A 56520-nucleotide genomic window follows, 5' to 3' on the forward strand; every position below is an offset into this window, starting at 1 on the left:
GGATTGTCTGGATCGCCAGCAAGCCGGCTACTACAGAGGGTTTTGGTGTCAGTTGGTCTTGCGCAGGGCGGCGTGTTGCGGGTTGAAGGTGAGGACGGCGAGCAGCGCGAACAGCAGCGTCAGCCCCGCGCACACCGCCAGCGCCAGCGGATTGAAGCGCTCATACAAGGCAAACCGCACCAGTTCCACCGCGTGGGTAAACGGGTTCAGCGCGCAGAGCCAGTACAACCATTCGCTGGACTCGCGCATCTTCCACAGCGGATACAACGCTGACGACAGGAAAAACAGCGGGAAGATCACGAAATTCATCACCCCGGCAAAGTTCTCCAGTTGCCGGATCGCATTGGACAGCAGCAAGCCCAGCGCACTGAGCATCAACGCCACCAGCAACAACGCCGGAAACGCGATCAACAGCCCCATGGCCGGTGGCTGCACGCCGTACACCCAGGCAATCGCCAGAAAGGCATACACCTGCAACAGTGAAATCAGCGAAGTGGCCAACAGTTTGCTGCACAGCAGGAAGGTCCGGGGCAGGGGGCTGGTCAGCAGCACGCGCATGCTGCCCATCTCCCGGTCGTAGACCATCGACAGCGAACCTTGCATGCCGTTGAACAGCAGGATCATGCAGGCCAGCCCCGGGATGATGTAAACCTCATAGGGAATGTAGGTGTCGTAGGGCTCGATGATCGCGATCCCGAGGGCTGCGCGAAAACCAGCGGCGAATACCAGCAGCCACAGCAGTGGCCGCACCAGCGCGCTGAGAAACCGCGTGCGCTGCAACACAAAACGCAGCCATTCACGCAACACGATGCCGCTGAAGCATTGCCAATACGCATTCATCGTGCGGCTCCTGATGTCGTCAAACGGGTGAAGGCCGAACCGAGGTCGCCGCCATGTTCCTGGCTCAAGGCATCCGCCCGCCCGCTGGCCACCAGACGGCCCTGATGAAGAATCAGCAAGTCATCGCTCGGCTGCACTTCATCCAGCAAATGGGTGGTCCAGAGCACGCTGATGTGCTGCTCGCGGCACAGACCGCGAATGTGTTGATTGAGCGCCAGGCGGCTGGCCGGGTCGAGGCCGACACTCGCCTCGTCGAGCAGCAACAGCCGTGGCTCATGCAACAAGGCGCGTGCGATTTCCACCCGGCGGCGGTGACCGCCATTAAGTTCGCGGACCCGCTCGCGCCGGCGTTCAGTCAGCGCCTGACGGGCCAGCTCGGCGTCGACCCGCAGGCCGGTCTGGCGCCGGGACATGCCATGCAGCGCGGCGTGATAACGCAGGTTTTGCTCAACGCTGAGGTCCAGGTCTAGCGTGCTTTGCTGGAACACCACGCCCAATTGCTTGAGCGCCGGACGCGCCGCATTGCGTAACGAACAACCGCCGACCCGGATGTCCCCGCGTTGCAAATCATAGAGCCGGGTGAGCAAGGCAATCAGCGTCGACTTGCCCGCGCCGTTTGGCCCTAGCAACGCCGCGAAACGCCCGGGCCCCAGGCTGAAATTCACCTGCCGCAAGGCTTCCCGCGCGCCATAGGCGAAGCTCAGTTCGCTGACTTCCAGTGCGTTCATGGCGTCACCACCACGCCCCACGGATAGCGCCCGACCTTCACCGATTTGGTCACTTTGAGGCTGTCGACATCAATCACCGACACGTCGCCGCTGACGCCGTTGGTGGCCAGCAACTGCTTCTGATCCGGGGTAAACGACATCTGCCAGACCCGCCGCCCAACCAGCAGATAATCAAGAATCTCGAAGGTCTTGGCGTCAATCACCGCCACATGATTGGCCGGCCCGAGCGCGACGAAACCGTACTTGCCGTCGGCGCTGAGCTTGATCCCCACCGGCTGGACTTTGTCCGGGTGCACTCCCTTAATCTGGAAGGTTAGCGTCTTGAGGATCTTGCGGGTGGCGACGTCGAGAATGGTCACCGTGCCGCCGATTTCCGCCGAGGCCCAGAGTTGCGACCCTTCAGGTGAAAACTCGACGAAACGCGGCCGCTGATCCACCAGGGTGCTGTCGGCCAGGGTCTGGGTGCTGGTGTCGATCCAGTGCAGCATGTTGGTGGTTTCGCTGGTGTTCACCGCCCACTTGCCGTCGGGGCTGACGGCCATGCCTTCGGGCTCGACGCCAACGTTGATCTGGCTCAGCACCTTCGAGGTTTCGGTGTCGATCACCGTCACCAGCGCATCGTCCTCGTTGGAGACGTACAACCAGCGGTTGTTGGGGTGCAAGGCGAACTGTTCGGGGTCTTTGCCCGAGGGTAATTCCTTGATGATCTTGCGCGTGGCGACGTCCATCACTTGGACACGGTCCGAGTCGCTGGCGCAGATGTACAGCAGCTTGTTGTCGTGGGACAGCAGCAAACCGCGCGGGCGTTGGCCGACGGGCAGGGTGTCGGTGACTTGCAGGGTTTGCAGGTCGATCAGGCTCAGGCTGTTGTCTTTTTCGTTGGAGACCCAGGCGGTAGAGGCGGCGGCGTGCCCGGCGGCGAGCAGCAAGGCGCAAGAGAGCAGGGTGCGGCGCATGATGGATTCCTTTTTGTTGTAGTTGTTGTGGCGGATCAGGGAAAGCGGCAGCTGACCTCGGGCTTGTCGTAGCCAAGGCTGTCCATTTCGTTGAAAGGGTGCAGGAAACCGTCCTGCGGCGACGTGCTGACCAAGGCCCGGGGCTGGACGATGGGAATCGGTTGGCGCAACTGTCCGTTCCACGGCCGATAACTGAGCTTGCGCCCCTTGAAACCGTCCAGCGGCAATTGATCGCTGATTTCCAGGGTGCGGATCGCCACGGGATCGACCTGCCGCAGTTTGCTTACCGCACTGGCGATGCTGCGCACGGCGATCCAGGCGGCGAAGTCTCGGTCATTCATCCAGCGCCCGGCCAGGGCTTCGAAGCGTTTCTGCAATTGGGCGGCACCGTAGGTTTCCACGGTTTTGTGCCAGCCCACCGGGGTCAGGCCCTGAGTGCCGGCGACCGGCCGTGGGTACCAGGTTTGGTAGGGCACGTACTCGCCGAAGTCGCCACGTTCATCCGCCACCAGCACCACATCGTATTCGGCGGTCTGGGTGAAGAGCGGCATGTCGGCCTGGGCGCTGCGACGCTGATCGTTGTCGAAGCTCCAGGCTTTTTCCGCGACCAGTTTCAGCCCGAAGCGTTTGGCGGCACGGCGCAGGGCGGCGGCGTAGGCCTGATCGTCCGGGGTCGGGCCGACGATCAGCAACGCCCGTTGCCATTTGTGCACCACCAGAAATTGCGCCAGGGCATCGGCGAGCATCGCCCGGCTCGGCAGGCTGTGCAGCACGTTCGGCAGGCAGTCGGTGGTGCGCAGGCTGTCATCCGGGCTGCCGGCGTTGAACAGCAAGCTGTCGGGCAGCACGGCGCTGAGCCGGCGCAGACTCTCCACCGGCGCATTCACCACAAACAGGCGCAGACCCTGTGCATGCTGGGCCTTGGCCGCTTCGATCAGGGCCTCCGGGCTGTCGGCATTGGCAGCGACGAGGCTGTAACTCTGGTTGAGAAAACGTCCGGTGCTGTTGCTGTCGGTGATCGCCAGTTCGGCGCCGCGAAGCCCGGCATCGAGCGGTTCGGGAATCACGTTGGACAGCAGCGGGCCGGGGGCAGGCCGATAGCCCAGGTAGCCGATCTGCACCTGCAACGGCGCATCCGCCGCCTGGCTCTGCGTCGCCAGCCCGACGGCACAGGCTATCGCCAGCAGGTAGATCAGGGCGTAAGGGGCAAGCTGGCGCATAAAGGCACTCCATTACAGGTAGCGCCAGCATAGGAAGCCTGCGAGGCAGATTGAAATATGCAGAAAGTACCAGTCAGGCAGTACCAAGGTAGTAGCTCGGCCGGAGCGGCGCGGTTTTAGCATGGGCAATCACGGCCATCACACTGGAGGAGATTGACCATGCGTATTCTCAAAGCGCTGCTCCTGCCGTTGTTGTTGATCCTGACCCTGATCGGCGTAGACAAGCTTCATGGCCCCCGCCCGGCGCCATTGCTGGTCTTGCCCGCGACACCGGGGCGCTAACCGTGTCGGCCCTGTGGCGGATCAACCTTTGGGTCTGCGGATTTTTCGCTCTGGTCACCCTGGCGTGCATGGGGTTGCTGGTGCATCAAGCGCTGGCGGACGTGGAGCGCGAGCTGCAATCCGCCGAGGCGGTGGTCGAGTACCTGAGCGAAACCGCCGAGCGTGATCCCGCCAGCCTCCAGCCACGATTGACGGGCAGCTTGCGGCATGTGCGGGTGCGCTGGCTGGAGCCCGACGCAGCGGCACGCCTGCCGGTTCAGGTCGGGCTCGATGCATGGCTCGGGCGTCTGTTGTTCGCCGAAGCCCGGTACAGCGCTCGGGTCCTGGATTTGCGTGATGGCCGGCGCGTACAGATTGCGGTCGATCCGCGGGATGAGATCGACGAAGTCTGGGATTCGCTGCAGCAATTGCTGGGCCTGTGTGGCCTCGCCTTGATCTTGAGTCTGCTCACCATCCGCTGGGCCGTGCGCCGGGGCATGGGGTTGCTCGACGAATTGTTGCGCGCGTTGCAGCAAGTCTCGGGCGGCCAGCTCAAGGTGCGATTGCGCGCGGAAGGTGTGCCGGAGGCGCGGCAACTGGCGGCGCATTTCAATCGCATGACCGAGGCGTTGGAGCAGGCCCGTGCCGACAATACGCATCTGACCCGGACGTTATTGGCGGTGCAGGAGCAGGAACGCACTCATCTGGCGCAGACCCTGCACGATGATCTCGGCCAGTACCTGGCCGGGATACGCGCCCAGGCCTGTCTGTTGCGGCTGGTGACGGATCAACCCGTGGTGATGGAACGCACGGTGCGTGAGCTGGAACACAATTGCGAGCACCTGCAACAGGGCTTCCGGGCGCTGGTGCATGACCTCTATCCGGTGGTGCTGCAACACCTGCCGTTGGCCGAAGCCTTCGGCCTGCTGGCGGAGCAATGGCAGGGGCGGCACGGCATTGATTGCCAGCTATGCATCTGCGCGCAGATGCCGCCATTGTCCGCGCCGGACAAAACCCAGCTCTATCGCCTGTTGCAGGAAGCGCTGACCAACGTCGCCCGGCATGCGCAGGCCACCCGGGTGCGGATTCGCCTGCAACATCGCGGCGCGCATCTGCACCTGTTGATTCGCGATAACGGGCGCGGCGCCACACAACCGCAGCGGCCCGGCGTCGGTTTGTATTCGATGTACGAACGCGCCCGCAGCCTCGGCGGCAAATTGCGGATCATCAGCCACCCGGGTGCCGGCTGGGCGCTGGCCTTGAGCATGCCTTTGGAGGCGTCGTGAATATTCTGCTGGTCGATGACCATGCGGTGGTCCGTCAGGGCTACGCGAGTTTGTTGCGGGCGTTGTTGCCGGCCATGGAAGTGCGTGAAGCCGCCACCGGCGAAGAAGCGCTGATCCGGGTTCAGGAAGCCGTGCCGAACCTGGTGATCATGGATTTCGGCTTGCCGGGGATCAGCGGGCTGGAAACCACCCGGCGTTTGCGTCAACGACTGCCGCAACTGCGGGTGCTGTTTTTCAGCATGCACGATGAACTGCCCTTGGTGCGCCAGGCGCTGGACGCGGGTGCCTCGGGTTATTTGACCAAGAGCTCGGCGCCGCAAGTGCTGATCGAGGCGGTGCAGCGGATCCTCGCCGGCCACGCCTACATCGAACAGCCGCTGGCCACCCAACTGGCGTGCCATTCGCAACAGGACACCAGCGACCCGCGATTGCAGAGCATGACCCAGCGCGAACTGGAGATTTTCGTGATGCTCGCTAAAGGCACCCCGGCCCGGTTGATCGCCGAACAGTTGAGCATCAGCAGCAAGACCGTCTCGAACCACCTGACCTTGCTCAAGAGTAAATTGCAGGTCACGTCCCATGCCGAACTGGTGCATTTGGGGATTGATATGGGGGTGGTGCGGGTGGCGGTTTAATTCAATCCACCGCAGGATCCNAATCGAATGTGGGAGCTGGCTTGCCTGCGATGACGTCGGCACATTCAACCTCGCTGTTGCCTGGTACACCGCTATCGCAGGCAAGCCCACAGGGTCAGGTGCCAGTCGGTTGGATCGGTTACTTATCCCAGGTCGTCGGGCAACCGGTGCAGCCTTCCATATTGGCATCCTGAAAATTCGCATAATGTTGCCGCGAACCACTGAGGTTGGCCTGCTCCAGATTGCTTTCACTTAATTTGGCTTCTTGCAGATTGGCATCACTGAGGTCTGCACTCTTGAGGTCTGCCTTGCTCAGCCAGGTCATTTCCAGGTCCGCGGCGCGCAGATTGGCGTTGTGCATTCTCGCGCCGGAGAGGCGGGCGAATTGCAGGTAGGCGCCGCTGAGGTTGGCGTCCTGGAATTGCGCGCCTTGGGCAAACATCCCCCAGCCCTGGATCGCCATCAGCGTCGCGCCAGTGAAATCCGCCAGACGCAGGTTGCTTTGTTGCAGGCTGGCGCGGGTCAGGTTGGCGCCTTGCAGTTGCGCTTTTTCCAGGTTGGCGAGGTCGAGTCGGGCGTGCCGCAGGTCGGCATCGCGCAGATCGGCGCCGCTGAGGTTCATGTTGCGCAGGTCCTGATTGCTCAGGTTCGCGCCTTTGAGATTGGCGCCGGGGCATTGGCTGTGATCGGCGATGGTGCAGCCGTTGATGATGAGTGGGGAGTCGTCGCCGTCGTCGGCTAAAACCGGGAGGGCGGCGAACAGAAATAATAGAGGCAGATACTTCATGGCAAGTCCTCGGAAGGTGGAGGGCAGCTGGATATACAAAAAACAACGGCTATGTGGGTTCCTGTGGCGAGGGAGCTTGCTCCCGCTCGGCTGCGCAGCAGTCGTAAATCCAAACAACTCGGTGTTGCTGGAAAATGAGGGGGCCGCTTCGCAGCCCAGCGGGAGCAAGCTCCCTCGCCACAGAAAACCTTGTTGAGCACCAGAAAGCCCCCTGTGTGCACAAGGGGCCAGCGGATTACTGCTGCGCAGTCTTGTTATCCCAACTTGGAATCTTGAACACCCAGAACGACCCGCCCTGAGCCACCGGTTTGGTCAGCTCGGCCATGTCACCGCCCCACAACGGCACCGCGCCGCCGTAACCGACCGTCACGCCGACGTACTGCTCGCCATCCTGTTCCCAGGTGATCGGCGGCGAGACGATGCCGCTGCCGGTCTGGAACTTCCACAGCTCCGCGCCGGTTTTTGCGTCGAAGGCCTTGAGGAAACCGTCGCCGGTGCCGGTGAACACCAGGTTGCCTTTGGTGGCCAATACGCCGGCCCACAGCGGCAGCGCTTCTTTGTGTTCCCAGATCACTTTGCCGGTGGTGGGGTTCATGGCGCGCAGGGAGCCGACGTGATCGTCGTACATGCGCTTGATGCGGAAACCCATGCCCAGGTAGGCCGAGCCCTTCTTGTAGTTGACCTCTTCGGTCCAGTATTCCTCTTTCCACTGGTTGCCTGGGATGTAGAACAGCCCGGTGTCCTGGCTGTACGCCATCGGGTTCCAGTTCTTGCCGCCGAGGAACGGCGGCGACACTTCCACCGACTTGCCCTTGGTCTCGCCCGGTAACGGTTTGGCCGGACGCTGGCCTGGATTTTCCACCGGTTTGCCGGTCTTGAGGTCGATGTGGCTGGCCCAGGTGATGTTGTCGACGAAGGGGAACGCGTTCTGCAATTTGCCGTTGTTGCGATCGACCACATAGAAGAAACCGTTACGGTCCGCATGGCCGGTGGCTTTGATCGTCTTGCCGTCCTTGTCCTTGTAATCGAACAGCACCAGCTCGTTGTTGCCGGAGAAATCCCAGGCATCGTTTGGCGTGTGCTGGTAGAACCATTTCACCTCGCCGGTGCTCGGGTCGACGCCGACCTGGCCGGAGGTGTAGAGGCTGTCATAGTCGTGAGGATTGCCGTCCTTGGAGGTGCGCGCCCAGGTATTCCACGGGCCGGGGTTGCCGGCGCCGACGATGATGGTGTTGGTTTCCGGATCGAAACTGGCGCTTTGCCAAGGCGCACCGCCGCCGTGGCTCCAGGCCTCGACCTTGCCGGTTTCGGTGGTCGGGTCATCCGGCCAGGATGGCGCCTTGACGTCGCCGGTGGTGGTGCTGTCCTTGCCGTTCAGCCGGCCCATATGGCCTTCGACGAAGGGTCGCATCCAGACTTCTTCACCCGTGTCGGGGTCGCGCGCAAACAGCTGGCCGACCACGCCGAACTCATCGCCGGAGCTGCCGTGAATCAGCAGCACCTTGCCGGTGGTCTTGTCTTTGATCAGCACCGGGGCGCCGGTCATGGTGTAGCCAGCGGCGTGGTCACCGAATTTCTTGTTCCACACCACTTTGCCGGTGTTCTTGTCCAGGGCGATCAGGCGCGCGTCGAGGGTGCCGAAGTAGATCTTGTCGCCAAAGATCGCCGCGCCACGATTGACCACGTCGCAGCACGGACGAATGTTGTCCGGCAGGCGATGGTTGTAGGTCCACAGGCGCTTGCCGGTCTTGGCATCCAGGGCAAACACCCGCGAATAAGAACCGGTGACGTAGACCACGCCGTCGCTGACGATGGCCTGGGATTCCTGGCCGCGCTGCTTCTCATCGCCAAACGAGTAGGACCAGGCCGGCGTCAGCTTGAACACGTTCTTGTCGTTGACCTGGGCCAACGGGCTCCAGCGCTGAGCGTTGGTGCCCATGCCGTATTGCAGCACGTCCTTGGTGGTCAGGTGATCGTTGGCAATGTCTTCCCACGTCACGTTGCGGGTGGGCGTGGCCGGTGCGGTTGCAGCGTGACTTGCAGCACTCAGGGACAGGCTGCCCACCAGCAGAAAAGCCTGCACGGCGATAGACAGAGGGGAAAGGGCGGGTAGCGATCTTATTGTCATGGTTGCAGTTCCCAGTGGAGGTTTTGGCCTGCACAGGGTGGTGCGCCCGGCCGGTTGCCGGATACGGAAAAAGTCCCGCTGTGGCCGGGAAGACTTCCCGAACGGCACCTGATTTGGGTGTGCGTCGCAAGCCCTACTACCAAGGGATTAGACGGCGGCCACCAAAGCAGCATGGGGATTGTGCGAGGCCGGTACCAAGATGGGTGCCATAGCCTCTTCAACGAGGTTTTGCGTGCAATCTTGAGGGCATAACAATGACAACAAAACGCAACGCCTTGCTCGTTGCCGGACTGCTGGCCGGTTTTATCAGTGCAGGCTCCGTCTGGGCCCATGGCAACGTGGTCCCCCAGGCAATCGCCACCCCAGGCCTGACCCCGATCAAGGACGCCGGTGTGCAGGTGGATGCCGATGGTTGGGCAGCGGTGAACCCGTACCGCGCTTCCCCGGAACACGAGAAAGCCGTGGAAATCGGTTCCTCGGCGTACAACCAGAACTGCGCCGCGTGTCATGGCCTGGAAGCCAAATCCGGCGGCATCGCCCCCGATTTGCGCATGCTCGATGTCGGTGAAGCGGGGGATGAATGGTTCGTCGAGCGCGTGCGTCACGGTGCCGTGCGGGATGGCCGGGTCTACATGCCGAAAATGGCCGATTACTTGAGTCAGGAAGCTCTGTGGGCGGTGCGCACCTACCTGGACACCGTTCACGTCGAGGAGTAACCCATGCGCCTGCTCGCTGTATTTTTCAGCGCTGTGTTGCTGTGCTGCCAGACCGTGCAGGCGCAGGTCCGGACCTATGACGAAATGATCGCTGCCGGGGAGCTGAAAGTGGCGGTCTACAAGGACTTCGCCCCCTACAGTTTCGAAGACGCCGGCCAGCCTCGCGGGGTGGATGTCGAGCTCGCCGGAGCCTTGGCCAAAGCGCTGGGTGTGCGCCTGACGCTGATCTGGGCGCCCGCCGGCGAGAAGCTCGATGACGACCTGCGCGACTACATCTGGCGGGCCAGTCAGCTGCATGATCTGCAACTGGCCGACCTGATGATGCGCGTGCCGTATGACCGCGATTACGCGCAAAAACGCAACGAGCTGGGTGAGCTGGAAAACGGCCATGTGGTGATGTTCGGGCCGTACCAGAACGAACAATGGCAGGTCGCTTATGATCGCCGCCGTCTCGACAAGGTGGGCAGCGTCGCGGTATTCGAGCACCACCCGATTGGCGTCGAAGTCGACAGCGTGCCGTCGTTCTACCTGACCTCGGTGTTCAGCGGCATGCTCGCCGGCAAAACCCACCACTATCCCGGTGTGCCCCAGGCGTTCGCCGCCATGAAGGCCGGTGAAGTCGACGCGGTCATGGCCATGCGTGGCGAGATCGACTGGCAAGTTCACCAAGCCAACGATCCGCAAGTGGCACTGGCGGAAAACGCCTACCCGAACATGGGCAAGCAACTCTGGGAGATCGGCATGGCGGTGCATGAGAGCAACCGGCAACTGGCCTATGCCGTGGAAGAGGCGCTGGAGGGCTTGATCCGCGAGGGTGTGGTCAAGACCATTTATGGTCATTACGGCCTGCGCTATGACGTGCCCGAGATGTACCAACCGTGAACTGGCGAACGAGTTGCCTGTTGCTCTGCTGGTTGCCCCTGGCGGCGCACGCTGCCGATATCGAGCCGGGCAAAGACCCGGTGCCCTCGGTGATGTGGGCCTTCTACCACAAGCAGATGCTCGGCAATGCACCGTTTGTGTTCGATGACCGGGTCAAGCTGCTGGCGCCGCCGTTCGCCGAAGATGCCCGGCAAGTGCCGCTGGAAATCGACGCCCGGGCGTTTAAAGGCGAGGTGGTGAAAATCCTTGCCTGGGCGGAACTCAATCCGCTGCCGAAGATTGTTGATTTCCAACCCCTCGACCGCGTACTGCCGTGGCTGTCGATCCGCATCCGTATCGAGCAAGCCACGCCGTTGCGCGCTGCGGTGCTGACCCGTGACGGCCTCTGGCATGTCGGCTCGACGCTGATCGATGCGGCGGGCGGTGGTTGCACCGCGCCCAGCGTCGTGCGCACCGAGCCAGGCTGGGAAGAGCACATCGGCGAAGTATTGGGCGGTCGTTATCCGCGCGGCGAGTTCAGCCGGGTGCGCTTGCAAGTGGCGCATCCGATGGACAACGGCATGGTCAGCGGCATCCCGGAATTCTTCATCAACCATGCCGAACTGCGCGATCAAAACGATCAGCTGCTGGCCCGACTGGAGCTGTTTCCCGCCGTCAGCGAGAACCCTAACCTGGCCTTCGACATCGAAGGGGCAGGGCAGACGCGCCTGGTGCTGCGCGACAACAGCGGCAATCAGTTCGATGCGGCCATACCCTGACCCCAAGGAGCGCGTGATGCGCTGGATGCTGCTGCTGTTGTTCATCAGCCTGAGCCTGCCGGCTCTTGCGGACCTCGACTATGTACTCAAGCCCCGGCAGATCGCTGAAGACACCTGGCTGCTGGAAGGCAGCACCGACAATTTTGCCAAGGCCAACGGCGGCAACATCGTCAATACCGCGTTCATCGTCACTGAGCGCGGGGTGGTGGTGATCGACACCGGGCCGTCCAGACGTTATGGCGAAGCAATGCGCAAAGCCATCGCCGCGACCACCGATAAGCCGGTGATTGAGGTGCTGCTGACCCATCACCACCCGGACCATGTGCTGGGCAATCAGGCCTTCAGTGATGTGCCAATCGGCGCGCTGGCTGGCACCACCGAGCTGTTGCATCGGCAGGGCGACGCCATGGCCGAGAACATGTACCGACTGGTGGGGGACTGGATGCGTGGCACCGAAGTGCTGCTGCCGACCCGGACGCTGGACCCCGGCGTATTGAATTTTGGGAATCACGATCTGCGCCTGCTGAGCCTGGGTGGGCACACCGGTGCGGATCTGGCTATTCTCGACCAGAAAACCGGCGTGCTGTTTGCCGGGGACCTGGTGTTTTACCAACGGGCGCTGACCACGCCCAACAGTCCGGGGCTGGCGGTGTGGCTGGCGGACATCGCCACGCTTCAAGGCCTGCCGTGGACGCTGATCGTGCCCGGCCATGGGCCGGTGGCCAGCGATCCGCAACCGTTCTTGCAAATGCGCGACTACCTCGGATGGCTCGATCAGCTCATGCGTGATGGTGCGGCCAATGGCAGCGACATGAGTGAGATGATCCGCAGCCCCATTCCCGAGCGGTTTGCTGGCATCAGCCTGAGTCGCTATGAGCTGATTCGCAGTGTCAGTCATTTGTATCCGCGCTATGAGCGCGCGCAGATGACCCGAGTCGATTCCGCCGCGGATAAGTGACCAACACAAATCCCCTGTGGGAACGGGCTTGCCCGCGATGGCATTCTTGCAGTCGACATCAATGTCGAATGTTCTGGCCCCATCGCGGGCAAGCCCGCTCCCACAGGGACCGATGTCGATCACAAGATCCGGTGTTCATCTCCTCCGACCCGCTACTAAGGAACTAGCAATCTCAACACTGCGGGTAATTGTTGCAAGGGCGGCGGCGGCCAAGAATCTGCACCAGACCGGGAAAATTTCCCGGGTATAACAAAAACCGCAGAGGCAGCCGTCATGACCGAACCCGCACGTCGCCAACCCTTCGTCTTGAGCCTGTTGCTCAGTGCCATGCTGTTGTCCGGCACCGCGCTGGCCGGCGTCACCGACCAGGACATTCTCCAGGACCCCAAGAACCCGGAGCAGATCGTCACCAACGGTCTGGGCGTCCAGGGTCAGCGCTACAGCCCGCTGGACACCCTCAACGTCAACAACGTCAAGGACCTGCGTCCGGTCTGGGCGTTCTCCTTTGGCGGGGAAAAACAGCGCGGTCAGCAAGCACAGCCGATGATCAAGGACGGCGTGATGTACATGACCGGTTCCTACTCGCGGGTGTTTGCCGTGGATGCGCGCACCGGCAAGAAGCTCTGGCAATACGATGCGCGCCTGCCCGATGACATCCGTCCCTGCTGCGACGTGATCAACCGTGGCGTCGCGCTGTACGGCGACCTGGTGTTCTTCGGCACCCTCGACGCCAAGCTTGTGGCCCTGAACAAGGACACCGGCAAAGTGGTCTGGAGCAAGAAAGTTGCCGACCACAAAGAAGGCTATTCGATCAGCGCCGCGCCGTTGGTGATTAACGGCAAACTGATCACTGGCGTGGCCGGTGGCGAATTCGGCGTGGTCGGCAAGATCGAGGCCTACGACCCGAAAAACGGCGATCTGCTGTGGACCCGACCCACGGTTGAAGGCCACATGGGTTACACCTACAAGGACGGCAAAGCGGTAGAAAACGGCATCTCCGGCGGCGAAGCCGGCAAGACCTGGCCTGGCGACCTCTGGAAAACCGGCGGCGCGGCGCCTTGGCTCGGCGGTTATTACGACCCGGAAACCAACCTGCTGCTGTTCGGCACCGGCAACCCGGCGCCATGGAACTCGCACTTGCGCCCTGGCGACAACCTCTACTCGTCGTCGCGTCTGGCGCTCAACCCGGACGACGGCACCATCAAGTGGCACTTCCAGAGCACGCCCCACGACGGTTGGGACTATGACGGCGTGAACGAGCTGGTGTCGTTCAACTACACCGAAGGCGGCAAAGAGATCAAAGCCGCCGCGACCGCGGACCGTAACGGTTTTTTCTACGTGCTGGACCGCACCAACGGCAAATTCATTCGCGGCTTCCCGTTCGTGGACAAGATCACCTGGGCCACCGGCCTGGATAAAGAGGGCCGGCCGATCTACAACGAAGCCAGTCGTCCAGGCGCGCCAGGCACCGAAGCCAAAGGCAGTTCGGTGTTCGTCGCCCCGGCGTTCCTCGGCGCGAAAAACTGGATGCCGATGGCCTACAACAAGGACACCGGATTGTTCTACGTGCCGTCCAACGAATGGGGTATGGACATCTGGAACGAAGGCATCGCCTACAAGAAAGGCGCGGCGTTCCTCGGTGCCGGTTTCACCATCAAGCCGTTGAACGAAGACTACATCGGCGTGCTGCGTGCGATCGATCCGAAGACCGGCAAGGAAGTCTGGCGCCACAAGAACTTCGCGCCGCTGTGGGGCGGGGTGCTGACCACCAAGGGCAACCTGGTGTTCACCGGCACGCCGGAAGGTTTCCTCCAGGCCTTCAACGCCAAGACCGGCGAGAAAGTCTGGGAATTCCAGACCGGCTCCGGCGTCCTCGGCTCGCCTGTGACCTGGGAAATGGACGGCGAACAATACGTCTCCGTGCTGTCCGGCTGGGGCGGCGCTGTGCCGTTGTGGGGCGGCGAAGTGGCCAAGCGCATCAAGGACTTCAACCAGGGCGGCATGCTCTGGACCTTCAAACTGCCGAAAGACCTGGTCGCCAAACACTGACCCTGAAACCCCCTCAATGATCGTTCCCACGCTCTGCGTGGGAATGCAGCCCGGGACGCTCTGCGTCCAAAGAGCCGAACGCGGAGCGTCCGTTGAGGCATTCCCACGCGGAGCGTGGGAACCCACAGTGGACTGGGTGAAATCTACTACCAAATAACGAGAGTCCCCCTGCCAACGGCGCATTCGTCTGGCGCGCGGGGCTCTCTACTATCGGTTCATCGCCTGTTTGCCCGACAGGCATCGACCCAGACAGAGGCCCACCATGATCTACGCACAACCTGGCACACCCGGCGCCGTCGTTTCCTTCAAGGCGCGCTACGGCAATTTCATCGGCGGCGAGTTCGTTGCCCCGGTCAATGGCGAGTATTTCACCAACACCTCGCCGGTCANCGGCAAGCCCATCGCCGAATTCCCGCGTTCCACTGCCAAAGACATCGATAAAGCCCTCGACGCCGCCCATGCCGCCGCGGATGCCTGGGGCAAGACCTCGGCCCAGGACCGTTCGCTGGTGCTGCTGAAAATTGCCGACCGCATCGAACAGAACCTGGAACTGCTGGCCGTCACCGAAACCTGGGACAACGGCAAGGCCGTGCGCGAAACCCTGAACGCCGACGTGCCACTGGCCGCCGACCATTTCCGCTATTTCGCCGGCTGCATCCGCGCCCAGGAAGGCGGTGCCGCCGAGATCAACGAGTTGACCACCGCCTATCACTTCCACGAACCGCTGGGCGTGGTCGGCCAGATCATCCCGTGGAACTTCCCNCTGCTGATGGCCGCGTGGAAACTCGCCCCGGCCCTGGCCGCCGGCAACTGTGTGGTACTCAAACCCGCCGAGCAGACGCCGCTGTCGATCATGGTCTTCGCCGAACTGATCGCCGACTTGCTGCCACCCGGCGTGCTGAACATCGTTCAGGGTTTCGGTCGCGAAGCGGGTGAGGCGCTGGCCACCAGCAAGCGCATCGCCAAGATTGCCTTCACCGGTTCCACGCCGATTGGTGCGCACATCATGAAATGCGCGGCCGAGAACATCATTCCAAGCACCGTGGAGCTGGGCGGCAAGTCGCCGAACATCTTCTTCGAAGACATCATGCAAGCCGAGCCACAGTTCATCGAGAAAGCCGCCGAAGGCCTGGTGCTGGCGTTCTTCAATCAGGGCGAAGTCTGCACCTGTCCATCCCGGGCCCTGGTGCAGGAATCGATCTACGAGTCGTTCATGGCCGAGGTGATGAAAAAGATTGTCAAGATCAAGCGCGGCAACCCGCTGGACACCGAAACCATGGTCGGCGCCCAGGCGTCCGAGCAGCAATACGACAAGATCCTCTCGTACCTGAAAATTGCCCAGGAGGAGGGTGCCGAGCTGCTCACCGGCGGCGCGGCCGAACGCCTTGAGGGCGACTTGTCGACGGGTTATTACATCCAGCCGACCCTGCTCAAGGGCCACAACAAAATGCGCGTGTTCCAGGAAGAAATCTTCGGCCCGGTGGTGGGTATCACCACCTTCAAGGACGAAGCCGAAGCCCTGGCGATTGCCAACGACAGCGAGTTCGGACTCGGCGCCGGCCTCTGGACCCGCGACATCAACCGCGCCTACCGCATGGGCCGGGCGATCAAGGCCGGACGGGTCTGGACCAACTGCTACCACTTGTACCCGGCGCATGCTGCGTTCGGTGGCTACAAGAAGTCTGGTGTCGGCCGTGAAAACCACAAGATGATGCTCGACCACTATCAGCAGACCAAAAACTTGCTGGTGAGCTACGACATCAACCCGATGGGGTTCTTCTAACCCCGCAAGTACACCGCAAAAACCTGTGGGAGCGGGCTTGCCCGCGATAGCGGTCTGACAGTCAACATCAAGGTTGAATGTTTCGACCTCATCGCGGGCAAGCCCGCTCCCACAGGGTTTTGAAGGCTGTGCAAACACCCCCTACCAACGCATGCCGCCACCTCGTTCCAAAGTAGCATTCGATCACTCGGCGCCCCGTGCATTAATGGCTTTACCGGAATTGCCCGGCACAAGAAGAGGATTGACCCATGTGGAATAAACCCGCGTTTACCGATCTGCGCATTGGTTTTGAAGTAACGATGTATTTCGCCAACCGTTGATTGTCCACCCGGCCAACCTTGGCGTTGGCCGGGCCTGCCTTCTGGAGCCTCCCATGCACATCCGCGTTCTCGGTTCCGCCGCTGGTGGCGGTTTTCCGCAATGGAATTGCAACTGCCGCCAATGCGCCGGGATGCGCAATGGCAGCCTGCGGGCGCAACGGCGCACGCAGTCGTCGATTGCCCTGAGCGACAACGGTGTGGAGTGGGTGCTGTGCAATGCGTCACCGGACATTCGCGCGCAGCTTGAGGGTTTTCCGGTGCTGCAACCGGCCCGCCGCTTGCGCGATACGGCGATCGCCGCGGTCGTGCTGCTGGACAGCCAGATCGACCATTGCACCGGCCTGTTGAGCCTGCGCGAAGGCTGTCCGCATTCGGTCTGGTGCACGGAACGCGTTCATCAAGACCTGAGCAGTGGTTTTCCTTTGTTCACCATGCTTGAGCACTGGAACGGCGGGTTGCACTGGCAACCGGTCGGGCTGGACCGTGAACCGTTCAGCATCGCCGCCTGCCAACACCTGCAATTTCGCGCGATTCCCCTGGTGAGCAACGCACCGCCGTACTCGCCCAATCGTGGCCATCCGCAACCGGGCGACACCATCGGTTTGTTTATCGAAGACCGGCGCAGCGGCGCCAGCGTGTTCTATGCCCCGGGCCTTGGGCAAATCGACGACGAAGTGCTGAGCTGCATGCAGCGCGCCGATTGCCTGCTGCTGGACGGCACCCTGTGGCGCGACGACGAAATGCGCGTGTGCGAAGTCGGCCAGAGTCTGGGCAGTGAAATGGGGCATCTGCCGCAAAGCGGTGCTGGCGGGATGCTTGAAGTGCTGGAGGGGTTTACCCGCCAGCGCAAAGTGCTGATCCACATTAACAACACCAATCCGATCCTTGATGAAGACTCGGCTGAGCGCGCGTTGCTGGCGCGGCGGGGGATTGAAGTGGCTTTTGATGGCATGAGTATTGAGCTGTAGCGAAGGGCCCCATCGCGGGCAAGCCCGCTCCCACAGTGTTCAGTGCGCGCCGAAAATCCCTGTGGGAGCGGGCTTGCCCGCGATGAGGCCCGACCAGACAACACCGAACCCAGCGGTTGTTCCCCGGAGAACCACCATGACAGACCAACCCATGTCCCCCGTCGAATTCGAGCAAGCCCTGCGCGCCAAAGGCGCCTATTACCACATTCATCACCCCTTCCACCAAGCCATGTACGCCGGCCGCGCCACCCGCGAGCAGATTCAGGGCTGGGTCGCCAATCGCTTCTACTATCAGGTAAACATTCCGCTCAAGGATGCCGCGATCCTCGCCAACTGCCCGGACCGCGACGTGCGTCGTGAATGGCTGCAACGCATCCTCGACCACGATGGCGTGCCTGGTAGCGAAGGCGGCATTGAAGCCTGGCTGCGTCTGGGTGAAGCGGTGGGGTTGGACCGTGAGCAAATCCTTTCTCATGAACGGGTGCTGCCCGGCGTGCGGTTCGCCGTGGACGCCTACGTCAATTTCGCCCGTCGCGCCTGTTGGCAGGAAGCGGCCAGCAGTTCGCTGACCGAACTGTTCGCGCCGCAGATCCACCAGTCCCGTCTCGACGCCTGGCCCACGCATTACCCGTGGATCGACCCGTCCGGTTACGACTATTTCCGCACGCGCCTGAGTCAGGCGCGGCGCGATGTCGAGCATGGTTTGCGCATCACCCTGGCGCACTACGTCACCGTCGAAGGCCAGCAACGCATGCTGGAGATTCTGCAGTTCAAGCTCGACGTGCTGTGGAGCATGCTGGATGCGATGAGCATGGCCTACGAGTTGGGCCGTGCGCCGTATCACACGGTGACCACGGAGAATGTCTGGCACCGGGGGATCGCCCTGTGAACCTGATCGAACAGCCACCCGGTCCGCCCTTGTGGTTGTTGGCCGAGCTGACCTATCGCTGCCCGTTGCAATGCCCGTATTGCTCCAACCCGCTGGATTTCGCCCAGCAAGGCGAGGAATTGAGCACCGAAGAATGGATTCGGGTGTTCCGCGAAGCCCGGGAGATGGGCGCGGCGCAACTGGGTTTTTCCGGCGGTGAGCCGTTGGTGCGCCAGGACTTGGCCGAGCTGATCAAAGCCGCGCGGGACATGGGTTACTACACCAACCTCATCACCTCGGGCATCGGCCTGACCGAGCAGAAAGTCCGCGACTTCAAGGTCGCCGGGCTGGACCACATCCAGATCAGCTTTCAGGCCGCCGACGAGCAGGTCAACAACATGCTCGCCGGCTCGCGCAAGGCCTTCGCCCAGAAGCTCGCCATGGCCCGGGCGGTGAAAGCCCAGGGTTACCCGATGGTGCTGAACTTCGTCACCCACCGGCACAACATCGACCAGATCGCGCAGATCATCGACCTGTGCCTGGAACTGGAGGCGGATTTCGTCGAACTGGCCACGTGTCAGTTCTACGGTTGGGCCGAGCTCAACCGCGTCGGCCTGCTGCCAACCCGCGAACAATTGCAGCGCGCCGAGCGCATCACCAACGAATACCGCGAGCGTCTCGAGGCCCAGGGGCATCCCTGCAAACTGATCTTCGTCACCCCGGACTACTACGAAGAGCGTCCCAAAACATGCATGAACGGCTGGGCCAACCTGTTTCTCGACATCACCCCGGACGGTACAGCGTTGCCTTGCCACAGCGCCCGCCAGTTACCGGTGGAATTTCCCAACGTGCGCGAGCACAGCGTCTCGCACATCTGGACCGAATCCTTTGGCTTCAATCGCTTTCGTGGCGATGACTGGATGAAAGAGCCGTGCCGTTCCTGCGATGAAAAGCACAAGGACCTGGGCGGCTGCCGCTGCCAGGCATTCATGCTGACCGGCGATGCCGAAAATGCCGACCCGGTGTGCAGCAAGTCCGCGCACCACGGGGTGATTCTCAAGGCTCGCGACGAAGCGGATGCGCCGGGGCAGGGTATGGAGCATCTGACGTTGCGTAACGAGAAGGCTTCGCGGCTGATCTATCGCGGATAGCCCACCCTGCACACAACCCCCTGTAGGCGCCGGCTTGCTGGCGATGAGGCCCGCGAGCCATACGTCGCCAGTGCGGCCGCCATCGCCAGCAAGCCGGCGCCTACAGGGGATCTGCGGTGAATGGGGACCAGCCATTGGTCTGATTGCATTCGCGTCGGGATGGGTTAGTGTGGTTCTACCTTCAAAACAATAAAAACAGGCTTTCCAATGAGCCAGAGTCTCAGCCAGCTGCGTAAATTCGTTTCGCCTGAAATCATCTTCGGTGCCGGTTGCCGGCACAACGTCGGCAACTGCGCCAAGACCTTTGGTGCGCGCAAGGTGCTGGTGGTCAGCGACCCCGGTGTGATTGCTGCCGGTTGGGTGGCCGATGTCGAAGCCAGCCTGCAAGCCCAGGGCATCGAGTACTTTCTCTATAGCGACGTGTCGCCCAACCCGCGGGTCGAGGAAGTCATGCTCGGCGCCGAGCTGTACAAGGAAAATCATTGCGATGTGATCGTCGCGGTCGGTGGTGGCAGCCCGATGGATTGCGGCAAAGGCATCGGCATCGTCGTCGCCCACGGCCGCAACATCCTTGAGTTCGAAGGCGTCGATACCATCCGCGTGCCCAGCCCGCCGTTGATCCTGATTCCGACCACCGCCGGCACCTCGGCCGATGTCTCGCAATTCGTGATCATTTCCAACCAGCAAGAACGCATGAAGTTCTCCATCGTCAGCAAGGCCGTGGTGCCGGACGTGTCGTTGATCGACCCGGAAACCACCCTGAGCATGGACCCGTTCCTGTCGGCCTGCACCGGCATCGACGCGCTGGTGCATGCCATCGAAGCGTTCGTTTCCACTGGTCACGGGCCGCTGACCGACCCGCACGCACTGGAAGCGATGCGCCTGATCAACGGCAACCTCGTGCAGATGATCGCCAACCCGACCGACATCGCCCTGCGTGAGAAGATCATGCTCGGCAGCATGCAGGCCGGTCTGGCGTTCTCCAACGCGATCCTCGGCGCGGTGCACGCGATGTCCCACAGCCTCGGCGGCTTCCTCGATTTGCCCCACGGCTTGTGCAATGCGGTGCTGGTGGAACACGTGGTGGCGTTCAACTACAGCTCGGCACCGGATCGCTTCAAGGTGATCGCCGAGACCCTGGGCATCGATTGCCGTGGCCTCAATCACCGGCAGATTTGCGGGCGGCTGGTCGAGCACCTGATCGCCCTGAAACACGCGATCGGCTTCCATGAAACCCTGGGTTTGCACGGGGTCAGCACCGCCGACATTCCGTTCCTGTCGCAGCACGCCATGCACGATCCGTGCATTCTCACCAACCCGCGCGAATCCAGTCAGCGTGATGTCGAGGTCGTCTATGGCGAAGCCCTCTGACGAGCAGCAACGCGCGCTCGCCGGGCTACTGGGACTGGGCAGCCACTCGGCGCGCAAGAGCCATTACCCGGAACTCGCCGCACGGCTGGACGAGCTGGAAGCCGAGCGCAATCGCTACAAGTGGCTGTTCGAAAACGCCGTGCACGGGATCTTCCAGGCCAGCCTGTTGCAAGGCATGCGCGCCGCCAACCCGGCGCTGGCGCGGATGCTCGGCTATCAGGACCCGCAAGAGGTGTTGTTCTCGCTGGCGGACCTGGCGAGCAACCTGTTTGTCGGCGGTGCCCGGGAGCTGGAAAACATCGGCGAAATCCTCCGCCACCAGGGCAGCCTGCACGGCTATGAAACCCAATTGCGGCGCAAGGATGGCAGCAGCCTCGATGTGTTGATGAACCTTCTGCTCAAACCCGATCAGGAAGGGCTGGTGGAGGGTTTTGTCGCCGACATCACCGAACGCAAACTCGCCCAGCAGCGCCTGCAACAACTCAATGACGAACTGGAGCAGCGGGTGACCGCGCGCACCGACGAATTGCTCGAAGCCAATCGCAACCTGCAACAGCAAATCACCCAGCGTAAACAGATCGCGGAAGCCTTGCGCGACGCCCGGGACGCCGCCGAAGCCGCCAACCGCAGCAAGGACAAATACCTCGCAGCCGCCAGCCATGACTTGCTGCAACCGCTCAACGCCGCGCGTTTGCTGATCTCGACCTTGCGCGAGCGCAAATTGCCGGACGTCGAGCAGGTGCTGGTGGAGCGCACGCACCAGGCGCTGGAGGGCGCTGAAGATTTGCTCACCGACTTGCTGGACATTTCCCGGCTCGATCAGGCTGCCGTCAAGCCGGATGTCGCGTTGTACCGCCTCGACGAATTGCTCGCGCCGCTGGTCTCGGAGTTCCAGTCGGTGGCTGAGGCCGCCGGGTTGAACCTGCGGGTGCACATGGGCGATTACGCGATTCATACCGACTTGCGTTTGATGACGCGGATCTTGCGCAACTTTCTCAGCAATGCCTGCCGTTATACCGATGAGGGTAGCATTCTGCTGGGGGCCAGGCGGCGCGGCGACATGCTGCGCCTGGAAGTGTGGGACACCGGGCGCGGGATCGCGGCCGACCGGCTGGACTCGATCTTCCTCGAATTCAATCAACTGGATGTCGGGCGCGCCGCCGACCGCAAAGGCGTGGGGCTGGGGCTGGCGATTGTCGAGCGTATTGCGAAGATTCTCGGCTATAAAATCGGCGTTCACTCACGGCCGGGACGCGGTTCGATGTTCAGCATTGACGTGCCGATTTCCCATGAGGTTCCGCTGCCGATCAGTCTGGCTGCGCCGCAGCCGGGCACGGGTAATCCGCTGCCGGGCCGGCGCCTGCTGGTGCTGGACAACGAAGTGAGCATTCTGGAGAGCATGAGCGCGCTGCTCGGGCAGTGGGGCTGCGAGGTGGTCATTGCCACGGATGAGCACTCAGCGCTGGCGGCCCTGCAGGGACGGGCGCCGGAACTGATTCTGGCGGACTACCACCTCGATCACGGGGTGGTGGGCTGCGATGTGGTGCGGCATTTGCGCGAGCATTTCAGCCAGACGATTCCTGCGGTGATCATCACCGCCGACCGCACTGACCAATGTCGGCGCTCGTTGCAGCGACTTGGCGCGCCGCTGCTGAATAAACCGGTGAAACCCGGCAAGTTGCGTGCGGTGCTGAGTCAGATGTTGGGGTAGTCGAGAGGGCGATAGTGCAGGCTCAAACCCAGTTCGGTGGATTGACCTTGCTCCAGCAGACGCAGCCCCGGCCGACCCGGCAAGTGGTGGGCGTTGACCGGATGGCTGACCGGTTCGATGCAGAAAAACCCCAGGCCCACCGGGCAGTAGAGCAGGTAGTAATCGCTGCCGGTGGCCTGGCATTCCAGTTCATAACCGAGCTCGGGCTGCTGGATCAGGCAATGACCGTCCCATGTGCAGAAACCGTTGTCGACCAGCGTGTCCGGCAGCGTTTTGAGCTGATGAAAGTCCCACTCGGCGGGCACGTCCATCCGTTCGGTCGGCAGTTTCGATTGATCGCATAACCAGACTTTTTCCGCCTTGGCCTGTAGCCGGGTGTTGGCGGTGCGCGGAAAGTACGGGTGCAGGCCGAGCCCATGCCACGCAGGGTGTTTGGCCAGGTGGGTGACGTGCAGATCGATACTCAATCGGCCCTCTTTCAGATGAAACCGCTGCCGGGCGCGATAGGCGAAGGGTGCAGCGCTGTTGAGTTGCAGGACGACTTCGTCATGGGTCTGCGACATCACCTGCCACGGTTGTTGCCAGGCACTGCCGTGAATCGGCAGCGGATCGGTGAGGCTGTTGGGCGTCAAGNCNAGCCAGCCATTGGGGCAGTCAAAACCTCCTTCGGCGATGCGGTTAGACCAAGGGGCCAAGGGATAGCAACCGAGTTTGCCTGGCAGGCCGGTGTTCAGCGCGTGGGCGTCGTTGTGGCGCAGCAGCGGTTGCCCGGTGCTGCGAACAGTCCAGTTGACAACGCTGCCGCCGAGTTCGGGGGCGAGGGTGAGGTGGGTGAGATCGTCTGTGAGTTCTAGAATATTTGGCGCCATGATTTTCCTGCTAATGAAGTGCTTTTGTGGCGAGGGAGCTTGCTCCCGTTCGGCTGCGAAGCAGTCGAGAAGCCCCCCAGCGGGAGCAAGCTCCCTCGCCACAGGGAGTCTTGCCCGACACCGGTTTTACAACACCAGATTCGGCAACCACAGCGACAGCGCCGGAATGTAGGTCACAGCCATCAGCACCAGGAACAGCACGCCGTAGAACGGCAGCAGCGCTTTCACGGTTTTCTCGATACTGACTTTGCCCACGGCCGACCCCACAAACAATACCGCGCCCACCGGCGGCGTAATCAACCCGATTCCCAGGTTCACCAGCATGATCATGCCGAACTGCACCGGGTCCACGCCAATGCCCAGAATCACCGGCATCAGGATCGGCGTCAGGATCAGGATCAGCGGCGCCATGTCCATCACGGTGCCGAGCAGCAGCAACATGACGTTGATGCACATCAGGATCACGTAACGGTTGTCCGACAGGGTCAGGAACATCGTGGTGATCTTCGACGGAATCTGCATCAGCGTCATGATGTAGCCGAAGCTCGCTGCGAAGCCGATCAGGATCATCACGATCGAAATCGTCCTCACCGTGCGGTGCATCAGTTTCGGTAGCTCGCTCCACTTGTAGTCGCGGTAGATGAACATGGTCACGAAGAACGACCACAGCACCGCAATCGCCGCCGATTCGGTGGCGGTAAAGATGCCCGACAAAATGCCGCCGAGGATGATGACCATCGCCATCAGGCCCCACATCGCTTCGCCGCAGATTTTCAGTGCCTGTTTCAAGGGAATGACTTCGCCCTTGGGGTAGTTGCGCTTTTTCGCGAAGATCAGGCACAGCACCATCAGGCACGCGCTCATCAGCAAACCCGGGACCACGCCGGCCATGAACAGCGACGCAATCGACACCGTGCCGCCCGCGGCCAGGGAATAGAGCACCGAGTTGTGGCTTGGCGGGGTCAGCAAGGCTTGCACCGAGCCGCTAACTGTTACGGCCGTGGCGAATTCACGGGGATAACCACGGCGTTCCATCTCTGGAATCAGCACCGAACCGACCGAGGCCGTGTCGGCCACCGATGAACCGGAGATCGCGCCGAAGAACGTCGAAGCCATGATGTTGACCAGCGACAAGCCGCCACGCACAAACCCGACCAGCACACCGGCAAAGGCCACCAGCCTGCGGGACATGCCGCCCTCGGCCATGATCGCGCCGGCCAGGACGAAGAACGGAATCGCCAGCAAGGAGAATTTGTTCACGCCGCCGGCGACCTGAATCATCAGCGCCTGGAACGGGATGTCGATCCACCACGCACCGATCAGGGCGGAAAGCCCCAGTGCATAGGCGACCGGCATGCCGATCAGGATCAACGCAATAAAACTGCCCAACAGAATCAACGCGTCCATTCAGGCAGCCCCTTCGCTTTCTTCAACCAGGTCGAAACGCACGACCCGACGGTTGCTCTGGTCACCGAGCAAGAGTTTTTCCAATACAAAGATCAGCGTCAGCAACCCGCCAATCGGGATCGGCATGTAGGTGATGCCGACGCGCAACGTCGGCATCGCGCTCATGAACTGATTCCAGGTCGACAGGCACAGCTTGGTGCCCCAGATCGCCATGAACAGGCAAATGGTCGCCATCAACAGCTGGGAGAAAATACTCATGGCTCTGCGCAACTCGGGGGCCATGCGATCAGTGAGCATCGCCACCGCCATGTGCGCACCGGCGCGGTAACTGGCCGCGGCGCCGATGAAGGTGAAGACCATCATCAGCAAGATGGCGGTGGGCTCCGGCCAGCTGGAGCCGGTGCCGAGTACGTAGCGGGCGAAGACGCCCCAGGGAATGATCAGGGAGATCGTCAGGACCGACAGACCGGCGACCCAGATGCAGGTCATGTAAATCCTGTCGTTGATGCGTAGCAGCAGATTCTTCATCGTGTTCCACCGTAACCGGGCGCGCGCTGACATACACCAACGTCAACGGCGCCGGGCCTTTCATGAGGGCAGGGAGGGTTACTGAACGGCTTCGATGCGCTTGATCAGGTCGGCGTAAGGCGCGCCGTATTTCTCGCGGATCGAGGCGGTGGCCTCATAGAAAGGTTTCTTGTCGACGGTGATGAATTCGACGCCAGCGGCCTTGAGTTTTTCTTCACTGCTGGCGGATTTCGCGTCCCACAAGGTGCGCTCCTGCGCCTGTGCGGCCTTGGCGGTTTTCTTCACCAGGACTTGCTGCTCGGGGGTGAGTTTGTCCCAGGTGATTTTCGACATCACGATCGGCTCAGGCAGGATCAAGTGGCCGGTCAGGCTGTAGAACTTGGCGTTCTGGTAGTGGTTGTGTTCAAGCAGGGTCGGCGGGTTGTTTTCCGCGCCATCGATCACGCCGGTTTGCAAGGCGCTGAAGATCTCGCCGGTGTCCATCGCAATGCCGTTGCCGCCCATGGCGTTGATGGTTTCGATGAACATCGGGTTGCCTTGCACGCGGATTTTCATGCCCTTGAGGTCTTCAAGTTTACGCACCGGTTTTTTCGTGTAGATGTTACGCGTTCCACCGTCCATCCAGGCCAGGGCGACCAGGTTGAATCCGGAGTTGGTGATCTTGTCGAGAATCTCGTCGCCGACGTCACCGTCGATGACTTTGCGCATGTGCGCCTGGTCGCGGAACACGAACGGCATGTTGAACACGTTCACGTCCGGCACTACCGGCCCGACGATGCCGAGGCTGACCCGGGCCATCTGGATGGCGCCGACCTGAGCCTGTTCAACCACTTCTTTTTCCGAGCCGAGCACACCGCCGGCGAACATCTTGAAGGTCAGGGTGCCGTTGCTGTCGGCCACCAGGGTTTTGCCCAGTTGTTCCTCGGCCACTACGGTCGGGTAACCAGCGGGGTGGATGTCGGCGAATTTGATTTCCAGCGCCTGGGCGGCACTGCTGAGGGTGAAGGCCAAGGGGAGTGCAGCGGCGAGCAAGGTGCGTTTGAAGTCCATTGGGGGTGTCTCCAGTTTGTTATTTTTTTTGTATTCAAGGCGCAGCGGTGCAGCAGAAGCGGTTAAAGCAGGTCGTTGAACAGCGGTTCCGGTAAACCTTTGACGCCGGGATTGAGCGCGAACACGCCGCCGGCCAATGATTGCGGGTCATGGTCGTCACCGGGGCGAATCGAGGTCACGAACAGCGTGTCCAGTCGACGGCCACCGAAGGCGCACATGCTGGGTTTTTTCACCGGCACGCTCAGGGAACGGTCGAGGCGACCCTCGGGGGTGAAGCGGTGAATCAGCCCGGCGTCATTGGCGCAGATCCAATAGCAGCCGTCGGCATCTACCGCTGCGCCGTCGGGGCGCCCGGGGTACTGCTGCATATCGACAAACACACGGCGATTGGACGGCGTGCCGGTTTCGATGTCGTAATCGAAGGCCCAGACCTGCTGCACCAGCGGATGGGAGTCCGACAGGTACATCGTCCGGCCGTCCGGGCTGAAGCCCAGGCCGTTGGGCACAATGAAGCCGTCGAGTCGCGCTTCAAGCGGCCCGCGTTGCCCGGCGCTGTAGCGATACAACGTGCCATCGGCGGCGTTGGCGCCCATGTTCAGCACCATGCTGCCAGCCCAGAAACGGCCCTGACGATCACAGCGACCGTCGTTCAGGCGCATGTCGACGCGGGCATGTTCAACGTGGGCCAGCAGTTCGCTGTCGAGGCTGCCGTCGTTGTGCGGCTGCAAATGGAAGAAGCCGCTTTCCATCCCGGCCACCCAGCCGCCATCGCGGTGACGGGCAATACAGGCGAGCATTTCCGGGGCTGTCCAGGCATCGACATGACCGCTGTCGGCGCTCCAGCGTTGCAATCCACCGGCAGGAATATCCACCCAATAAAGGGCGTTTTCCTCGTGGACCCAGACCGGGCTTTCACCGACCGCGTTACGGGCATCGACAATCAGTTCGGCTTGCATGGCAACTCATTCCCTTGGGTTTTTGTTGTGGGGATCAAGTGAAGTCAGCGGGTTCAGTCACCGAACGGGCCGGACGCCACAAACGCGCCACCCTCGTAAACCATGGCCGGGTCATCCGCGGCGGGCATCGGCTGCGCTTCGACTTTTTCGCGGAACACTTCGGAGCTGTCCTGCGGCGCATAGCCCAAGGCGGTCGCGAAACGGTTGTCCCACCAGACGTTCTTGTTGTCGGACATGCCGTAGACCACGGTATGGCCGACGTTCGGCGTGTACAGCGCGCGTTCGAGCAATTGAGTCAGGTCATCGAAACTCAGCCAGGTGTGCATCATCCTGCGGTTTTGCGGCTCGGGGAACGAGGAGCCGATGCGGATGCTCACGGTCTCGATGCCATAGCGATCAAAGTAGAAACTCGCCATGTCTTCACCGTAGGACTTGGACAACCCGTAGTAGCTGTCCGGGCGGCGCGGCGAATGTGCGTCGATGGTTTCGCCTTGCTTGTAGAAACCGATCACGTGGTTGGAGCTGGCGAAGATCACGCGCTTTACACCCTGGCGGCGTGCGGCTTCGTAGATGTGGAAGACGCCGCAGATGTTGGCGCCGAGGATTTCTTCAAACGAGCGCTCCGTCGATACGCCGCCGAAGTGCAGGATCGCGTCCACGCCGTCGACCAACTGGTGCACGGCTTGCTTGTCCGCCAGATCGCAGGTGACGACTTCTTCGCGATCATCGATGGCCGGGGCCATGTTGGCGATGTCCGACAGGCGCAGCACCTTGGCGTAAGGGCGCAGGCGTTCGCGCAAGACTTTACCCAGCCCGCCGGCGGCACCGGTCAGCAACAGGCGATTGAAAGGGGCTGTGGAAGTGGTGGTCATGGGAGTCCCTGAGTGCGCAATTATTGTTGTAGGTTGTCGTATGACTTTGTCGAAGTATCGTAAGGCTTTCCGAGTCTTGTCAACGCGACTTTGGTTGAAAATGACGGAGGGTCATCGCAGTGCTGCATCGCTCTGTACTTCACACTGACGCTCCCACAGGTTTGAGCCAGCCAGAACAAACGCCTTACAACAACGAAATCGGGTAGCTGATGAAAATGCGGTTTTCATCGAATTCGTTGGTGCTGAAGCTCTTTCGAATGGTCGCGTTGCGCCATTTGACGTTGAGGTTCTTCAGCGGGCCGCTTTGCACGGTGTAGGCCAGTTCCGATTCGCGGCCCCATTCCTTGCCATCCGTGATCGCACCGGTGTGCACGTTATCGCCGCTGATGTAGCGGTTCATCATCGTCAGGCCGGGAATGCCGAGGGCGACGAAGTTGTAGTCGTGGCGCAACTGCCAGGATTTTTCCTTGGCGTTGTCGTAGCTGGAGTTGTAGCTGTCGTTGGCCAACGTGCCCCCGCTGGTGCCGTTGACCCGCATCCAGACATCGTCGCCACTGAGTTTTTGCAGGCCGACGTAGAAGGTGTTGCCACCGTATTTGGCCGAGAGCATGGCGAACGCGGTTTTGTTGTCGAGGTCGCCGGCGAGGGCGCTGCCGTCTTCCTTGCCGTTGAAATAACCCAGGTTGGCGCCCAGGGTCCAGTCGCCGATGGGCTGGCTGTGGGTCAGGTTGAAATATTGCTGCTGGTAGATGTCGCTGAGCTCGGCGTACCACACGCCGACTTGGGTGCGCTTGTCGTTGAAGCTGTATTCGCCGCCGCCGAAATTGAAACGGTTGGAGGTGAACGCGGCTTTGCCGTTCATGAACATATCTTCCATGCTCGCATCGTTGCGCGGGCTGTTCTGGCGGAACTGGCCGCCGTAGAGCGTCAGGCCGCTGATCTCGGTGGAGGTGACCTGGCCGCCACGGAAGGTCTGCGGCAGGGAGCGGCCGTCGTCGGAGCGCAGGATCGGCAGCACCGGCATCCATTCGCCGACCTTCAGTTCGGTCTTCGANATTTTGGTTTTGAGGGCCACGCCCATGCGGCCGAAATTGTCGGCAGGGCGGCCGTCGTCGTGGATCGGCAACAGCTGTGTACCGCCCGTGCCTTTACCGCCGTCGAGTTTTTGCGAGTACAGGCCCAGCACATCCACGCCGAAACCGACGGGCCCCGGGGTGAACCCGGACCTGGCGTCGAGGATGAAGTTTTGCGTCCATTCCTCAGCCTTGCTCTGGGGATAGGCCGGGTTGGTGTAATTGCGATTGATGTAGGCGTTACGCAGGTTCAACGTGGCTTTGGCGTCATCAACGAAACCTTCTGCATAGCTGGTCATCGGCAAGGCAAAGGCCAGGCCGCTGCAACCGATCAGGCTCAGGGTAGTGCGGCGTACAAAGGTCGGGCGAGGGGTGCTGGCGAAGGAATTGCGGACGAGTTTGCTCACAGTGAGGCTCCCTTTTTTCTTGTTGTTTTTATTATTTGTCGTACGTCGTCGTACAACATTTGGGCGATTATTTGCGGGGCTTTCAGGGATTGTCAATCAGAAGTTATACGATGACTTGACGAGTTGTCGTCGAATCCCTGTGGGAGCGGGCTTGCTCGCGAAAGCGGTGGTTCGGCTTGCTTGAGCAGCATCGTGAATACCTCGGAGGCAGGTCGAAAGAAGCGCCAGTTTACCTGCGAGCACCTGGGTAAACGAAGTTTAGTTTTTCCCTTGTCGCCGCGAGGTAGAGCGGATGCTAGTCTTGGCCAACGCTGTAGTCAGGGAGCCCTCATGGGCAATCACAAGATCGAGATTCGTCGCAGTAACGTCGAGAAGATTTTGCTCGGGGCCGAAAAAGTCTTCGCTGAGAAAGGCTATGGCAGCACCGCCATGGCTGACATCGCCGAAGAGGTGCAACTGCCGCGCTCCAACCTGCATTACTACTTCACCACCAAAAGCGAGCTGTACAGCGCGGTGCTGTTCGACCTGCTGGAGCTGTGGAAGCAGGATGCCCTGAGCTTTGAAACCTTCGATGACCCACGGGTGGTGCTCAGCAGCTACATCCGCGCCAAGATGCAGCGCTCGCGTACGCGGCCGTATGGCTCGAAAGTCTGGGCCAATGAAATCATCCACGGCGCGCCGACACTGGGTGAGGCGCTGGACGAAAGCCTGTACGACTGGGCCAAGATGAAAGAAGCGAAAATCCGCCAGTGGGTGGACGACAAACGCATCCTGCCGGTGGAACCTTCAAGCCTGCTGTACATGATCTGGGCCTCGACCCAGCATTACGCGGACTTTGATCATCAGGTGAATATCCTCAATGACCATCAGCCGCTGTCGGACATGCAGTTCGAGCGGGCGGTGCAGACGGTGACAAGTGTGATATTGCGGGGGATCGGGTTGGAGCCTTGAGATTTACGTTGTTGCTGCCGACCCTATCGCGGGCAAGCCCGCTCCCACAGTGATTCATGTCGTACACACAGGCTGTGTACACCAGAGAATCCTGTGGGAGCGGGCTTGCCCGCGATGGCGTCCTGTCAGACGCCGCAGAACTCAAACGGCTACATGGTACGGATTCCTCGGATCATGATTCCAGTCCAGAAACGGNTTNCCCGTCTCTATCGGCACCATCTCAATGCAATCGGCCACCGGGCAGGTGATCTGGCACAAATTGCAGCCCACGCACTCATCGTCAATCACTTCATACTTATGCGTTCCGTCTGCCTGCTTCAAACTGGCCACCGCCTGGTGCGAGGTATCTTCGCAAGCAATGTGGCAGCGTCCGCAGCCAATGCACGCGGCCTGATCAATCTTGGCGATCACCTGATAGTTGATGTCCAGGTACTTCCAGTCCGTGGTATTGCCCACCGCCCGCCCGGAAAATTCCTGCAAGCTTGTGTAGCCTTGGCTGTCCATCCACCGCGACAGCCCATCCTTCATCTCCTCGACAATTCGAAACCCATGCAGCATCGCAGCCGTGCACACCTGCACCGAGCCGCTGCCCAGGGCGATGAATTCTGCTGCATCACGCCAGCTGCCAATGCCGCCAATGCCGGAGATCGGCAGGCCCTGGGTCTGCGGATCGCGGGCGATTTCAGCGACCATGTTCAGTGCAATCGGCTTCACCGCCGAACCGCAATAACCGCCGTGGGTGCTTTGGCTGCCGACGGTAGGATTGGCGACCATGCGCTCCAGATTGACGCTGGTGATCGAGTTGATGGTGTTGATCAGCGACACCGCATCGGCCCCGCCGCGATGGGCTGCACGGGCGGCGACGCGGATGTCGGTGATATTCGGCGTGAGCTTGACGATCACCGGCAGCGAGCAATACGTCTTGCACCAGCGCGTCACCTGCTCCACGTATTCCGGCACCTGGCCGACCGCCGCGCCCATGCCCCGTTCCGGCATGCCGTGGGGGCAACCGAAGTTCAGCTCGATGCCGTCGGCGCCCGTGGCTTCCACCAGCGGCAGTATGNATTTCCACGATTCTTCAACGCAGGGCACCATCAACGACACGATCAGCGCGCGGTCGGGCCAGTCCTTTTTGACCTGGGTGATTTCCCGCAGGTTGATCTCCAGGGAACGGTCGGTGATCAGCTCGATATTGTTGATGCCCAGCACTTCACGGTTGGCGCCGTAATGCGCCGAGTAGCGTGACGACACGTTGACCGCCGCCGGGTCTTCACCGAGGGTTTTCCACACCACGCCGCCCCAGCCCGCTTCGAAAGCGCGGACCACGTTGTAGGCCTTGTCGGTGGGCGGCGCGGAGGCCAGCCAGAACGGGTTGGGGGCTTTGATACCGGCGAACACAATCGAGAGATCGGCCATTACGCAGCCTCCACGTTGAGCATCAGTTGAACGTTGATGGCCTCGGCTGCCCGTTTGCCATGCTGCACGGCTTGCACGGTGAGGTCCTGATCGAGGCTGGTGCAGTCGCCGCCGGCATACACGCCGGGGATGCTGGTGCGCAGCTGTTCATCGACCTGGATGCGGTCGCCCTGGCGCTGGAGTTCGCGTGCCATCGGGTCGGCGAGGGCGCTGGCATCGAAGGCCTGGCCGATGGCTTTGAAAATCGCGTTGGCGGCCAGCTCGAAGGTTTCGCCGGTGGTTTGCAGACGACCGTCCACCAGGTGCGTGCGGGCGAAGCGCATGCCGCGCACGTTGCCTTGGTCATCGAGCAGCACTTCTTCAGGTTGTGCCCACGTCAGCAAGCGCACTTGATTGGCCTTGGCGATGTCCTGTTCGTGGTCGGTGGCGCCCATTTCCTCGACGCCGCGGCGGTACACCAAATTCACGTCGTGGGCCCCGAGACGGGCCATTTGCACGGCCATGTCGATGGCGGTATTGCCCGCACCAAGGACGATGCAATGATCNGCCAGAGGCAGTTGCNTGAGGTCATCGGCCTGACGCAGTTCGCGGATGTAGTCGGTGGCGGCGAGCAGGCCGGGGGCGTCCTCGTGGGGTAAGCCGAGTTGCTTGCTGGCGGCCAGGCCGAGGCCGAGAAACACCGCGTCGAATTGCTGATGCAATTCGCTGAGGGTCAGGTTCTCGCCGAGTTTCTGGCCGTGACGGATTTCGATGCCGCCAATCTGCAGCAGGAACTCAAGCTCCTTCTGCGCATAGTCATCCACCAGTTTGTACTTGGCGATCCCGTATTCGTTGAGGCCGCCAGCCTTTTCCCTGGCTTCGAAAATCACCACGTCGTGGCCGTGCAAGGCGGCGCGATGGGCACACGCCAAACCCGCCGGCCCGGCGCCGACCACGGCGATGCGTTTGCCGGTCGGTGCAGCGCGTTGGAACGGGTGTTCGCTAAAGTGCGCGTTGTCGATGGCGTAGCGTTGCAGCAGGCCGATCAGCACCGGCGCGCATTCTTCGGCGTTGTTACGCACGCAGGCTTGCTGGCACAGGATCTCGGTGGGGCACACCCGCGCGCAACTGCCGCCGAGGATATTCGCCGAGAGGATTTTCTGCGCCGCGCCCTGTACGTTTTCGGTGTGGATATTGCGGATGAACGACGGGATATCGATCTCGCTGGGGCACGCATTCACGCAGGGCGCGTCGTAGCAATACAGGCAGCGCGAGGCTTCCAATTGGGCCTGGCGGGCGTTGANNGGCGGTGCCAGGTCGGTGAAATGACCGGCGAGGGCGGCCGCATTCTCGTAGGGATGCGGGAGGTGGTTCAGGGACTTGATCACGGTGTTGGCCTCACGGTTATTTGAGGTGATGCCTCTGGTGGGCATTGGTATTCGTGTTGTCTGGGCCGACGCCATCGCCAGCAAGCCGGCTCCTACAGTTGAAATGCATTCTCCCTGTAGGAGCCGGCTCGCTGGCGATAGGCCGAAGGCCGCTCTCAGCGCTTGACGGCAGTCGGCCTGTTCAACTCCGCCCGCTTGCTCAGCAAATCAAACACCGCCGGATAAGCCGGCCGTTCGACATACCGCCCGGCACCACGCTCAGCGCGCAGATCACCATCGGCCCACACTACCCGGCCCTGGCTGATGGTGTGGCTCGGCACGCCGCGCACGGTCTTGCCTTCGAAGATGTTGAAGTCGACGTTCTGGTGGTGGGTCTTGGCGGAAATCGTGCGCGTGCCCTGGGGGTCCCACAGCACCAGATCCGCATCGGCTCCCACGCGTATCGCACCTTTACGCGGGTAGAGGTTGAAGATTTTTGCGGTATTGGTCGACGTCAGCGCGACAAACTCCTGCATCGACAAGCGCCCGGTGTTCACGCCTTCATCCCACAGCAGCGCCATGCGGTCTTCGATACCGGCAGTGCCGTTGGGGATCTTGCTGAAATCGTCGCGACCGGCGGCTTTTTGCTCGGCGCAGAAGCAGCAGTGATCGGTGGCGGTGGTGTGCAGGTTGCCCGATTGCAGGCCGTGCCACAGCGCTTCCTGGTGCCCGCGCGGGCGGAATGGCGGGCTCATCACGTAGCCCGCAGCGGTTTGCCAGTCGGGGTGCTGGTAGACGCTGTCGTCCAGCAGCAAGTGGCCGGCGAGCACTTCGCCGTACACCGGCTGGCCCTTGCCACGGGCGTAGGTGATTTCGTCCAGTGCTTCCTTGGTTGATACATGCACCAGGTACAGCGGCGTACCGATCGTCTCGGCGATGCGGATCGCGCGGCTGGCCGCTTCACCTTCCACCTGGGACGGGCGCGACAGCGGGTGCGCTTCCGGCCCGGTGAAGCCCTGGGCCATCAACTTGCGTTGCAGGTGGTACACCAACTCGCCGTTTTCCGCATGCACGGTGGGCACTGCGCCCAATTCCAGGCAACGTTCAAAGCTCGCGACCAGGGTGTCGTCAGCCGCCATGATCGCGTTCTTGTAGGCCATGAAATGCTTGAAGCTGTTGATGCCATGGTGGCTGACCAGCTCCGCCATTTCCTCGCGAACCTGTTCGCTCCACCAAGTAATGGCGACGTGGAAACCGTAATCCGATGCCGACTTTTCCGCCCAGCCGCGCCACTGGTGAAAGGCTTCCATCAAGGACTGCTGCGGGTTGGGGATCACGAAATCGATGATCGACGTGGTGCCCCCTGCAAGGCCTGCCGCCGTGCCGCTGAAAAAGTCCTCACTGGCCACGGTGCCCATGAAGGGCAATTGCATATGGGTGTGGGGGTCGATGCCGCCGGGCATCAGGTATTGGCCGCTGCCGTCGAGCACTTCGGCGCCGGCCGGAACATCAAGATTGTCGCCGATGGCTTTAATCACGCCGTCGGCGCAATAGACGTCGGCGCGATAACTTTCATCATGGGTAATAACGGTGGCGCCACGGATCAACAGAGACATTCCGAGTTCCTCGCAGGCAATGACCGACTTATGTCGATTCTAGATGTTTTATATGAAGCGGGCGCAAACAGGAGTATTCCTGTCAGCGCTGTCAGGAATAGAAGCTAGTCTGAGTTAATGGAATGAGCAAGAATATTTTTTATAAGCTTATGTCTGTTTTAACGTATTGATTAATAACAAATAAATTGTTAATTCACCAAAATGGTGTGGCCCCGAACCATTTTGACGCACTTGACAGGTTCCCAAAATGAACGAGATTTCTTATGTGAAATCAGCTGCTTGAGGATGGTCTATGGTTGATGCGCAACTTTGAAAAAAAGACCCATGCACCAGATTGAGTCCTGACGGTTCGGACAACTTGCCCGGCATTCGGCCTGAGTGGACAGGCAAGTAACCGAGGGACCATTTGGACTGTATATAAAAACTGATAAACATCAGTTGGTTGCGAAGTTTTTGTGGAACTGCCCGATGCGCAAACGGGGTGGCCGGCACGCTTATTGATGCCACCAGCCCCTGATGAGCAAAAAATAATTCAAAGAACAGTGGAGCGGCCATGCAACAGATCAGATCGCAAGTGACCGAGCGCGACGGCTTGTACGAACTCGACGCCGGCCCCGACGTCCTCGACAGCCCTCGCTACAACCACGACATGGCACCGACCAAGGTGCACGAACGAACCTGGAACAAATGGCACATCACCGCCCTGTGGGTTGGCATGGCGATCTGCGTGCCGACCTACACCCTCGGCGGCGTGCTCACTGCCTATTTTGGTCTGAGCGTCGGCGAAGCGCTGCTGGCGATTCTGTTCGCCAACATCATCGTATTGATCCCGCTGACCCTTAACGCGTTTCCCGGCACCAAGTACGGCATTCCGTTTCCGGTATTGCTGCGTTCCTCCTTTGGCATTCTCGGTTCCAACGTGCCGTGTCTGATTCGGGCGCTGGTGGCGTGTGGCTGGTTTGGTATTCAGACGATGTTTGGCGGGTTGGCGATTCACCTGTTTCTGGGCTCGATTTTCGAGGGTTGGAAAGCCCTCGGCGGCACCGGTGAAGTGATCGGCTTCATGATTTTCTGGACCCTGAATTTGTGGGTGGTGCTGCGCGGTGCGGACTCGATCAAATGGCTGGAAACCCTCTCCGCACCGTTGTTGGTACTGGTGGGCGTAGGCCTGCTGGTGTGGGCCATGCCGAACGTGTCGATGACCGAACTGATGGCGATCCCGCCCAAGCGCCCGGAAGGTGCGAGCGTGGTCAGTTACTTTGCCGCCGGCCTGACCGCGATGGTTGGGTTCTGGGCCACCTTATCGCTGAATATTCCAGACTTCAGCCGCTACGCAAAAAGCCAGAAGGACCAGATCCTCGGGCAGATTTTCGGCCTGCCGCTGACCATGTTCCTGTTCGCCGCCCTCGGCGTGATCATGACCGCCGCGTCGGTGAAACTGGTGGGTGTCAGCGTCTCTGATCCGGTGACGCTGATCGGGCATATCCAGAGCCCGGTGTGGGTGGCATTGGCCATGCTGCTGATCATCATCGCCACGTTGTCCACCAACACCGCAGCCAACATCGTCTCGCCCACCAACGACTTCCAGAACGTCGCGCCAAAGCTTATCAACCGCACGAAAGCGGTGATCCTCACTGGTCTTGTTGGTCTGGCGCTGATGGCCCATGAGCTGTTGAAGAAGCTTGGATTGATCGTTTCGGATCTGAGCCTGGAGACGGTTTACTCCAATTGGCTGCTGGGGTATTCGAGCCTGTTGGGGCCGATTGCCGGGATCATGGTGGTGGACTACTTCATCACCCGCAAACAGCAGTTGGACCTGGCCGGCCTGTACCGCGATGACGTGTACCCGGCGTGGAACTGGAGTGGCTTTGTCGCCTTCGGCGTGCCGGTGGTGTTGACGCTGCTGTCTCTTGGCAGCGATGCGTTCAGCTGGTTTTACAGTTATGGCTGGTTTACCGGCTCGGCGCTGGGGGGGCTGATTTATTACGGGTTGTGCTCGATGCGGCCTAGCCCGACTGTCGTGAAATCGGCGGTGTGAGCACTGGCCTCTTCGCGGGCAAGCCCGCTCCCACAGGNAACCCGATTCACTGTGGGAGCGGGCTTGCCCGCGATGACGGCCTCGAATTCACCGATGAAATACCTGAAAAAACCTATAACAACTGCCTGAGGAGATCACCATGAACGCTGCCCTGGACGTTCTGCAATCCACCCATCAGCACATCAACCGCGACCGCTTGTGGCAATCGCTGATGGACCTGGCCAAGCTCGGCGCCACGGTCAAGGGTGGCGTCTGTCGCCTGGCCCTGACTGACCTCGACCGCCAGGCCCGGGACNTTTTCGTCAACTGGTGTGAAGACGCCGGTTGCACCGTCAGCGTCGACGCCATCGGCAACATCTTCGCNCGCCGCCCGGGACGCAATCCCAACCTGCCACCGGTGATGACCGGCAGCCATATCGATACTCAGCCCACGGGCGGTAAATTCGATGGGTGCTTCGGCGTGTTGGCAGGTGTCGAGGTGCTGCGCACCCTCAACGACCTCAACGTGGAAACCGAAGCGCCGCTGGAAGTGGTGGTGTGGACCAACGAAGAAGGCTCGCGCTTCCCGCCGTGCATGATGGGCTCCGGNGTGTTCGCNGAAAAATTCACCCTCGAAGAAACCCTGGCCAAAGTCGATGCCGATGGCGTCACCGTTGGCGAAGCCCTCAACGCCATCGGCTACGCCGGCTCACGCACGGTCAGCGGCCACGCCGTCGGTGCCTATTTCGAGGCGCACATCGAGCAAGGCCCGATCCTCGAAGACGAACACAAAACCATCGGCATCGTCATGGGTGCCCTCGGCCAGAAGTGGTTCGACCTGAAACTGCGCGGCGTCGAAGCCCACGCCGGCCCNACGCCGATGCACCTGCGCAAGGATGCCCTGGTGGGCGCCGCNGNGGTCGTCGGCGCCGTGAACCGCGCCGCCCTCGGCCATCAACCTCACGCCTGCGGCACCGTGGGTTGTTTGCAGGCCTATCCTGGCTCGCGCAATGTGATCCCGGGTGAAGTGCGCATGACCCTGGACTTTCGTCATCTGGAACCGACGCGGCTGGATTCGATGATTGCCGAGGTGCGCAAAGTCATAGAAACCACCTGCGAGGAACACGGCCTGACCTTCGAACTGACACCCACCGCCGACTTCCCGCCGCTGTATTTCGATAAGGGCTGCGTGGACGCTGTGCGTGACGCGGCGAATGGGTTGGGGCTGTCGAACATGGACATCGTCAGCGGGGCAGGGCACGACGCGATCTTCGTCGCCGAACTCGGCCCGGCCGGGATGATCTTTGTGCCNTGCGAAGGCGGCATCAGCCACAACGAAATCGAAAACGCCGCGCCGGATGACCTGGCGGCAGGGTGTGCGGTGTTGTTGCGGGCNATGGTGGCNGCNTCGGCGGCGATTGCCAGCGGCCAGCTGGCGGCCTGAAGGGCGCACACGATCGTAGACTTTGGCAGCGCCTGCGCCGCTGGAGCCTACGATCTACGGTGAGTCAGTGGCGCGCTGNACNTGATACGAAGAAACCCCGGGCAGATCGGATCTACCCGGGGTTTCCTGTGTCAAGCGGCCCAAAGCCGTTGATCAATAACGCTGATACTTCGAACCAAACTCAGGGCGGTTTTCAGCGACGTAGAGTTTGCTGGCCTGGATGTCTTTGTGGTCAACGCCGACCGTGTTCACGTTCAGTGTTGCCGGTTGGCTGACTTTGGCTGCCGCAACGACTTGCGAGGTGGCATGTGGGGCGGCGATGGCGGACGTAGCGCCAAGAACCGACAGGGCGAAACCAAGACCAATGATGCTTTTCATGATGTTGCTCCAGTAGTGTGGGGAGAAGATGTGGCCACTGTAGTGCTGGAGCGTCGCGATGAGAAAACACCCTTGCGCATAGTTGATATCGAGCGCGTTGATCCACTGTCAGCGGGGTGTGGTGTCGCTGAGCCAACGCTGCTTGAGTTGTTCGAGCCGTCCGTCGCGTCTCATCTCATCCAGCGCCTGTTGCCAGCGCGCTCCCACAGTTGATCTCTGCCGGTTCGTAGAGCTTGATCAGTAGCGCTGATACTTGGAACCGAACTCAGGGCGATTCTCCGCGACGACAACACCCCCTTGTACGGCATTCTTCGGGCTGATCGACGCGACACGCTCACGAAGCTCTTGCAGGCGATCAGCACCGCCTTCGGCGACGCGCTCACGAAGCTCTTGCAGGCGATCAGCACCGCCTTCGGCGACGCGGTTCTCGATCAGGCGATCGGAACCACCTTCAGCCACACGATTGTTTTGCAGGTTTTCAGAGCCACCTTCAGCCACACGATTGTTTTGCAGGTTTTCAGAGCCATATTCAGCGACGCGATTCTGTTGCAACCGGTCCGAGCCACCTTCCACCAACAGTTGCTGGATCTGGCTGTGGGGCGCAGTGCTGACGGTATTGGCCGACGCCAGGTTCGACAGGCCGAGGCCGCCAACCAGTGCCAGACCGAGTGCCAGGGACGAGACTTTCGAGAAGTTGAACATGGGTGATTCTCCGTGCGCTTGAATGTGTGTGGGTCGGTAGCTGCGGCTATCCGGTGAACACAGTTAAACGCCGGGGTGTATCGGTGATGTGTGCTTGAACGTGCTGAAATCGGCTACTACGTATCCGTTCGGGGTTCATATACAGACGGATACAAAACCGTTGCGACTTTGCGCATAGCGCGGCCTCGGTCCCGTTCGGCTGCGCAGCAGTCGTAAAANCNGGCATGGCATTGAACGCCTTGGCGGCATGGGCGACTTTGGTCGGGCCTTTTTCGTCCAGGTGCACCGCGTGGGTGTTCGGATCCAGGGAGCCCGGCAAGCCTTCGCCCAGCAGGTAACGTTTCATGATTCTGCGCCGAGCAATCGGCAGCCACGAGGACAACGGCATCACCGATGGCCGGACGTCGATGGTCAGCGGACTGCCGTCGGCGAGTTTCAGGTGTGCCTGGAAGTGCTTTTTCGTCCAGGTGCACCGCGTGGGTGTTCGGATCCAGGGAGCCCGGCAAGCCTTCGCCCAGCAGGTAACGTTTCATGATTCTGCGCCGAGCAATTCCACGGGGTAGGAGAACACGTAGCCTTCGCTGCGCACCGTTTTGATGTAGGTCGACTCCCGGGAGTCATCCATCAGTCGTTGGCGCAGACGGCTCACCAACAAGTCGATGGAACGGTCGAACAGGTCGGCATCGCGGCCCTGGGTGAGGTTGAGCAACTGGTCGCGACTAAGCACGCGTTGCGGGTGATCGAGGAAAACCCGGAGCAAGCGGTATTCGGCGCCACTGAGCGCAACCATCGTGCCGTCCTCGTCCAGCAAGTGGCGGGCGGTGGTGTCCAGGCGCCAGCGGCCAAACCCCAGCAACCGGCCGCTTTCGGTAATCAGCAGGTTGGGGGGCAGCATCCGGGTACGGCGCAGTACGGCGTTGATTCGCGCCAGCAGTTCGCGGGCGGCGAACGGTTTGGTCAGGTAATCGTCGGCGCCCATTTCCAGGCCGAGGATGCGGTCGGTTTCGTCGTTGCGGGCGGTGAGCATCAGTATCGGCGTGGCCTTGTGTTTGCCTGAGCGCAANTCGCGGCACAGCTGCAAGCCGTCGTCGCCGGGCATCATGATGTCGAGCACGATCAGGTCAACCGGGGTGGTGTCGAGGAAGCTGCGCATCTGGCGGCCGTCAGCAACCACGGTGGTGCGCATGCCGTTTTTCTTCAGGTAATTACCCAAAAGTTCGCGGATCTCCCGATCGTCATCGACGATCAGGATGTGGTTCACGTGTTCCATTGCTCAACCCTCTTATTATTCGCAGTCGCGCATTCTAGGGAGCCGCATCGCACCTGCCTGCCGGCCTTTGTATCTCACTGTATCTGGAGGTGACTTTGATACAGGGGCATACAAGACGGCTTTTTCAGGGGCAGGTGTATCGAACTGTATCGGGTGCCCGGTGTGACACCTTACGCCTTAATAGTCCCGGTTTTATGACACATGGCAGATACCTCCCACAGTAGTCACCTGGATATCAAGCAGGTGATTTCAACTGTAGAAGATGGCGGGGCGAATTGCGGGATTGTGAATGCGCGGATGACGTATCTGGATTCTAGCGGTACGCAGAAGGTGCTTGATTACAGTAAGTTTGCGGCGTGCGGTAATCAGGGCGGTTGACCTTGGCGGCCTTCGGGCCGACCAGGTTCCCCCCGATGTACCCCGTCCCACTGTAGGCGCGAGCCTGCTCGCGATGGCGGCGTGCCATTCAGCATTAATGTTGGATGACACTCCGCCATCGCGAGCAGGCTCGCTCCCGCAGGTTATTGGGTGATTGTCAGGCGCCGTTCATCACGCAACCACCTGATAACAAGGAACATAAGCCGCGCCACCCGGCAGTTTCATCCGATGCTGCGCAACGAAGGCCTTGAGCAGTTGATCAAGCGGATGCATGACCGCTGCATCGCCACGGATCTGGTAAGGCCCGTGTTGTTCGATCAGGCGAATGCCCTTGTCCTTGACGTTGCCGGCCACAATCCCCGAGAACGCGCGGCGCAGGTTGGCCGCCAGTTCGTGGGGCGGCAGCGTAAGGCTCAGTTGCAGGCCAGCCATGTTTTCGTGAGTCGGGTCGAACGGGCGCTGGAAGCCTTCGTCGATCTTGAGCAGCCAGTTGAAGTGGAACGCGTCGTTGCGCTCGCGNCGGAACTGTTTGACCGCTTTGAGGCCTTGGGTCATCTGGCGCGCGACTTCGGCCGGGTCGTCGATGATGATTTCGTAGTGTTGTTTCGCGGCATCACCCAGCGTTGCGCCGACAAACGCGTCCAGTTGCTCCAGATACGGCGCCGCATGTTTCGGCCCGGTGAGCACCACGGGGAACGGCACATCGCGGTTGTCCGGGTGCATCAGGATGCCCAGCAGGTACAGGAACTCTTCGGCCGTGCCGGCGCCGCCCGGGAAGATGATGATGCCGTGGCCGACGCGCACGAAGGCTTCCAGGCGTTTTTCGATGTCCGGCAGGATCACCAGTTCGTTAACGATGGGGTTCGGGGCTTCGGCCGCGATGATGCCCGGCTCGGTCAGGCCCAGGTAGCGCCCGCCGGTAATGCGTTGTTTGGCGTGGGAAATGGTCGCGCCTTTCATCGGACCTTTCATCACGCCGGGGCCGCAGCCGGTGCACACATCGAGGCTGCGCAGGCCCAGTTCGTGGCCGACTTTCTTGGTGTATTTGTATTCTTCGGTATTGATCGAGTGCCCGCCCCAGCACACCACGATTTTCGGCTCGACGCCCGGACGCAACGTGCGGGCGTTGCGCAGCAGGTGGAATACGTAGTCGGTGATGCCTTGGGAGTCGCTCAGGTCGATGCGCTGGCTGCCCAGCTCGTTCTCGGTGTAGACGATGTCGCGCAGGGCGCTGAACAGCATTTCGCGGGTGCTGGCGATCATTTCGCCATCGACGAACGCGTCGGCCGGTGCATTCAACAGTTCCAGGCGGACGCCGCGGTCCTGCTGGTGGATGCGGATTTCGAAATCTTTGTAGGCTTCGAGGATGGTCTTGGCGTTGTCGATGTGCGCGCCGGTGTTGAGGATGGCCAGGGCGCATTGGCGGAACAGCGTGTAGGTGCTGCCGGATCCGGCTTCGCTCAGTTGCTGTACTTCACGTTGAGAAAGGGTTTCCAGGCTGCCTTTAGGGCTGACGGAGGCGTTGATTACTTGTCGTTGGGTCATTCAATGATCCTTAAAACGATGCCGTTCAAACAGGCAAATGGCATCCGAATAGTGTGTATCCATGAAAGAAGATGGCACGAACTGCGCTGTATCGCCATGTTCCAGGGTGACGATGAAAAGTTGAAGAGGCGCCCAGCATAGCTAAATCCTGCACAGGGGCGATAATGCCCCGCAGTCTTTTCGCTCACCGAGCCTTTTTCCACTGATGCAAGGAACCCCGTCACGATGTTCGAAATCCAGCCGATGAACGCCGAACTCTTTCGAAAGCAGACGCGGCGCAGCACGGTCATTATTGCGCTGATATTCCTGGCGCTGGCGATGGTGCTGTCCACCGCGGCGGTGGCGTTGTTTGGCGAGCCCGGGGGCGACAATCTGCGGTTTAACGTCGGCGGCGTGTTTGTCGCGGTGTTGGCGATGGCGGCACTGATGCGCGGCACGTTCTGGTCTCAGGCGTGGATGGCGCCGGCGGTGTACGGCTGGCAGCTCAAGCGCAGCCTGATGAGCATCACCAATGTGATGCATCAGGTGACGGCGGCGGTGGAGGCAGGTGATCCGACGGCCATGAAACTGCTGCGTTTCTACCATCTGGGCCTGAGCCAGATGCACGAACTGGACGGCAACTCCAGCGACCATGGGCAATTGAGCCGGGAAGTGGAGCAACACAAGGCGCGGATGGAAGCGCTGGGGCTCGACACCGAACAGACACAATTGAACCCCGCCTGGCTTGAAGCGGTGAAGCAGATGCCGAAGTAAATCCCGTGGGGAGGCCTCGCCACCCCAACACAAACCCGTCACAACGCGAGCAAATCGCCTATCTTGTTTCTGGTGGGGCATAGCGGTCCGAGGGTCAGACACGACCGGATGGCGCTAGAAAGGGCGAACGGGAAAAGTCGCCATGTCATAACGAATCAGGGAGCGTCATGGGGCATCCGTCCATCAACGACCGAATTGAACACACCCGGCCCGTCGCGCCTTGGGTGCCCGAGCAGGTTGAGTCCAGGCTCAGGGTCCGTTACGCGGTTGTTTTGCTCGTGGCCGTATGCCTGTCTATGACAGCCATTGTGATCTGGGAAGCCTGGAACTCGCGTCAGTACCACTTGCATGACAAAGGGGTGGCGATGTCCAATCTCGCCCAGACCTTGGCGTCACAAGCGCAAGCGTCGATCAAACAAGCCGATACGCTGCTGTTTGCCTTGGTGGACCGCGTCGAAAACGAAGGCGTGGACCCGGCGCAGCTGCCCAGATTCAGACGTTTGCTCGCCGCCCAGCGCAGTGAGCTCACCCAGCTCCATGGCTTGTTCGTATTTGACGAAAAAGGCGGATGGATCGCCAATTCCAACGGTGCGGATATGCCCGGCGCGAACAATTCCGACCGTGAATATTTCATCTACCATCGTGATCATACTGACCGGGGACCTCATATCGGTCCGTCGATCAAGAGTCGATCGACCCGCGAATGGATCATGACCGTGTCGCGCAGGATCAATCATCCGGATGGCAGCTTCGCCGGTGTGGCGCTGGCAACGATCTATCTCAACCATTTCCTCGGGCTGTACGACAGCATCGACATGGGCAAAAACGGCGTGATCAACCTGATCGCCGACGACGCCAGCATCGTCGTTCGCCGGCCATTCAACGAAGCAGAAGTCGGCACCAGCGTCGCCAAGGGGCCGCTGTTCACGCAACTGTTGCCCAAGGGCAGTTCTGGCACGGCAACCGTCAAGTCTTATGTGGATGGTGTCGAGCGAGTGGTGGGGTTTCGGCGGGTCGAGGGTTATCCGCTGATTATCTTTGCCGCGCTGGACAAGGATGATGTCCTGGCCGGCTGGCGTGAGGAGTCAATCCTCAGTGCCGCCATCGTGCTGTTGCTGCTGGTATTTCTGGGAGGGCTCGGCTATCGCCTCATTCGCTTCATGAAGCAGCAGAACCACATTCAAAGCGTGTTGCTCGATGCCCAGGAAAAGCTCATCGAAGTCAACCGCAGCCTTGAATTGCTGGCGCTCGAAGATGCACTCACCGGGCTCTCCAACCGGCGTCAGTTCGATCTGTTCATTCTCGCGGAAATGGGCCGGGCCCGGCGCACGGTGACCCACCTCGCCATGCTGATGATCGATGTCGATCACTTCAAGAGCTTCAACGATCGTTATGGGCACGTGGCGGGTGATGAGTGTCTGCGCAAAATCAGCGCGATCATCAAGGACAACATCAAGCGCCCCGGCGATCTGGCCGCCCGCTATGGTGGCGAGGAGTTCACGGTGGTGCTGCCAGGCACCGACTATGTGGGGGCGTTTCTGGTCGCCGAAAAAATTCGTCGTGCGGTCCAGCAAGCCGGGATCGAACACAGCGAATGCGCGGAGGGTACGGTGACCGTCAGCGTGGGGGTGTGCGCCTACAACCCGGCCTCGCAGGATCAGCCCGACGACCTGGTCAGCGCTGCGGACAAAGCGTTGTACGTGGCCAAGGCCAGTGGGCGCAACATGAGCGTCATCGCCAACTGACTTCAAACGAAGCGGTCGCTGCCCTGGAGNNGTAGGACACGGTTGAAGGCGCTTTGCCCAAGTGAGCGGCGGCCCGCGACAGGCTGCCGGTTTCGCGGATGGCTTGAAGTAACGTCAGGTCTTCAATCGACAGCATTTTCTATCCTCGGCGGGTGTTTCAGGTTGCCCGGTGTAACTTCCACAACCTGATCAGCCGAAGATAGACCACAAGGTTGATCACCAGCACTACGCTGCCCAGCGCCAGTTGAATCGCCGGAGTCAGCCCTGCAGGGTAGATGACCGGCCACACGTAGTGTTCGATGAAACCACCGCCATAACCGGTTTGCCCGGCGGCCTGGCGCATGACGTTTTCCCATTGAGTCAGGGGACACATCAGGTGGAAGACTTCCACACTCACGCCCCAGGCAGCGGCGGGCAGGTGCCACCAGATCAGGGGGCGCCATTTGAGCACCAGCAGCCCGCCGAACAGCACGAACAGAACGAACAGCAAGTGAAACAGCACCAGCCCATCGGCGGCGATCCGGTAAAGCATGTCGACTCCCTGACGCGTTAGGCGAATGGCTCCATGGTACTCGGGTTCTCATCCTTGCTGCTGCCCAGAGCCATTCGGCAAGCGCTGCCCGCAAGTGCGCAAGATTGTTCAAGCCATCGAACGCAACTGCTGGCACAGTCTGGCGTCTTCCCCTGGTTGTAGAGCGTTATGTCGAACTCACTCATGCCGCGCAATGCCTTTCTTCGCGGCGCCGTAGCGATCATGCCGTTGTCCCTGGCCACCGCGCCCTGGGGGCTGCTGGCCGGGTCCATGGCCATCGAGGCCAATCTCACGCCGCTGCAAGGTCAAGGGTTGTCGAGCATCGTGTTTGCCGGTGCCGCGCAATTGGTCGCCATTGGCATGCTCAAGGGCGGCGCCGGGATCTTTTCGATTTTGCTGACCACGCTGTTACTGACCTCCCAGCATTTGCTGTACGGAATGAGCATGCGTTCGGTGATTTCACCGCTGCCGGGTCGCTGGCGCGTTGGGCTGGGTTTTTTGCTCACCGACGAACTGTTCGCCCTGACCAGCCAGCATGACAAACAGCAGTTCAATCGCTGGTACGCCTTGGGGGTGGGCCTGACGTTTTACATCGCCTGGAACCTGTTCACGCTGGCCGGCATCGTCCTCGGCAGCAGCATTCCCGGTCTTGAGCACCTGGGGCTGGACTTCTCCATCGCCGCGACCTTCATTGCCCTGATCACCCCGGTGGTACGCAACGTTCCGACGGTGGTCTGCGTCGCGGTTTCGCTGTTTTGTTCAGTATTGTTCAGTTACTGGCAATGGGGCTCGGCGCTGGTGTTGTCGGGGTTGGCGGGCATGACTGCAGGCTTTGTCTGCAACAAATTCTATGGGGGGCGCACATGATGGTCTGGGCTGTGATTATCGGGATGGGCGTGCTCGTCTTCCTGAACCGCTACGTATTCCTCGAACCACGACTGCCGCTGCGCTTGAGCAGCAATGCCCGGCAGTTCCTCGGTTTTGCCGTGCCGGGGATGTTGACCGCGATCTGCGGCCCGATTGTGTTCATGCCGGACAAACAGCTGAATCTGCAGTGGGACAACCCGTACCTGATCAGTTCGCTGGTGGCGGTGGGGTTGGTGCTGTACACCCGCAATACCTTGCTCAGCATGTTGTTGAGCATGGGGTTTTTCTTTTTGCTGCGCTGGTGGCTTTGAGTCGCGCTTTGGAAATTGTTCTACGCTTAAGGGGAATTCCTTCAGGAAGCGAGGTGAGTATGGCCAATGATCCAAAACGTCCAGGTCTGGATGAAGATGAGGATGAACCCACCGAAGAAGAACTTGAGCGGCAAAGGCGTTCAACCCAAACCTGGAAGCATGACGACAGTCGAGAACTGTCAGACCGTGACGAAGAGCGCCCGCTGAAGCCCTGAACCAATAATCCCGCCATCAACGCAGCCCAGCGGGAGCAAGCTCCCTCGCCACAAAAGCAGGTGTGCCTGAAGTGCTTTGCTTGATTGAATGGCAATTCGCGATCAAGCGGGGGCAGGCAAGGCCGTCAGATCGCCTCATTCCAGCGAACCTTCGTGATGCCCAATCGTTGAGCGCTCAAGCGAGTCGCTTCGGGGGAAGCGTGGGCGGCGGCGATCTTTCGGTCGGATTGCAAAAACGCATGCGCCGAGGCTGAACGAATCGCGTCCACATCGGAGAACTGTTCGGCCAGCTTGAAAAAGTGCTGGCGGACGCCGTCGAGCAGAGAGTGCACGGCATAGGGAACGAGCTCGCTCATGTATCCCTCCTTAAATTCGCCGAGGCTTTGATTCAGGCGTCGAACCGGCAATTTGCAAAGTATGGGGAGCAATCCTTGTGCGGATAAGAGCTAAAAAAAGAGGCCCTGATGGGCCTCTTCTTCAGAGTGCAACAATGTCCGGTTCGTTCATCGTGTGCTGAACTCAGCGGCGCATCACATCAAAGATCTTCCAGTGACGGAAAATCCGGGTGGGAGGCCCGATAGCCCAACGTCTTGTCGATCCAGGCATTCAGTTCGTTGACCATGACCGGCGGCTTGCCGGAATAGGCTGCGAGGGTCGAACGCAGGATGTCGTTGATATTGGGGATGGAACGCAGGTTTCGGGTCTTTATGTATTGCCCGATAAAACAGTCAAGTTGATAGCGTTCTGTCAGCGACAGGTACACGCACTCCAGACCGCTGACTTGATTAATTACAAGATCGTCGCGCAACTTAGTTCTCTGCAAGGCTTGTTAGATTTAGGGATTTCCTTGTTTATTGACTCTTTGGTCAATTGTGTACTGCCAGGGGAAATGCGGCGCGCATGCTATCTGTAGCGTTACTAAATGTATGTACGATGTTTCAATTGTCAGACAAGCGGTTAGTGCGTCGTTTTGCCGCATTCCGGCAAGTGTTTCTTGGTTGAAACAGTCTGTGTAACGTTTAGGTCGTTCGGTTATTTAGTTGCCAAACTGGATCCAATTTAAATGAGCTTATTAATCAACATTGGACCCTGGTTCCTGACATTTCCCACTGCCTTATCGACCCTGTACCACTCGAACACTTCACTGACTTCTCCTTGCATGAGCACCATCTGCTCGGCACGCTCTTTGGGCGTGGCTGGGTCCAGCCATTCATGTGCCAGTTCCGCAGACAACACCACCGGCCGCCGGTCATGAATGTCGAGCATGCCGCCAGCGCTGTCCGCCGTGATGATGACGAAACCGTCGTCGCTGCGAGGCTCGCTGCCACCGTGGGGAAACTGGCCGATCGCCGCGCAGCAGATCGGCGCCCGATCCCGGCGACGAATGAGCCACGGCTGCCTCGTCGAAGCGCCGGCATCCACCCATTCGAACCAGTTGTCGATCGGCACGATAGCGCGGTGCGGCCAGATTGCCCGGAAGAACGGGCCGTGAGCCACTTTCTCGACCCGTGCGTTGATCGGCGCCGCCCGGTCCCTCGCCCAATGCGGCCGCCATCCCCAGCGCACCGAATCAGCGTGCAGCCCGTCAGGCTCAAGGTGCAGCAGGGCCAGCTGGGTGGTGGGCGCGGCGTTGTAGCGGGCCAGCGGTTCATCACCGACATGGTTGATCAGCGCGTCGGGAATGCTCAGCACCGCGACAAAGTCGTGAATGCCACGGTATTGCGAGAGTCGTCCGCACATCGGCTGATCTCCGGCTGGAAAGCGCTGGCTGGAGCGTTCAGCTTAGTCTTCAAATCACATGGGCACGCTGCAACTCGGTCNGGCGACCGCGCCGCTTATCGACAGCTCGTTCCAGCAGTCGTTGGCGCAGTAAGCCACGAGGGTGAGCGCTGGAACCAAACACTGTGTACCCTGATCCAACTTGGGCCTGCAGCCACCTGCGGGCCGACAAAGGATCAATGGGCGAAGGGTTTTTGCCGTTTTAACGTGATGACCATTACGGTCTGGCCCAAGGCAAACCATGAAACAGTTGTTCAAGGTTCTCTCTGCGTTCGCCATCGCTGTCGGGCTGGTGGGCTGCATCGCTTCACCGATCGAACTGACCCCGCAGACCGAACAGCGTCTGCGCGCGCAGCCACCGATCCGCTTTCTGCTGACCTTCGACGACGGTCCCAGCGCATCAAGTTTCTGGAACCCGAGCATGACGGTGCTCGACAGCCTTGCGCAGAACCCGGTGCAACCGGGGATCAAAGCGGTGTTCTTCGTGCAGACCGGCGCACCACGGGCCGGTGACAGTGACATCGGACGCGGGGTCATGCACCGGGAGCAGGCTGAAGGGCATGTGCTGGGTTTCCACACCGCGACCCACTCGCACACCAACCACCGCTCGCTGAGCCCGGAAGAGCTGGAGCAATCGCTGAGCAAAGGCAGTGCCGACATCGCCGCGATCACCGGAGCACCGCCCACCCTGGTGCGCCCGCCGTTCTGGAACTACGACAAACGTGTGTTCGCTGCCTACCAGCGACACGGCATGCACGTATTGTTGACGGACCTGAGTGCCAATGACGGCAAGATCTGGGGCTTCAACGGCAGCCCGCGTCGCCGTGCGAANATGCTGCGGCAACTGTCCGAAGTGCGTGAACGGATTGCACTGGGCGAATTGCCGACGGTGGACGGTGTGGTTCCGGTGGTGGTGACCTTCCACGACCTGAATCGGTATACCGCCCGGCATGCCCGCGAATACCTGCAAATCCTCCTCGACAGCGCCCGCGCCACGGGGGTGACGGTGGCGCAAAAGCCGTTTTACGACGACAGGGCGGCGCTGCAACGGGCAGCTTTGGCGCGCACCGTCAGTAGTGGTTCAGAGGCAGTGAAGTTGCCGGGGATCTGGAATTGGCTGTGGGATGGGGATTCTCATTAGAACCTGAGCAAAAACGAGAAGTAGCCAACCCATGGAGTGGGGGCGCAGTCGTAGCGATGGCGAAAGCGGTTTCTCCCGAGCATCCGCGCTCGCCGGCTGCTACAAAATCGCGTTATGGCTGGTTCCTATTTCAGTCCTTTGCAACATTGTAGAGTCCGGTTTTAAGCCGCTTTCCTGCGAGTGCACAGTGAATCCCAATGGATTGTTGCGGATCAAAGTGTACGACCGGGCCACCGGGCGCATCGATTTGCTGATTCCCTGTGTAACGCGGAGTGGGGGCGCAGTCGTAGCGATGGCGAAAGCGGTTTCTCCCGAGCATCCGCGCTCGCCGGCTGCTACAAAATCGCGTTATGGCTGGTTCCGGGGCAGCAACTCATCAATCATCTTCAAGCAGTGATTCAACCCCGGCGTCACATCGCCCACACGTCGACTGAGAATGATCGGCGAGGTCGCGTTGTCTTCCAGCAACGGTGTGAATCCAATGTCGTCGCGGTGCAGCAACTGCACCGACGCGGGCACCAGCGTCACCCCGATCCCGGCCCCCACCAGACCGATTGCTGTTTGCAGTTCGTTGGTCCATTGCGCCACGTGAATGCTCACGCCGTAGGACTCAAACAGTGCAATCACATGGTCGGCGTAGCTGGGGCGAGGGTTGCCGGGGTACAGCACAAAGGGTTCCTTGGCCAGTTGGCGAAGGCTGATCGGCCCGGCCAGCAGCGGGTGGCCGGCGGGAAGGGCGGCGACCAGCCGGTCTTCGGTCAACACCGTCTGAATGATCGCCGGGTCGTCGATGCGAATCCGCCCAAAACCGATGTCGATGCGCCCTGCCTTGAGCGCCTGCACCTGTTGCAACGTGGTCATTTCCGAAAGCCCGAGCTCAAGCTCCAGGGGTTCGCCGCTGCGCAAGCGCCGAATGAGTTCCGGCAGCACGCCATACAGCGTCGATGGCGCGAAGCCGATGCCCAGCCAGGTCTTCTCGCCCTGGCCGATTCGCCGCGTGTTGTCACACACCTTGGCCAGCTGTTCGAGCAGGGCGGTGGAGTGTTCATGGAAGAAACGCCCGGCGTCGGTCAACTTCAGCGGACGGCCGCGCTCAAGCAATAACACCCCGAGTTCATCTTCCAGTTGCTGGATCTGCCGGCTCAACGGCGGCTGGGCGATGTGCAGGCGTTCGGCGGCGCGGGTGAAGTTGAGGGTTTCAGCCAACACCTGAAAATACCGCAGGTGACGCAATTCCATGGTGCCTCCAGGCATTGAGCAGTTGAATACCTTTAAGGTATCGAGCCAGACCAATTCTATATTGGCCGTGGGCAAAAAGCCGTATGAGAATCCATTTCAGAACTTCAAGAACCTGACGGGTATCGACATGCGTGCAACTGCCATTGAATCGATCGAGACGATCATCGTCGATCTGCCGACCATTCGCCCGCACAAACTGGCCATGCACACCCTGCAGAACCAGACCCTGGTGATTGTTCGCGTGCGTTGCGCCGACGGCATCGAAGGTATCGGTGAGTCCACCACCATCGGCGGCCTGAGCTACGGCAATGAAAGCCCCGACAGCATCAAGATCAACATCGACCGGCACTTCGCGCCGCTGTTGATTGGTCAGGANNGCGACAATATCAACGCGGCCATGTTGCGTCTGGAGCGCAGCATTCGCGGCAATACGTTTGCCAAGTCCGGCGTCGAAAGCGCCTTGCTCGACGCCCTCGGCAAACGCCTTAACCTGCCGGTCAGCGAACTGCTCGGCGGCCGCGTGCGCGACGCTTTGCCGGTGGCCTGGACCCTGGCCAGCGGCGACACTGAGAAGGACATCGCCGAAGCAGAAAAAATGCTCGACCTGCGGCGCCACCGGATCTTCAAGCTGAAAATCGGTGCCGGCGAAGTCAATCGCGACCTGGCCCACGTCATCGCCATCAAGAAAGCCCTGGGCGATCGAGCCAGCGTGAGGGTCGATGTCAATCAGGCCTGGGACGAAGCGGTCGCACTGCGCGCCTGCCGGATACTGGGCAGCAACGGCATCGACCTGATCGAGCAGCCGATCTCGCGCAACAACCGCAGCGGCATGGCGCGGCTCAACCTGTCGAGCCCGGCGCCGATCATGGCGGACGAATCCATCGAGTGTGTGGAAGACGCCTTCAACCTCGCCCGCGAAGGGGCGGCTTCCGTGTTTGCCCTGAAAATCGCCAAGAACGGCGGGCCACGGGCCGTGCTCAGGACCGCCGCCATCGCCGAAGCCGCCGGTATCGGTCTGTACGGCGGCACTATGCTTGAAGGCGGCATCGGCACCCTGGCCTCGGCCCATGCCTTCCTCACCTTGAACAAACTGGCGTGGGACACCGAGCTGTTCGGCCCGTTACTGCTGACGGAAGACGTGCTCAGCGAGCCGCTGGTCTATCGCGATTTTGCGCTGCACGTGCCGCAAACACCGGGCCTTGGCCTGAGCCTGGATGAGGAACGCCTGGCGTTTTTCCGGCGCGACAAAACATCCACTTCCGTTCATCAAGCCTGAGGAGAGCATCATGCTGTTTCACGTAAAAATGACCGTGAATCTGCCGGTCGACATCAATCCGGATCTCGCCACCCAGCTCAAATCCGATGAAAAAGCCCTGGCCCAGCGCCTGCAACAGGAAGGCAAATGGCGCCACCTGTGGCGCATCGCCGGGCACTACGCCAACTACAGCGTGTTCGATGTCGACAGCGTGCAGGCACTGCACGACCTGCTGATGCAACTGCCGCTTTTCCCCTATATGGCNATCGAGATCGATGCGATGTGCCGGCATCCTTCTTCCATTCGCGAGGATGACCGCTGAACCCAGCCTGTTCAGTTCGCTACGCCCATAATTACAAGATGAGGAACCCCAAAAAATGAACGTCAAGATTGCCCACACTGCCAGTGCCCAGAAGTTTCTCGAAGACGCCAGCGGCTTGCTCAACGACGCTGGCGACCCGCGGGTCAAAGCCTTGGTTTACCGTATTTTGCGTGATNCGGTGAACATCATCGAAGACCTGGAGGTGACCCCGGAAGAGTTCTGGAAGGCGGTCAATTACCTCAACGAATTGGGCAAGAACCAGGAAGCCGGTTTGCTCGCTGCCGGGTTGGGCCTGGAACATTACCTGGACTTGCTGATGGACGCCGAAGACGAGCAGGCGGGAAAGGCGGGCGGGACGCCGCGGACCATCGAAGGCCCGTTGTATGTGGCGGGCGCGCCGTTGTCCGAGGGTGAGGCTCGACTGGACGATGGCGTCGATCCGGGCGTGGTCCTGTTCATGCAGGGCCAGGTGCGCAACACGGCTGGCGAACCATTGGTCGGCGCGGTGGTGGATGTTTGGCACGCCAACACGGGCGGCACTTATTCCTACTTCGATACCACGCAGTCGGAGTTCAACCTGCGCCGTCGCATTGTCACCGATGCCGAGGGTCGCTATCGCTTCCGTAGCATCGTGCCGTCGGGCTACGGTTGCCCGCCGGACGGACCGACCCAACAATTGCTCGATCAACTGGGGCGTCATGGGCAGCGGCCGGCGCACATTCACTTCTTCATTTCGGCGCCGGGATATCGGCACTTGACCACGCAGATCAACCTCGATGGCGATCAGTACCTGCATGACGATTTCGCCTACGCCACCCGCGACGAGCTGATCGCCCACATCGCTTTCAGAGACGACCCGCAGCGCGCGGCGGCCCATGGCGTCAGCGGCCGGTTTGCCGAGATCGACTTCGATTTCACCTTGCAGACCTCCGCGCAACCTGACGAGCAGCAACGCCACGAACGGGTTCGCGCACTCGAGGACTGATCGCAGGCCTTGCGGGAGCGCGCCTGCTCCGGGCGGCGTTCCGACGAAAGTAGAGTGTCAGTCAACATTGATGTTGAGACTGATGGCCCTATCGCGAGCCTGCCGACGAAAGTAGAGTGTCAGTCAACATTGATGTTGAGACTGATGGCCCTATCGCGAGCCTGCTCGCGATAGGGCCAGAACCTTCCACAGGTCAGCCCACTGACACACCGTTGCAGGTACTGCTTAGAATGGCCCGACAACACCGATAACAACAACGAGAGTAACCCGATGATGCACGCGCAACTGTTGAGTCAGCGCAGCAGAATATTCGACCACGCCGACCCTTACGCGGTGTCGGGTTACGTCAATCAGCATGTCGGCAATCATTGCATCCTCATGCCCAGGGTCGGCCGCCCGCTGGCCAGTCTCGATCATCGCAAATTCGCCAGCCTCGACCTGTGCCGCATCAGCTACGGCGCCAGCGTGCGGGTGACCTCGGGCGCGCTGGAAACGATCTATCACCTGCAAGTGTTGCTGCGCGGCAACTGCCTGTGGCGCGGTCACGGTCAGGAACATTACTTTGAGCCGGGTGAATTGCTGCTGATCAACCCCGATGACCCGGTGGACCTGACGTACTCCGACGATTGTGAAAAATTCATCCTCAAAGTACCCACCCGGCTTTTTGAGTCGGTGTGCGAGGAGCAACGCTGGCGCTATCCGGGGCAGGGCGTGCGGTTTCTGGAGAACCGTTATCAGCTCGATGAGCTGGAAGGTTTCGTCGGCCTGCTGGCGATGATTTGCCAGGAAGCCGAGGCCACCGAGCAGATCCCTCGAGTGCAGGAGCACTACGCGCAGATCATCGTCAGCAAGATGCTCAGCCTGATGAAAACCAACGTCATCCGCAGCAGCCTCGGCTCGCCGTCGGCGACGTTCGAGGGAATTGCCGATTACATCGCGCGTAACCTCAAGCAGGACATCGACAGTGAAGAGCTGGCGCGCCAGGCGCGGATGAGCTTGCGCTCGCTGTACGGCTTGTTCGAGCGCAACGCCGGCACCTCGCCGCAAAACTACATCCGGCAGCAGAAACTCGAACGCATCAACCGGTGCCTGAGCGACCCGACCTGCAACGTGCGCAATGTCACGGAAGTGGCCATGGATTACGGCTTCCTGCACCTGGGGCGGTTCTCCGACAACTACCGCAAACAGTTCGGCGAATTGCCTTCGGACACCCTCAAACGCCGGCACTGACTGCAGACGACGAACACCTGTGGCAAGCCCCCTCGCCACAGGTCCGTGTCAGGCCTGATTGATAAGCATCAGCCCCGGTTTTGCAGAACACCCTCAAACGCCGGCACTGACTGCAGACGACGAACACCTGTGGCAAGCCCCCTCGCCACAGGTCCGTGTCAGGCCTGATTGATAAGCATCAGCCATTCACCGCACGTTGCAGTAAACGGATACACGTCTGCACCCATCGGATAGTCCGCCCCATCCCCCCGTCCTAGCATGGCCCTGCCTGAATAAAAACAATGGAGGCGGCGGCCATGTCCCAGCGACCCGAATACCTTCACTCCCTGCTTGAAGATGATAAAGAACAAGGCATCTACCGCTGCAAGCGCGAGATGTTCACTGATCCACGGCTGTTCGACCTGGAGATGAAACACATCTTCGAAGGCAACTGGCTGTACCTGGCGCACGAAAGCCAGATCCCCAACATCAATGATTTCTACACCACCACCATGGGGCGTCAGTCGATCTTCATCGCGCGCAACAAGGAGGGAGTGCTTAACGCCTTCATCAACGCTTGCAGCCATCGCGGTGCGACGCTGTGCCGGCACAAGACCGGCAATAAGAGCTCCTACACCTGCCCATTCCACGGCTGGACCTTCAACAACTCCGGCAAACTGCTCAAGGTTAAAGACCCGGCGGCTGCGGGCTACCCGGCGAGCTTCAACTGCGAAGGCTCCCACGACCTGACCAAAGTCGCGCGTTTCGAGTCCTATCGCGGCTTCCTGTTCGGCAGCCTGAAGGCCGATGTGGTGCCGCTGGTTGAGCACCTGGGCGAGTCGGCCAAGATCATCGACATGATCGTTGACCAGTCCGCCGATGGCCTTGAAGTGCTGCGCGGTTCCTCAAGCTACATCTACGAAGGCAACTGGAAACTCACTGCCGAAAATGGCGCCGACGGTTACCACGTCAGCTCCGTGCACTGGAACTACGCTGCCACCCAGAACCAGCGCAAACAGCGCGAAGCCGGTGACAGCAATCCGACCATGAGCGCTGGGACCTGGGCTAAGCAGGGCGGGGGTTTCTACTCGTTCGACAAGGGCCATATGCTGCTCTGGACCCGCTGGTCCAACCCCGAGGATCGCCCGCTCTACGAGCACCGCGACGAACTGTCCCGGGACTTCGGCCAGGCCCGCGCCGACTGGATGATCGAGAATTCGCGCAACCTGTGCCTGTACCCGAACGTCTACCTGATGGACCAGTTCAGCTCGCAGATCCGCATCGCCCGGCCAATCTCGGTCGACCGCACGGAAATCACCATTTATTGCATTGCCCCCAAAGGTGAAAGCGACCACGCCCGTACGAGCCGGATTCGTCAGTACGAGGATTTCTTCAACGTCAGCGGCATGGCCACCCCGGACGATCTGGAAGAGTTTCGCTCGTGCCAGACCAGCTATCAGGGCAGCGTCACGACGTGGAATGACATGTCTCGCGGTGCCGAACACTGGGTCGAAGGCGCCGATGAGGCGGCCAGGGAAATCGACCTGCATCCCTTGCTCAGCGGCG

The 56520-nt window shown here is 60.8% G+C and carries 57 protein-coding genes and 3 pseudogenes (1 of these 60 only partly in view); 31 read left to right on the forward strand and 29 right to left on the reverse strand.

Going from position 1 to position 56520, the window contains the following annotated elements; all coding sequences use genetic code 11:
* Positions 1-48 precede the first annotated feature (48 nt).
* From B7L09_RS30725 to B7L09_RS30740, 4 genes are read right to left on the reverse strand one after another with little or no spacing between them, the layout of a single operon-like run.
* Complete coding sequence (locus tag B7L09_RS30725) at positions 49-840, reverse strand: ABC transporter permease (RefSeq protein ID WP_094471955.1); 792 nt, start codon at positions 838-840, stop codon at positions 49-51.
* Positions 837-1568, reverse strand: coding sequence for an ABC transporter ATP-binding protein (locus B7L09_RS30730; protein WP_094471956.1), 732 nt, complete (start codon positions 1566-1568; stop codon positions 837-839). Before B7L09_RS30730 ends, B7L09_RS30725 begins: the two co-directional genes overlap by 4 nt.
* Entirely contained in the window at positions 1565-2524 is a 960-nt protein-coding gene (locus B7L09_RS30735) for a YVTN family beta-propeller repeat protein (protein WP_094471957.1), read from the reverse strand. Before B7L09_RS30735 ends, B7L09_RS30730 begins: the two co-directional genes overlap by 4 nt.
* A gap of 35 nt (positions 2525-2559) precedes the next feature.
* The gene (locus tag B7L09_RS30740) at positions 2560-3744 is read right to left on the reverse strand and encodes an ABC transporter substrate-binding protein (RefSeq protein ID WP_094471958.1); all 1185 of its coding nucleotides are present in this window, start codon (positions 3742-3744) and stop codon (positions 2560-2562) included.
* Between the two features lie 159 nt (positions 3745-3903).
* Between B7L09_RS30740 and B7L09_RS32600 the strand changes: the two genes are divergently transcribed.
* The 3 genes from B7L09_RS32600 to B7L09_RS30750 are packed head-to-tail and all read left to right on the forward strand — an operon-like array spanning position 3904 to position 5926.
* A complete protein-coding gene (locus B7L09_RS32600; protein WP_255143041.1) occupies positions 3904-4026 on the forward strand; it encodes a hypothetical protein in 123 nt (40 codons plus the stop codon).
* 2 nt (positions 4027-4028) lie between these two features.
* Positions 4029-5291 (forward strand): sensor histidine kinase, encoded by a 1263-nt coding sequence (locus B7L09_RS30745; protein ID WP_094471959.1) that lies wholly within the window; start codon positions 4029-4031, stop codon positions 5289-5291.
* Complete coding sequence (locus B7L09_RS30750) at positions 5288-5926, forward strand: response regulator (RefSeq protein ID WP_094471960.1); 639 nt, start codon at positions 5288-5290, stop codon at positions 5924-5926. Before B7L09_RS30745 ends, B7L09_RS30750 begins: the two co-directional genes overlap by 4 nt.
* Positions 5927-6065: 139 nt before the next feature.
* Here B7L09_RS30750 and B7L09_RS30755 read toward each other — a convergent pair whose 3' ends face one another.
* Together B7L09_RS30755 and exaA are read right to left on the reverse strand one after the other, a co-directional pair.
* Entirely contained in the window at positions 6066-6713 is a 648-nt protein-coding gene (locus B7L09_RS30755; protein WP_094471961.1) for a pentapeptide repeat-containing protein, read from the reverse strand.
* Between the two features lie 235 nt (positions 6714-6948).
* A complete protein-coding gene (gene exaA, locus B7L09_RS30760) occupies positions 6949-8841 on the reverse strand; it encodes a quinoprotein ethanol dehydrogenase (protein ID WP_094471962.1) in 1893 nt (630 codons plus the stop codon).
* A gap of 254 nt (positions 8842-9095) precedes the next feature.
* Here exaA and pedF point away from each other — a divergent pair, with 254 nt between their 5' ends.
* The 12 genes from pedF to B7L09_RS30820 all read left to right on the forward strand — a co-directional run bounded on the left by pedF (position 9096) and on the right by B7L09_RS30820 (position 22376).
* On the forward strand, positions 9096-9557 hold the full coding sequence (pedF, locus tag B7L09_RS30765; protein WP_077749292.1) for a cytochrome c-550 PedF: 462 nt from the start codon (positions 9096-9098) through the stop codon (positions 9555-9557).
* A 3-nt stretch (positions 9558-9560) separates the two neighbouring features.
* Complete coding sequence (locus tag B7L09_RS30770; protein ID WP_094471963.1) at positions 9561-10439, forward strand: substrate-binding periplasmic protein; 879 nt, start codon at positions 9561-9563, stop codon at positions 10437-10439.
* Entirely contained in the window at positions 10436-11197 is a 762-nt protein-coding gene (locus tag B7L09_RS30775; protein WP_094471964.1) for a quinoprotein dehydrogenase-associated SoxYZ-like carrier, read from the forward strand. Before B7L09_RS30770 ends, B7L09_RS30775 begins: the two co-directional genes overlap by 4 nt.
* A gap of 16 nt (positions 11198-11213) precedes the next feature.
* A complete protein-coding gene (locus B7L09_RS30780; protein WP_094471965.1) occupies positions 11214-12155 on the forward strand; it encodes a quinoprotein relay system zinc metallohydrolase 1 in 942 nt (313 codons plus the stop codon).
* A 273-nt stretch (positions 12156-12428) separates the two neighbouring features.
* Positions 12429-14204 (forward strand): PQQ-dependent methanol/ethanol family dehydrogenase, encoded by a 1776-nt coding sequence (locus B7L09_RS30785; protein ID WP_094471966.1) that lies wholly within the window; start codon positions 12429-12431, stop codon positions 14202-14204.
* A gap of 262 nt (positions 14205-14466) precedes the next feature.
* Positions 14467-15987: an acetaldehyde dehydrogenase ExaC gene (gene exaC / locus B7L09_RS30790; RefSeq protein ID WP_094471967.1), complete on the forward strand. Its 1521-nt coding sequence runs from the start codon at positions 14467-14469 to the stop codon at positions 15985-15987.
* 248 nt (positions 15988-16235) lie between these two features.
* Positions 16236-16307, forward strand: coding sequence for a pyrroloquinoline quinone precursor peptide PqqA (gene pqqA, locus B7L09_RS30795; RefSeq protein ID WP_010455123.1), 72 nt, complete (start codon positions 16236-16238; stop codon positions 16305-16307).
* 53 nt (positions 16308-16360) lie between these two features.
* Complete coding sequence (gene pqqB / locus B7L09_RS30800; protein WP_094471968.1) at positions 16361-17275, forward strand: pyrroloquinoline quinone biosynthesis protein PqqB; 915 nt, start codon at positions 16361-16363, stop codon at positions 17273-17275.
* A 136-nt stretch (positions 17276-17411) separates the two neighbouring features.
* Positions 17412-18164: a pyrroloquinoline-quinone synthase PqqC gene (gene pqqC / locus B7L09_RS30805; RefSeq protein ID WP_094471969.1), complete on the forward strand. Its 753-nt coding sequence runs from the start codon at positions 17412-17414 to the stop codon at positions 18162-18164.
* A complete protein-coding gene (gene pqqE / locus B7L09_RS30810) occupies positions 18161-19294 on the forward strand; it encodes a pyrroloquinoline quinone biosynthesis protein PqqE (RefSeq protein ID WP_010455116.1) in 1134 nt (377 codons plus the stop codon). The genes pqqC and pqqE overlap by 4 nt, the downstream gene beginning before the upstream one ends.
* Positions 19295-19501: 207 nt before the next feature.
* On the forward strand, positions 19502-20665 hold the full coding sequence (ercA, locus tag B7L09_RS30815) for an alcohol dehydrogenase-like regulatory protein ErcA (protein WP_094471970.1): 1164 nt from the start codon (positions 19502-19504) through the stop codon (positions 20663-20665).
* A complete protein-coding gene (locus B7L09_RS30820) occupies positions 20649-22376 on the forward strand; it encodes a hybrid sensor histidine kinase/response regulator (RefSeq protein WP_094471971.1) in 1728 nt (575 codons plus the stop codon). Before ercA ends, B7L09_RS30820 begins: the two co-directional genes overlap by 17 nt.
* On the opposite strand, the gene B7L09_RS30825 is transcribed toward B7L09_RS30820, so the two are convergent.
* The 7 genes from B7L09_RS30825 to B7L09_RS30855 all read right to left on the reverse strand — a co-directional run bounded on the left by B7L09_RS30825 (position 22361) and on the right by B7L09_RS30855 (position 29538).
* Positions 22361-23245 carry an aldose 1-epimerase gene (locus B7L09_RS30825; RefSeq protein WP_094471972.1) on the reverse strand — a complete coding sequence of 295 codons (885 nt, stop codon included), beginning with the start codon at positions 23243-23245 and terminating at the stop codon, positions 22361-22363. The two genes, B7L09_RS30820 and B7L09_RS30825, sit on opposite strands and share 16 nt — an antisense overlap.
* A 126-nt stretch (positions 23246-23371) precedes the next feature.
* Entirely contained in the window at positions 23372-24652 is a 1281-nt protein-coding gene (locus tag B7L09_RS30830) for a TRAP transporter large permease (protein WP_094471973.1), read from the reverse strand.
* Positions 24653-25180: a TRAP transporter small permease gene (locus B7L09_RS30835; RefSeq protein ID WP_094471974.1), complete on the reverse strand. Its 528-nt coding sequence runs from the start codon at positions 25178-25180 to the stop codon at positions 24653-24655. It lies immediately after the preceding gene.
* A gap of 78 nt (positions 25181-25258) precedes the next feature.
* Positions 25259-26230: a TRAP transporter substrate-binding protein gene (locus B7L09_RS30840; protein ID WP_094471975.1), complete on the reverse strand. Its 972-nt coding sequence runs from the start codon at positions 26228-26230 to the stop codon at positions 25259-25261.
* A gap of 62 nt (positions 26231-26292) precedes the next feature.
* Positions 26293-27186 carry an SMP-30/gluconolactonase/LRE family protein gene (locus B7L09_RS30845; RefSeq protein WP_094471976.1) on the reverse strand — a complete coding sequence of 298 codons (894 nt, stop codon included), beginning with the start codon at positions 27184-27186 and terminating at the stop codon, positions 26293-26295.
* A gap of 53 nt (positions 27187-27239) precedes the next feature.
* A complete protein-coding gene (locus B7L09_RS30850) occupies positions 27240-28058 on the reverse strand; it encodes an NAD-dependent epimerase/dehydratase family protein (RefSeq protein ID WP_094471977.1) in 819 nt (272 codons plus the stop codon).
* 184 nt (positions 28059-28242) lie between these two features.
* Positions 28243-29538: an OprD family porin gene (locus B7L09_RS30855; protein WP_094471978.1), complete on the reverse strand. Its 1296-nt coding sequence runs from the start codon at positions 29536-29538 to the stop codon at positions 28243-28245.
* Positions 29539-29868: 330 nt separating this feature from the next.
* Here B7L09_RS30855 and B7L09_RS30860 point away from each other — a divergent pair, with 330 nt between their 5' ends.
* Positions 29869-30489 (forward strand): TetR/AcrR family transcriptional regulator, encoded by a 621-nt coding sequence (locus tag B7L09_RS30860; protein WP_094471979.1) that lies wholly within the window; start codon positions 29869-29871, stop codon positions 30487-30489.
* Positions 30490-30630: 141 nt separating this feature from the next.
* Here the strand turns inward: B7L09_RS30860 and preA are convergent, their stop codons facing one another.
* From preA to B7L09_RS31880, 4 genes are all read right to left on the reverse strand, one after another.
* A complete protein-coding gene (preA, locus tag B7L09_RS30865) occupies positions 30631-31905 on the reverse strand; it encodes an NAD-dependent dihydropyrimidine dehydrogenase subunit PreA (RefSeq protein ID WP_094471980.1) in 1275 nt (424 codons plus the stop codon).
* Positions 31905-33272, reverse strand: coding sequence for an NAD(P)-dependent oxidoreductase (locus B7L09_RS30870; protein WP_094472014.1), 1368 nt, complete (start codon positions 33270-33272; stop codon positions 31905-31907). The genes preA and B7L09_RS30870 overlap by 1 nt, the downstream gene beginning before the upstream one ends.
* Positions 33273-33427: 155 nt before the next feature.
* Positions 33428-34867 carry a dihydropyrimidinase gene (gene hydA, locus B7L09_RS30875; protein ID WP_094471981.1) on the reverse strand — a complete coding sequence of 480 codons (1440 nt, stop codon included), beginning with the start codon at positions 34865-34867 and terminating at the stop codon, positions 33428-33430.
* Positions 34868-35128: 261 nt separating this feature from the next.
* Positions 35129-35422, reverse strand: a complete 294-nt coding sequence (locus B7L09_RS31880; RefSeq protein ID WP_141213525.1) for a hypothetical protein — start codon at positions 35420-35422, stop codon at positions 35129-35131.
* Between B7L09_RS31880 and B7L09_RS30880 the strand changes: the two genes are divergently transcribed.
* Together B7L09_RS30880 and B7L09_RS30885 are read left to right on the forward strand one after the other, a co-directional pair.
* Positions 35421-36905 carry an NCS1 family nucleobase:cation symporter-1 gene (locus B7L09_RS30880; RefSeq protein ID WP_094471982.1) on the forward strand — a complete coding sequence of 495 codons (1485 nt, stop codon included), beginning with the start codon at positions 35421-35423 and terminating at the stop codon, positions 36903-36905. The two genes, B7L09_RS31880 and B7L09_RS30880, sit on opposite strands and share 2 nt — an antisense overlap.
* A 139-nt stretch (positions 36906-37044) precedes the next feature.
* Positions 37045-38328: a Zn-dependent hydrolase gene (locus B7L09_RS30885; protein ID WP_094471983.1), complete on the forward strand. Its 1284-nt coding sequence runs from the start codon at positions 37045-37047 to the stop codon at positions 38326-38328.
* Between the two features lie 153 nt (positions 38329-38481).
* On the opposite strand, the gene B7L09_RS30890 is transcribed toward B7L09_RS30885, so the two are convergent.
* The 5 genes and pseudogenes from B7L09_RS30890 to B7L09_RS30905 all read right to left on the reverse strand — a co-directional run bounded on the left by B7L09_RS30890 (position 38482) and on the right by B7L09_RS30905 (position 40678).
* A complete protein-coding gene (locus tag B7L09_RS30890; protein WP_094471984.1) occupies positions 38482-38706 on the reverse strand; it encodes a hypothetical protein in 225 nt (74 codons plus the stop codon).
* Between the two features lie 108 nt (positions 38707-38814).
* Positions 38815-38907: pseudogene (locus B7L09_RS32700) on the reverse strand (ABC transporter substrate-binding protein); the annotation flags it as partial.
* Between the two features lie 36 nt (positions 38908-38943).
* Positions 38944-39408 (reverse strand): hypothetical protein, encoded by a 465-nt coding sequence (locus tag B7L09_RS30895; RefSeq protein ID WP_094471985.1) that lies wholly within the window; start codon positions 39406-39408, stop codon positions 38944-38946.
* A 223-nt stretch (positions 39409-39631) separates the two neighbouring features.
* A pseudogene (locus B7L09_RS30900) lies at positions 39632-39865 on the reverse strand (two-component sensor histidine kinase); the annotation flags it as partial.
* 72 nt (positions 39866-39937) lie between these two features.
* Positions 39938-40678 carry a response regulator gene (locus B7L09_RS30905; RefSeq protein ID WP_094471986.1) on the reverse strand — a complete coding sequence of 247 codons (741 nt, stop codon included), beginning with the start codon at positions 40676-40678 and terminating at the stop codon, positions 39938-39940.
* A gap of 201 nt (positions 40679-40879) precedes the next feature.
* Between B7L09_RS30905 and B7L09_RS30910 the strand changes: the two genes are divergently transcribed.
* Positions 40880-41056 (forward strand): DUF2790 domain-containing protein, encoded by a 177-nt coding sequence (locus B7L09_RS30910; RefSeq protein WP_094471987.1) that lies wholly within the window; start codon positions 40880-40882, stop codon positions 41054-41056.
* A gap of 171 nt (positions 41057-41227) precedes the next feature.
* Here the strand turns inward: B7L09_RS30910 and ppnN are convergent, their stop codons facing one another.
* Positions 41228-42601 carry a nucleotide 5'-monophosphate nucleosidase PpnN gene (ppnN, locus tag B7L09_RS30915; protein ID WP_094471988.1) on the reverse strand — a complete coding sequence of 458 codons (1374 nt, stop codon included), beginning with the start codon at positions 42599-42601 and terminating at the stop codon, positions 41228-41230.
* 225 nt (positions 42602-42826) lie between these two features.
* Here ppnN and B7L09_RS30920 point away from each other — a divergent pair, with 225 nt between their 5' ends.
* Together B7L09_RS30920 and B7L09_RS30925 are read left to right on the forward strand one after the other, a co-directional pair.
* Positions 42827-43354, forward strand: coding sequence for a DUF3087 domain-containing protein (locus B7L09_RS30920; RefSeq protein ID WP_094471989.1), 528 nt, complete (start codon positions 42827-42829; stop codon positions 43352-43354).
* Positions 43355-43521: 167 nt separating this feature from the next.
* Positions 43522-45099 carry a sensor domain-containing diguanylate cyclase gene (locus B7L09_RS30925; RefSeq protein ID WP_094471990.1) on the forward strand — a complete coding sequence of 526 codons (1578 nt, stop codon included), beginning with the start codon at positions 43522-43524 and terminating at the stop codon, positions 45097-45099.
* Position 45100: 1 nt separating this feature from the next.
* Here the strand turns inward: B7L09_RS30925 and B7L09_RS30930 are convergent.
* Positions 45101-45235: pseudogene (locus B7L09_RS30930) on the reverse strand (LysR family transcriptional regulator); the annotation flags it as partial.
* Between the two features lie 21 nt (positions 45236-45256).
* The gene (locus tag B7L09_RS30935) at positions 45257-45631 is read right to left on the reverse strand and encodes a DUF2784 domain-containing protein (protein ID WP_094471991.1); all 375 of its coding nucleotides are present in this window, start codon (positions 45629-45631) and stop codon (positions 45257-45259) included.
* Positions 45632-45799: 168 nt separating this feature from the next.
* On the opposite strand from B7L09_RS30935, the gene B7L09_RS30940 reads away from it, so the two are divergent.
* Genes B7L09_RS30940 through B7L09_RS32110 form a run of 3 tightly spaced genes read left to right on the forward strand, consistent with a single transcriptional unit; the run spans position 45800 to position 47024 of the window.
* Positions 45800-46498 carry an AzlC family ABC transporter permease gene (locus tag B7L09_RS30940; RefSeq protein WP_094471992.1) on the forward strand — a complete coding sequence of 233 codons (699 nt, stop codon included), beginning with the start codon at positions 45800-45802 and terminating at the stop codon, positions 46496-46498.
* The gene (locus tag B7L09_RS30945) at positions 46498-46809 is read left to right on the forward strand and encodes an AzlD domain-containing protein (RefSeq protein WP_010455066.1); all 312 of its coding nucleotides are present in this window, start codon (positions 46498-46500) and stop codon (positions 46807-46809) included. Before B7L09_RS30940 ends, B7L09_RS30945 begins: the two co-directional genes overlap by 1 nt.
* Before the next feature lie 53 nt (positions 46810-46862).
* Positions 46863-47024, forward strand: a complete 162-nt coding sequence (locus B7L09_RS32110) for a hypothetical protein (protein WP_176457797.1) — start codon at positions 46863-46865, stop codon at positions 47022-47024.
* A gap of 125 nt (positions 47025-47149) precedes the next feature.
* On the opposite strand, the gene B7L09_RS30950 is transcribed toward B7L09_RS32110, so the two are convergent.
* The 3 genes from B7L09_RS30950 to B7L09_RS30960 form a co-directional block, all read right to left on the reverse strand.
* Positions 47150-47380, reverse strand: coding sequence for a DUF6555 family protein (locus tag B7L09_RS30950; protein WP_094471993.1), 231 nt, complete (start codon positions 47378-47380; stop codon positions 47150-47152).
* 179 nt (positions 47381-47559) lie between these two features.
* Positions 47560-47832 carry a hypothetical protein gene (locus B7L09_RS30955; protein ID WP_094471994.1) on the reverse strand — a complete coding sequence of 91 codons (273 nt, stop codon included), beginning with the start codon at positions 47830-47832 and terminating at the stop codon, positions 47560-47562.
* Positions 47833-48083: 251 nt separating this feature from the next.
* Complete coding sequence (locus B7L09_RS30960) at positions 48084-48764, reverse strand: SOS response-associated peptidase (protein WP_094471995.1); 681 nt, start codon at positions 48762-48764, stop codon at positions 48084-48086.
* Between the two features lie 280 nt (positions 48765-49044).
* Here B7L09_RS30960 and B7L09_RS30965 point away from each other — a divergent pair, with 280 nt between their 5' ends.
* Together B7L09_RS30965 and B7L09_RS32980 are read left to right on the forward strand one after the other, a co-directional pair.
* Positions 49045-49944, forward strand: coding sequence for a polysaccharide deacetylase family protein (locus tag B7L09_RS30965; protein ID WP_094471996.1), 900 nt, complete (start codon positions 49045-49047; stop codon positions 49942-49944).
* A 118-nt stretch (positions 49945-50062) separates the two neighbouring features.
* The gene (locus tag B7L09_RS32980; protein ID WP_438269362.1) at positions 50063-50341 is read left to right on the forward strand and encodes a DUF1652 domain-containing protein; all 279 of its coding nucleotides are present in this window, start codon (positions 50063-50065) and stop codon (positions 50339-50341) included.
* On the opposite strand, the gene B7L09_RS30975 is transcribed toward B7L09_RS32980, so the two are convergent.
* A complete protein-coding gene (locus B7L09_RS30975; RefSeq protein ID WP_094471997.1) occupies positions 50293-51183 on the reverse strand; it encodes a LysR family transcriptional regulator in 891 nt (296 codons plus the stop codon). The two genes, B7L09_RS32980 and B7L09_RS30975, sit on opposite strands and share 49 nt — an antisense overlap.
* A gap of 127 nt (positions 51184-51310) precedes the next feature.
* Between B7L09_RS30975 and B7L09_RS30980 the strand changes: the two genes are divergently transcribed.
* From B7L09_RS30980 to benA, 5 genes are all read left to right on the forward strand, one after another.
* Complete coding sequence (locus B7L09_RS30980) at positions 51311-52459, forward strand: muconate cycloisomerase family protein (protein WP_176457798.1); 1149 nt, start codon at positions 51311-51313, stop codon at positions 52457-52459.
* A gap of 10 nt (positions 52460-52469) precedes the next feature.
* On the forward strand, positions 52470-52760 hold the full coding sequence (catC, locus tag B7L09_RS30985; RefSeq protein WP_094471998.1) for a muconolactone Delta-isomerase: 291 nt from the start codon (positions 52470-52472) through the stop codon (positions 52758-52760).
* A gap of 55 nt (positions 52761-52815) precedes the next feature.
* Positions 52816-53745 carry a catechol 1,2-dioxygenase gene (gene catA, locus B7L09_RS30990; protein WP_094471999.1) on the forward strand — a complete coding sequence of 310 codons (930 nt, stop codon included), beginning with the start codon at positions 52816-52818 and terminating at the stop codon, positions 53743-53745.
* 270 nt (positions 53746-54015) lie between these two features.
* Positions 54016-54975, forward strand: coding sequence for an AraC family transcriptional regulator (locus B7L09_RS30995; RefSeq protein ID WP_094472000.1), 960 nt, complete (start codon positions 54016-54018; stop codon positions 54973-54975).
* 296 nt (positions 54976-55271) lie between these two features.
* Positions 55272-56520 carry the 5' portion of a benzoate 1,2-dioxygenase large subunit gene (gene benA / locus B7L09_RS31000; RefSeq protein WP_094472001.1) on the forward strand. It continues 116 nt past the right edge of the window, so 1249 of the gene's 1365 nt are visible here — the first part of the coding sequence; its start codon is at positions 55272-55274; the stop codon falls past the right edge of the window.

The organism is Pseudomonas mandelii (assembly GCF_002251635.1).
Lineage (GTDB): Bacteria > Pseudomonadota > Gammaproteobacteria > Pseudomonadales > Pseudomonadaceae > Aquipseudomonas > Aquipseudomonas mandelii_B.

Coding starts and splice junctions, on each gene's coding strand:
- B7L09_RS30935 (WP_094471991.1), bottom strand. CDS start 45,631: ATGCTTTACCGGATCGCCGCCGATGGGCTGGTGCTGTTTCACTTGCTG.
- B7L09_RS30995 (WP_094472000.1), top strand. CDS start 54,016: ATGATGCACGCGCAACTGTTGAGTCAGCGCAGCAGAATATTCGACCAC.
- pedF (WP_077749292.1), top strand. CDS start 9,096: ATGACAACAAAACGCAACGCCTTGCTCGTTGCCGGACTGCTGGCCGGT.
- exaA (WP_094471962.1), bottom strand. CDS start 8,841: ATGACAATAAGATCGCTACCCGCCCTTTCCCCTCTGTCTATCGCCGTG.
- B7L09_RS30740 (WP_094471958.1), bottom strand. CDS start 3,744: ATGCGCCAGCTTGCCCCTTACGCCCTGATCTACCTGCTGGCGATAGCC.
- B7L09_RS30850 (WP_094471977.1), bottom strand. CDS start 28,058: ATGACCACCACTTCCACAGCCCCTTTCAATCGCCTGTTGCTGACCGGT.
- hydA (WP_094471981.1), bottom strand. CDS start 34,867: ATGTCTCTGTTGATCCGTGGCGCCACCGTTATTACCCATGATGAAAGT.
- ercA (WP_094471970.1), top strand. CDS start 19,502: ATGAGCCAGAGTCTCAGCCAGCTGCGTAAATTCGTTTCGCCTGAAATC.
- B7L09_RS30725 (WP_094471955.1), bottom strand. CDS start 840: ATGAATGCGTATTGGCAATGCTTCAGCGGCATCGTGTTGCGTGAATGG.
- B7L09_RS30820 (WP_094471971.1), top strand. CDS start 20,649: ATGGCGAAGCCCTCTGACGAGCAGCAACGCGCGCTCGCCGGGCTACTG.
- B7L09_RS30975 (WP_094471997.1), bottom strand. CDS start 51,183: ATGGAATTGCGTCACCTGCGGTATTTTCAGGTGTTGGCTGAAACCCTC.
- B7L09_RS30835 (WP_094471974.1), bottom strand. CDS start 25,180: ATGAAGAATCTGCTGCTACGCATCAACGACAGGATTTACATGACCTGC.
- B7L09_RS31880 (WP_141213525.1), bottom strand. CDS start 35,422: ATGGCCGCTCCACTGTTCTTTGAATTATTTTTTGCTCATCAGGGGCTG.
- B7L09_RS30920 (WP_094471989.1), top strand. CDS start 42,827: ATGTTCGAAATCCAGCCGATGAACGCCGAACTCTTTCGAAAGCAGACG.
- B7L09_RS30845 (WP_094471976.1), bottom strand. CDS start 27,186: ATGCAAGCCGAACTGATTGTCGATGCCCGTAACGCGGTCGGTGAAAGC.
- B7L09_RS30770 (WP_094471963.1), top strand. CDS start 9,561: ATGCGCCTGCTCGCTGTATTTTTCAGCGCTGTGTTGCTGTGCTGCCAG.
- pqqC (WP_094471969.1), top strand. CDS start 17,412: ATGACAGACCAACCCATGTCCCCCGTCGAATTCGAGCAAGCCCTGCGC.
- B7L09_RS30860 (WP_094471979.1), top strand. CDS start 29,869: ATGGGCAATCACAAGATCGAGATTCGTCGCAGTAACGTCGAGAAGATT.
- B7L09_RS30945 (WP_010455066.1), top strand. CDS start 46,498: ATGGTCTGGGCTGTGATTATCGGGATGGGCGTGCTCGTCTTCCTGAAC.
- B7L09_RS30890 (WP_094471984.1), bottom strand. CDS start 38,706: ATGAAAAGCATCATTGGTCTTGGTTTCGCCCTGTCGGTTCTTGGCGCT.
- B7L09_RS30755 (WP_094471961.1), bottom strand. CDS start 6,713: ATGAAGTATCTGCCTCTATTATTTCTGTTCGCCGCCCTCCCGGTTTTA.
- B7L09_RS30940 (WP_094471992.1), top strand. CDS start 45,800: ATGTCGAACTCACTCATGCCGCGCAATGCCTTTCTTCGCGGCGCCGTA.
- B7L09_RS30840 (WP_094471975.1), bottom strand. CDS start 26,230: ATGGACTTCAAACGCACCTTGCTCGCCGCTGCACTCCCCTTGGCCTTC.
- B7L09_RS30730 (WP_094471956.1), bottom strand. CDS start 1,568: ATGAACGCACTGGAAGTCAGCGAACTGAGCTTCGCCTATGGCGCGCGG.
- B7L09_RS32600 (WP_255143041.1), top strand. CDS start 3,904: ATGCGTATTCTCAAAGCGCTGCTCCTGCCGTTGTTGTTGATCCTGACC.
- B7L09_RS30925 (WP_094471990.1), top strand. CDS start 43,522: ATGGGGCATCCGTCCATCAACGACCGAATTGAACACACCCGGCCCGTC.
- B7L09_RS30735 (WP_094471957.1), bottom strand. CDS start 2,524: ATGCGCCGCACCCTGCTCTCTTGCGCCTTGCTGCTCGCCGCCGGGCAC.
- B7L09_RS30830 (WP_094471973.1), bottom strand. CDS start 24,652: ATGGACGCGTTGATTCTGTTGGGCAGTTTTATTGCGTTGATCCTGATC.
- B7L09_RS30950 (WP_094471993.1), bottom strand. CDS start 47,380: ATGAGCGAGCTCGTTCCCTATGCCGTGCACTCTCTGCTCGACGGCGTC.
- B7L09_RS30780 (WP_094471965.1), top strand. CDS start 11,214: ATGCGCTGGATGCTGCTGCTGTTGTTCATCAGCCTGAGCCTGCCGGCT.
- pqqB (WP_094471968.1), top strand. CDS start 16,361: ATGCACATCCGCGTTCTCGGTTCCGCCGCTGGTGGCGGTTTTCCGCAA.
- B7L09_RS30895 (WP_094471985.1), bottom strand. CDS start 39,408: ATGTTCAACTTCTCGAAAGTCTCGTCCCTGGCACTCGGTCTGGCACTG.
- B7L09_RS30880 (WP_094471982.1), top strand. CDS start 35,421: ATGCAACAGATCAGATCGCAAGTGACCGAGCGCGACGGCTTGTACGAA.
- B7L09_RS30910 (WP_094471987.1), top strand. CDS start 40,880: ATGGCAGATACCTCCCACAGTAGTCACCTGGATATCAAGCAGGTGATT.
- B7L09_RS30785 (WP_094471966.1), top strand. CDS start 12,429: ATGACCGAACCCGCACGTCGCCAACCCTTCGTCTTGAGCCTGTTGCTC.
- B7L09_RS30960 (WP_094471995.1), bottom strand. CDS start 48,764: ATGTGCGGACGACTCTCGCAATACCGTGGCATTCACGACTTTGTCGCG.